The following is a 57,671-nucleotide window of genomic DNA, read 5'->3' on the forward strand; positions in this document are numbered from 1 at the left end:
GCCACGAAATTAGCATCATGCTAGCAAGTTAAGCGAACACTGACATGATAAATTAGTGGTTAGCTATATTTTTTTACTTTGCAACAGAACCGAAAATAATCTCTTCAATTTATTTTTATATGAATCCTGTGACTCAATGATTGTAATATCTAAAGATTTCAGTTCATCATAGACAATGTTCTTTTCAACATTTTTTATAGCAAATTGATTAAATAAATTCTCTAATTTCTCCCGTTTGATTTCACTACCATAGATTATATTATCATTGATATAGTCAATGAATAATGACAAATTATCACTCATAACAGTCCCAACCCCTTTATTTTGATAGACTAATTATCTTCATCATTGTAAAACAAATTACACCCTTTAAATTTAACTCAACTTAAATATCGACAAATTAAAAAACAATAAAATTACTTGAATATTATTCATAATATATTAACAACTTTATTATACTGCTCTTTATATATAAAATCATTAATAATTAAACAAGCCTTAAAATATTTAACTTTTTTGTGATTATTACACATTATCTTATCTGCTCTTTATCACCATAAAAATAGAAAAAACAAGATTCCTAAAGAATATAGGAATCTTGTTTCAGACTGTGGACAAACTGATTTTTTATCAGTTAGCTTATTTAGAAAGTTTTATTTAAATTACAGTTTCTATTTTTATTAGATCACAATTTTATTTTAGCTCTTGTTCAAGTAATCATTTTTCGCCAAAAACTTTATACTGAATAGCTTCTACATTAAATACTTTGTCAATGAGATCATCTACATCTTTAAATTCAGAATAATTTGCATATGGATCTATAAAATAAAATTGTGGTTCTTTACCAGAAACATTAAATATTCTTAATATTAAATATTTCTGCTTATATTCTTTCATAGCAAACATTTCATTTAGCGACATAAAAAATGGTTCCTCAATACTAGAAGATGTAGATGTTTTAATTTCAATAAATTTTTCTACAGCTTTATCTGTATTTGTTGGATCAAAAGCTACTAAATCATAGCCATGACCGTGTTGAGAGCCTGGATTATCATTTAAAATATTCCTAAACTGTTCTTTCTTATCTTCGTCTATTTTATTATCAATTAGCTCATTAAAGTAATTTAGCGCTAATTTTTCTCCAACTTTACCGGTTAATTTATTCTCTTTATTTGATTTTTCAATTTCTGAATCATTTTTAGTAGTCTTTGATACACCTTTTTTATATTTTGGAATTATTCCTTTAGGTGCTTCCACTTCCTTGAGTGTCTTATCTTTTTGTGCTGTTCTAATTTCTTCAATTTCGCTGTCTTCCTGTATTTCGTCTATGCTATTGACCAAGCTATCATAGGATGTTTTTGTAACTTTTGAAGCTAATTCATTAAATAGTTCTAAAAATTTCTTTAAATCCTCTAGCATATCTTCTTCTGTGAATCCTTCATTCAAATCATAATATTTGAATCTTATTGATCCATGAGAATATCCTGATGGATAATCATTTTTTAAATCATAAGATGAATCTTTATTTTCTGCGTAATAAAATCTTCCAGTATTAAATTCATTTGATGTAATATATTTATTGAGTTCGGAAGATAAAGTTAATGCTCTTTGTTTTGCAGCATTTTTATCCCGCGGAAACATATCACTTATCTTTGACCATCCTTGATTCAAAGATAAGTATATGCCTTCTCCTTCCGGATGAAAAAGATATACCAAATAATATCCATCCTTTGTTTCTTTTGTTATATTCTCATCATATATTGAAATCCAAGGAACTTTACTATAGTTCCCAGTAGCAACCTTCCCTACAACTGAATATTTATCTTCTTTTATATGCACTTTTAACTGCTTGGGTAACTTATCATGTGGTATGTCAACAAAAACTTAGACAGAATTCATAAGTTTATAAGAGGTTGGCGTTTGATAATTTAATCCTGCATGTATTCTTTCATTGTTATACCAGTTTATATACATTTTTAATTCAATTTCTAATTGTTCTATCGTATAGAATCTTGTAGTATTTATGAATTCTGTCTTTACTGCTTTAAATATTGTTTCTGCTACTGCGTTATCATATGGATTTCCCTTACGGCTTAAAGAACGGTTAATATTGAATACATCAATTACTTTATCGATTAATTGATTATCAAATTCTCGTCCTCTATCTGTATGGATATAGCTTATATTAAATAGATTTGTTTCTATACTTGCTAATGCTTTGAATACTAAGTCAGCGTTTTTGCGTTGTCCTACACTATAGCCTATAATCTCACGATTATATAAATCACTAAATAAGCATACATAATGCCATCTATTGTCCACACGGACATAAGTTAAATCTGAAACAATGTATTTATACTGTTTATGGTTTTTAAAGTTACGATTTAAATGATTCTTGGTAGTAGATTGGTTTACCTTGCTTGATGTTACTTTAAATTTCATCTTTGTATAAGTAGAAACTAAGTTTCTTTGTTTCATTAATACACCAATCTTACGCCTAGACACATATAGTCCTCGTTTCGTTAAGGCAATTTTTATTTTACGTGTACCATAACATCGTCGATTAGAAATGAATATATCTTCAATTTCATCTGCTAATATCTCATCATTGTTTTCTTTATTAACTTTATGTTGATTATTTTGGTGGTAATAGTAGGTACTTCTTGGCATTTGTAGGACTTTGCACATTGCTGATACTGAATATTTGTGAGTATTCTTATTTATCACATCTATTTTCGTCCGATTATCAGCGCGGCTTGCTTTAAAATATCGTTTTCCATTTTTAGCTGTTTATTTTCTTTTTCTAGTTCCATCATTTTCTTTTGTTCTTTTGTAAGATTATCTTTGTGCTCAAAAGAACCAGAGGTTTTTGCTTGATTAATCCATCGATCTAATGCAGATGGGGTTAAATCATATTCTCTAATAATTTCAGATCTTGGTTTTTCATTAAGGTATAAATCAACCATTTGCTGTTTGAATTCATTACTGTATTCTCTACGCTCTCTTCTCATAAAAAGACCACCTACTTTCTTAATTTTAACAATACTTATCTTTAAAGAAGTTGTCCAATTAAGTGTAGACGGTCCACATGGACTAAAGTTTTATATAGATCACCTTTATCCCAATCAGATTTTTTAACTACATTATTGGTACGTTTCTCTTTAATTAATTTAAGGACCTGCATAAAGTTGTCTATCATTTGAAATTCCCTCCTATTATAAAATATATTATGTCTCATTTTCTTCAATATGTACTTATTTATATTTTACCGTAATTTACTATATTTAGTTGCAGAAAGAATTTTCTCAAAGCTAGAACTTTGCTTCACTATAAGTATTCAGTATAAAGAATATTTCGCTATTATTTACTTGAAATGAAAGACTGCGGAGGCTAACTATGTCAAAAATCATGAACCTCATTACTTATGATAAGCTTCTTAAAAACATAACAGCAATTCACATAAACCTCATATGTTCTGATACATTCAAAATCCCTTTATGAAGCGGCTGAAAAAACCGCATCATTTATGATATGCTTCCCCACGCATTATCTTAAATGCTCTATACACTTGCTCCATTAACACAACTTTCATCATTTGGTGTGGGAAGGTCATTTTACTGAACGATAGGGCGTAGTTGCTGCGTTGTAGTACTTTACTATGTAGTCCGTTTGATCCCCCGATGATAAATGTTATATGTGAGTTACCTCGCGTCATGAGGTTATCTATTTCTTTGCTTAGTTGCTCGCTTGTTAACATCTCCCCTTCTATTTCCAGAGTAATAACGTGACTGTCTGCTTTAATTTTAGACATGATTCTGTCCGCTTCTTTTTCTTTCATAATCTCTATATCTTTCTCACTCATATTATCTGATGCTTTTTCGTCTGCTACTTCGATTAATTCGGTCTTTGTGTAGGCTCCTAGTCTCTTGTTATATTCATCTACTGCTTGTTTCCAGTATTTTTCTTTCAGCTTGCCTACTGTAATAATTGTGATTTTCATCTTTATCCACCTTTATACATTGTCTTAAAAGTTATCCACAGGTTATTAACTTATGCACAGTTCAGTTATCATTATATCAACATTTTAAAATTTTTGTTCTCTTTTTTAAAATTCTGTAAGTTATTTTTATTCATTTAGTTATGATTTATCCACTGTTTTTTATGCAATGTGGATAACTTTGTGGGCAAGTACATGGTTTATACACAATTTGTGGACAGTTGTGTATAACTGTGTTTATTCCTGTGCACAAAATAAAAAGATATCCCCAACCGCTAAATTGGGGATATCTTTTAGTTATAAGTAATATATTGGTGTTGCTTTTTCTTTATCTGTATCACATAACGTGACTTCTTTTTTCGTATCTATATCATGTTCGTTAAGTATTTGACCCACGCTCATTCTCGCTAAGTCTTTCATGTTATTGTCTTGGCTTAAATGAGATAAATATATACGCTTTGTATTACCTGTTATAACATCGCACATTGCATGTGCTGCGTCTTCGTTTGATACGTGTCCCATATCGCTTAATATACGTTGTTTCGTCTGCCATGGGTATCTTCCCATTCGCAACATATCTACATCATGGTTACTTTCGAATACGAAGGCATCACTGCCATGTATCATACCTTTCATTCTATCTGATACATATCCTGTATCGGTAATCATTGTTAGCTTTTTGTAGTCGTTGTTGAATATATAGAACTGCGGGTCTATCGCATCGTGTGACACGCTAAATGATTCGATATCTATACCTGCTAATGTCTTTGTTTCAAATGGTTCGAAGTTGAACTTTTGATCTAGCGGTATGTTTTTATCTTTTGCTTCTATTTTCTGCCATGTCTTCTTATTAGCATAAATAGGTAGTTTATATTTTCTTGCGAGAACGCCTAGCCCTTTAATGTGATCGATATGTTCATGCGTCACTAAGATGCCTTCTAAGTCGCTAATGCTTCTATCTATTTGTTGAAATAAACCTTCTATCTTTTTACCTGTTAATCCAGCATCTACGAGCAGGCTTCCTTTATCTGATTCTATATAAGTGGCATTTCCTGTACTGCCACTTGCGAGTACGCTCATTGCGATCACAAGTGTTCATCTCCTTTAATTACTGCTTTTTAAAACTATGATTCTTCTAATACAGTTGATTCTGGCTTAATAGCGTCAACATATAGCAAGGTCGTCTTTTCTTTTTCATCTTCTTTAGATTTCACTTTAACTTCCCAACTTGGAACAAGTACTTGTCCACCTATTTCTTTTACAACACTATAATAGCCTAACCTTACAGATTCTACTGTATCGCCTTTTGTTAAATATGTGTTGTAATATAAGGTTTCTAAAGCTGTCCTTGCATCGACTACTTTTTGTTTACTATTGTTATCACCTGTACCAGGTTTTAACTTATCTAAATATGTTTGAGTAAAGTTCTTAACTTTTCCATTTTCGATGTTAAAGACAATTTCACCTTTACTATTATTCAATATAGGGAAATCATCATAGCTTTGTTCGTATATGACTTTATTTTTATCTTTATTATTCTCTTTTTGATGATATTCTTTACCTTTATAGGCTTCTTTATTAATTAGAGTTTTAAATGTCTGCTCTTTGCTGTCTTTTGTTAAATTTTCATCATCTAAATCTTTGCTAATTTTTGTATCTTTTTCTGATAATGTATAAACCCCTTCTAGGTCATTTGAAGTGAACGATTTACTATCAGCTGTGATAGCTTGCATTTCTTTATTTTTATAGCTTGGTAAATTCGGTAAATCAATACCTTCTTTTGTAAAGTTCACGTCAGATTGATCATTTGATTCTTGGACAATAGAGTTATTCACTTTATTAAAATAAACAAGAACCAGTCCTATATCAATGAGAATAAATACGATAATGAAGAGTGTTTTGGCATGTTTCCAATCCATTATTTTAACCCTCCATTCTCGTACTGTTTCCATTCGCCATCATATTTTACATACCATTTAGGCGTGAATTCTATTGTATCTTGTAGGTTATCAATATCATCAACTGGTAACGATAAATCATAACCTATAGCAAAATTGGTTACTTTATTAAAATCTATTTCAGCATTTGAGGCTAAATTGAAACGAACTTCTTCTGCTGTTGGTATCTCATCTGACTCTTTCTTAGAAGGTACAGCGACACCAGTTGTAATGAGCCCTCTATTATATTCTGTAATTGTATCTCTACCCCAAGAAGCTTCAATTGAAGAAAGATTATCTTCATCAAATACAGGATAGTTATTTAAGAACATTTTATAATTGACATTACTTTTTTTCGGGTCTGTATCAAATAAGCGAAACTCATCTGTAAATCCAGCATGTTCGTTAATAAATTTAAATGAATTAGATATCGATTTAGAAAGATTGTTTATGTTGTTTTCATCTTCAGATAAATTTGTATAACGGTATGTTTGTTTCTTTTCGTTTACTGTCGCTATACCTGTATTGTTATTATAAGTTGAAACGTGATTATCATTATTACGAGCAATAACTGAATCACCTAAGATTACATCATTTAAATCCGATACCGAAATTTTGTTCGATACATATCGATAAATATTGATGTTATCTGCTGTTTCAGGTGCGTATATCTGATTGATTTCATCCGTCGTATTCTGGTTTGTAATAATACTTGTATAAGGCTTAAATTTAGATGCCGCCTCTTTATTTATTTTATCAAATTCATGACTTTTAATCGTCGTTTGTAGCTTAATTGCTTTTTGTTTGTTTTCACTTAATAAATATACATTCGCTCGATCTGTTGATTTCGTATCTACAAGTATTCTATCAAAATTAATTTTAGGGTAATTGCTCATGCTCAGTCCTAACACTTGATTTAAATACATCTCACTCGGCAAACTATCTGGGAAGTCTAAAATCGTATATCTTTCTGATAAATCATCTAACTGCACAGCTGATTCACTCGATAAGATATCTACTTTCTTTACATCTTTATCTAACATAACATCTATTATCTTCTTGATTTCTTCAACGTTAGACGTCCCTTTCAGATCCGTGCCATTTCGATTAATAATTCTTAAAGGCATGATAACACTATCTATAGGTTTACTTATTTTAGGTCCAATGGCAGGTGTTTCAGCGTTCATATCGGATTCTAAGTCAGTTAACTCGGGCGTAAAAGTCCATACGCGATATGTCATGAAAACACTGAAGAATACGAATATGATGAGTATAACAGATTTAAAGACTTCTTTATTACCCATCCCAATCACCAAACTCATCTTCCATTATTTCACATGGTAATGTGATATAAATCGATGTACCTTGGCCTTCTTTACTATTTGCCCATATTCTACCATTATGGGATTCTACGATTTCCTTAGTAATTGCAAGACCTAAACCAGTACCGCCCATTTTACGTGTTCTTGCTTTATCGACTCTGAAGAATCGATCGAATATTTTATCTACTTTATTAACAGGAATACCAATACCATTATCTTTAATTTGTATTGTCATTCTGTTATATAACGTATTTTGTTTCACATGAAACTCGACACGTTTTTTAGATTCTTGTGAGTATTTAATCGCATTTGTTATGACATTATCAAATACTTGTGTCATCTTATCAGGATCAATTTCTACAAATAGTCCTTTAACTGGTATGTCACGTACAAACGTAACATTTTTACCTTGTGTCATTTCATGACGATTTATAATTTTATTGATAAACATGTTGAAATCAATTAGTTCTGTATTCATTTGCTCGCCTGAATTATCCATTTTAGATAATTGAAGTAAATCGTTTACTAGACGAATCATACGGTCTGTTTCTTCTCTCGTAACATTTAAGAACGTAGGTGCAACTTCTGGATCACGCCAAGCGCCTTCTTCTAGAGCTTCAATATAACTTCTCATAGAAGTTAAAGGTGTACGCAATTCGTGTGAAACATTCGCAACAAATTCACGTCGTTCATTTTCAAGAATATGTTGTTCTGTTACGTCATGTAAGACGGCAATGTAACCATTTATAAACCCAGTATCTTGAATAATTGTACTGAAGTTAACACGTACGATTAGACCTTCCTCTTCGTTAATATCGATAACAAAACTATCATTATTTTCTTGTAAATCATCCAATGAATAGTCTTCATCAATGTTTAAGACATCTAATATATGTTTAGATTCAACTTCTCCACGTTCTAAACCAAGCATCTTAAGCGCCATCTCATTAATAATACGAACACGACCTCGACGGTCAGTAGCTAAAACGCCATCGCTCATATGTGTAATAACTGAGTCTAGTCGACGTTTTTCACTTTCTGTATTCGCTTGTGCTTCTTGTACACGTTTAGATAAGTTGTTAAATGAAAGGGCTAGTTCGCCGATTTCATCATTACCGTATATTTTTACACGCTGTGTATAGTTACCTTTAGACATTTCGAACGTCTGGTTACGCATGTCTGATATTGGTTTCGTAATTGTTCGCGCAATAAAGAAACCGAGTACGATTGTGATTAATAATGAAATAGCTGTACCGATAATAAAGATCTGGTTAATGTTATTTAATTGTTCGTAAACAGAATCAATATCCGATTCAACATAAATATCCCCTACAACTTTATCGTCATAATATACGGGCATATTTTTAATCCACACTCTATTTTTATCTGCAGAATCATTTTTCAAGACAATTTTGTCGTTAGCTTTTCCTAATGATAATGCCTTTTGAACAGAGCTATCGTTTACTTTCTGGTTGACGGTATTTTGGTTTGTGGCTTTAGATGTCGCGACAATAATTTGGTCTTCATCGATAAATCGAATTTCATCAATTTCTGTGCGATTTGCATAATCATCTAAAATGACTTGTATTTCTTTTTGGAAATTTCGGTCTGGATCTTCCGAATTGTATGCTTTCTTGATGTTGTAATTAATCTGTTTAACATGCTGTTCGATATTCGTCTTAAAGTTACGCGTCATTTCTTTTTCTAGACTGTTCGTAAAGTATAATCCGATTATTTGCATACCAATAATAATTAATAAAACATATATTACAACAAGTTTAATGTGGAGGGATTGGAATTTTTTTAACCAGTTCATAGCATCATCCTACTCTTGAGTTTGCAGGAAGTAACCCACGCCTCTACGCGTTACAATGTATTCTGGATGAGATGCATCATCTTCAATTTTCTCGCGTAGACGACGTATTGTAACGTCCACAGTTCTTACATCTCCAAAGTAATCATAACCCCATACAGTTTGTAGTAAATGTTCACGTGTCATGACTTGTCCGATATGTTTCGCTAAGTAATGGAATAATTCAAATTCACGGTGCGTTAATTCGATATCTGCGCCACGTTTTTTAATTGAATATGCATCTGGATATACTGTAATATCTTTAATGACTATTTCGTTTGTTTCTTCATCTTCTGTTTGGCTAGGCTGTGAATAATGTCTACGTAAGTTAGCTTTAACACGTGCGATTAATTCTCGTGTTGAAAAAGGTTTCGTTACATAGTCATCTGCACCTAGTTCTAGTCCTAAAACTTTATCTATTTCTGAATCTTTAGCTGTTAACATAATAATAGGCATGTCGAATTTTTTACGTACTTCACGACAAACTTCCATACCATCTCTACCTGGTAACATAATATCTAATAAGACAATATCTGGTTCTTCTTCATATATTAGGTCTACTGCGTCATTACCGTCATATGCGCAATAAACATCATAACCTTCTTTTTTTAAATTAAATTCTAGTATGTCTGCAATTGGTTTCTCATCATCAACGACTACTATTTTTCTAGCCATAGCACTAACCTCATTTCTTTTTGAAAGTAAGTATCTTCGAGCACAGATTTGTGCATGATATCCTATACTATAATTTAACACTATTTGATGATTAATTCTATTGTTTGCCGTTATTCAATGGCAAATAACATAAAAAATGCTTATCGTTATTACGATAAGCATTAAAAGCGGTCCCGACGGGAATCGAACCCGCGATCTCCTGCGTGACAGGCAGGCATGTTAACCGCTACACCACGGGACCTAATATGTATGAAATTGAAATGGTGACCCCTACGGGACTCGAACCCGTGTTACCGCCGTGAAAGGGCGGTGTCTTAACCGCTTGACCAAGGGGCCTTCATAAGCACAAAATTGATTATAGCATGGTCTTTAAAGAATGACAAGATTTTATTTTAATTTTTTTATATAATATATTTAGGAACATTATAAAGGGATGATGATATGGAAGAAAAGCTCACAATAAAAAAGGGACATCGTAAATTAAGTAAAGGTGAGATTATAAAAAGACTAATTTTTATAACAATCGGCAGTGTCTTAATGGGTATTGGTTTAGAGTTATTTTTAGTGCCGAATAAATTATTAGATGGCGGTATAGTTGGCATAGCTATTATATTAAGTCACTTAACTAATATGAAACTTGGTCTTTTTATATTCTTATTGAATATTCCATTTTTCTTTTTAGGATATAAACAAATAGGTAAGACTTTTACGATATCAACGGTGTATGCAATTACAGTCCTTTCCGTTACAACAGCTTATTTACATCATTTTGAACCTTTTATTAGAGAAATATTTTTGGTTACAATTTTTGGTGGTGCAATTATTGGTTTGGGTGTTGGGTTAGTAATTAGATACGGCGGATCATTAGATGGTTCTGAAATCAGTGCCATTCTTATTAGTAGTAAAGCGCCATTTTCAGTTGGAGAAATTGTTATGCTAATCAATTTTTTCATATTCGCTGCAGCAGGATTTGTTTTTAATTGGGAATCAGCGATGTTTTCAGTAGTAGCTTATTTTATTGCCTCTAAAATGATAGACGTTACTGTACAAGGTTTTGACGAATCAAAAGCCGTATGGATCATCAGTGATACATATCGAGACATAGGAGAAGCTATAAACGACCGTTTAGGCAGAGGCGTAACATATTTAAACGGTGAAGGAGCTTATACAGGAGAAGATAAAAAAGTATTATTCTGTGTAATAACGAGATTAGAAGAATCTAAGCTAAAAGATATCGTAACAGAAATAGATAATACAGCCTTCTTATCAATCGGAGATGTAAGTGAAGTAAAAGGTGGACGGTTTAAAAAACGTGAAATACACTAATTAATAATGAAATACAATTCGATATTGATTGTCGTTATTAGAAAAAGAAGCCATATAGCAGGTGTTGTATGGCTCCTTTTTTTAAGGGTTCTCAGTTTTAAGTTGTAACGGGCAAGTTATTGTCTTTTCTCAGTAAACGTGTCAATAACGAGGGCCTTGTTGACTTTTCTCGATAGTCTTGTCAATAAGGAAGCAATATATTGCACGTGGACCTCGTCTTGCAACATCTACTCCCTTATTTACTCAAACAAAAACGCTGAGACAATTAATTTGTCTCAGCGTTTTCGATTTAAAAATTTATTAGTCCCATAAGTTTTCTAATAGGTTTGTTTGGTTTCTATCTGGCCCAACTGAGAAGATAGAGATTTTAACGTTACATAATTCAGAAATACGCTCTAAATAACGACGAGCATTTTTTGGTAATTCTTCTAATGAACGACATCCTGTAATATCTTCTTCCCAACCTGGTAGTTCTTCAAAGATTGGTTTACAACGTTCTAATTCATTTAAGTTTGCTGGGTATTCTGTGATTTCTACACCATCAATTTCGTATGCTGTACAGATTTTAACTGTTTTAAGGCCTGTTAATACGTCGATTGAGTTGATTGATAAATCTGTAATACCACTTACACGACGTGAATGACGTAATACAACTGAGTCAAACCAACCAACACGACGTGGACGTCCTGTAGTTGTTCCGTATTCACGACCTACTTCACGGATATGATGACCATCTTCATCAAATAATTCTGTTGGGAATGGGCCATCTCCTACACGTGATGTGTATGCTTTACATACACCGATTACTTTAGATACGTAAGTTGGTCCAACACCGCCACCAACTGTAACGTTACCTGCAATCGGGTTGCTTGATGTAACAAATGGGTATGTGCCGTGGTCAATGTCTAACATTACACCTTGAGCACCTTCGAATAATACTTTTTCATCATTAACGAAAGCATCGTCTAATAATTTAGCTGTGTCTGTAACATATTGTTTCAAGCGTTGACCTGCTTGGTAATATGTTTCAAAGATTTCATCAAACGTGAAACCTTCAGCGTTAAACATTTTTTCAAATAATTCATTTTTATATTCAAGATTTTGTTTTAAAAGTTTTTCAAATGTTTCTTTATCTAATAAATCAGCCATACGGATACCGATACGTTGTGCTTTATCTACATACGCTGGACCAATACCTTTTTTCGTTGTACCAATTTTATTATCTCCACGTTTTTCTTCTTCTAATTCATCTTGTTTCAAATGATACGGTAAGATAACTTGAGCACGGTTAGAAATTCTTAAATTGTTTGTTGCTACACCGCGTTCATTTAATGCGTCTAATTCTTTCAATAAAGCTACTGGATCTACTACTACACCGTTACCGATAACACTTGATTTTTCTTCATAAAAAATACCTGATGGTACTAAGTGTAATTTATAAGTTTCTCCGTCAAATTTAATTGTGTGACCTGCATTATTACCACCTGAAAAACGCGCAATAATATTTGCATCTTCAGCTAAGAAATCTGTAATTTTACCTTTACCTTCGTCTCCCCATTGCGTCCCAACTACTACGATTGATGACATGTGAGCACCTCCGCTTTTTCTCATTAACCATTAAGTATTCTATCAGTCCTATACTTAAAATGCAAACTAAAAACGAACATTAATTTATGGTGTTAATTTACATTTTAATATTCTAAAAATTTGCATTAAGAAAGCTTTAACCATGGTAGTTACAAGGTTTTATCCTGAAAATTATATGCTTCAAAACACAAACGAAACAATAATTAACTGTCATTTCACGAAACAAAAGACGTACATTTATTACAAAGTCATAATAAATGTACGTCTTTTGGGTTAAAAACTTTTTTTATCCGAATTCCATACCGGCATGTTGATAATCTATATCTGTAAATTTGTTATATTGTTTCATGAAGTGCAATTTAACGGTTCCTGTCGGGCCGTTACGTTGTTTTGCGATAATAATTTCTATTTCACCGTTTTCATCTTGTGCACCTGCATCTACCGCTTCACCATCTTCATCTTCTCCACCACGAGAATAATAGTCATCACGGTATAAGAAAGCCACAATATCCGCATCTTGCTCGATAGAACCTGATTCACGAATGTCACTCATCATCGGTCTTTTATCTTGTCGTTGTTCAACACCACGAGATAACTGACTCAATGCGATAACAGGACATTCTAATTCTCTCGCAATAGCTTTAAGCATACGTGAAATCTCTGATACTTCTTGTTGTCTATTATCAGAACTACGTGAACCACTACCTTGAATCAACTGTAAATAGTCGATCACAATCATGTCTAATCCGTGTTCTTGTTTTAATCTTCTACACTTAGCTCTTATGTCAGTGATACGGATACCTGGTGTATCATCGATGAATATTTTAGTACGTGATAATTTACCAACAGCTACTGTAAACCTACTCCAGTCTTCTTCCGTCATAGAACCAGTACGCAATCTATTAGAGTCTACGTTACCTGTACTACAAATCATACGTGTCGCTAGCTGGTCTGCACCCATCTCTAATGAGAATATACCGACTGAGAATAAGTTCTCGTGAGTAGCAACTTGTTGGGCAATATTTAATGCGAAGGCAGTCTTACCTACAGAAGGTCTCGCAGCAATAATAATTAAATCGTTGCGGTTAAAACCTGCTGTCATCTGATCTAAATCACGATATCCAGTTGGTATCCCCGGGGTTTGACCACTATTTTGATCTAACTGTTCAGCATTATCGAACACAATACCTAAAACATCTTTAATATCTTTGAAACCTTCTGTCCCTCTAGTAGCAGATATCTCTAAAATTCTCTTCTCTGCATCACCTAATAGTGACTCTAAATCAAGCTCTGGATTATACCCATCTTCAGCAATACTATCTGCTACACGAATTAATTGACGCTTAACAGCATGTTTAAACACAATATCTATATAGAAATGAACGTTTCTAGTTGTTGGTACATTGTTTGCTAATTCAGCTAAATAAGCCGGTCCACCAGCTTCTTCTAGCAAAGACTCAGCTGCTAATTCATCCATCAGGGTAACTGAATCAATTTCCTTATTCTGTTCATTTAACATCAACATAGCTCTAAATATATGTTGATGATTAGCTCGATAGAAAGCTTCAGGTATTAATGTTTCACCTGTTGAGTTAATCAGTTCAGGATCAATTAAGATTGCACCGATAACAGATTGTTCAGCCTCTATATTATGAGGCATTTGTCGTGGATTCATCATATTATCCATACCATCCATACTGATTACTCCTTTCCATTTTTAATATTATTTATTATAACGCATTAAAATAGGTCGGTAAATCAAATACCGACCTATTTTATATAATCTGTTATTCTTCTACAACGTGTACTTTTAATGTACCTGAAACTTTATTATGAAGTTTAATTGGTACGTTTGTGTAACCTAAACTGTGAATACCGTTCGGTAAATCCATTTTACGTTTATCAACTTTAATGTCGTGTTGTTTTTGTAAAGCTTGTGTGATTTGTTTTGTACTAACAGAACCGAACAACTTACCGCCTTCACCAGTTTTAGCAGAAATTTCAACTTCTAATGATTTTAATTTATCTGCTAATGCTTTAGCATCATCGATTTCTTGTTGTTTGATTTCTTCTTGTCGTTTGTTTTGTTGTTCTAATTGTTTCATATTTCCTGCTGTCGCTTCTACAGCATAATTATGTTTAATTAAAAAGTTTTGAGCGTAACCTACTGGCACGTCTTTAACTTCTCCTTTTTTACCTTTTCCTTTAACATCTTGTGTGAAAATAACTTTCATTATTCTTCCACTCCTTCTTCATCTGTTTCAACAACCTCAATAAGTTTTTCGATTGCTTCTTCTACTGTTGAATCTTTAATTTGTGTAGCAGCGTTTGATAAATGGCCGCCTCCACCTAGAGCTTCCATTGTTAGTTGTACATTCACTTCTCCTAAAGAACGAGCTGAAATACCAACTGTGTCTTCTGAGCGTTTAGCTACAACATATGAAGCTTCTACACCTTCTAATCCTAATAGTTCATCTGCAGCTTGTGCAACTGTAACAGGATGATAAATTTGTTCTTCATCACCATGTGCAATTGCTACGCCACCACGGAATAGTTTAACTGTCTTAATTAAATCTGAGCGCTTAATATAAGTATCTATATCATCTTTCAAGAAGTGCTGGCAAAGAATTGTATCTGCACCATGACTTCTTAAGAAACTCGCAGCATCGAATGTTCTTGAACCGGTTCTTAACGTAAAGTTACGTGTATCTACAATGATACCCGCCAACATAATTGTCGATTCAATTCTTGTTAAACGATGTTCTGTCGGTTGATATTCTAGCAACTCTGTTACAAGTTCTGCTGTAGAACTTGCGTAAGGTTCCATATAGACAAGCAGTGGACTTGAAATAATACTTTCCCCGCGTCTATGGTGATCTATGACTACTTTTCTATTTGCTTTATTTAATAAGTTCTCATCTATTACAAGTTCTGGTTTGTGCGTATCAACGACAACTAATGTCGTACGAGATGTCATCTCATGCCATGCTTCTTCTGATGTGATAAACCTTTCTTTCAAGTCTGGTTTCTCATCAATTTCTCTCATAACACGTTGTAATGTATCATCAATATCTGAATCATTTAATACGATATAAGACTCTAAATTATTCATTTTAGCAATACGAGAAACACCAATAGCTGCACCTATCGCATCCATATCTGGTGATTTATGACCCATGATAATGACTTTGTCACCTTCGATTAAGATATCTCTTAACGCATGAGAAATAACACGAGCACGTACTCTTGTACGTTTTTCCATTGGGTCAGTCTTACCACCATAGAATCTTACGTTACCGTTAAAGTTCTTGATGGCAACTTGGTCTCCACCTCGACCAAGAGCTAAATCTAAACTTGATTGAGATAGTTCACCAAGTTCTATTAGGTTCTCACTGCCTTCACCAATACCTATACTTAAAGTAAGCGGATGCCCAATTTCTCTTGTCTTATCTCTCAAATCATCTAACAGATTGAATTTAGATGCTTCTATATCTTCTAAAATACTATTGTTTAACAATCCAATAAATTGATCCGAACTATAACGTTTAACATACAATTCATAACGAGTTGACCAATCATTAATTACATTAGTAATAAGACTATTCACTTCTGAACGTTGTGAGTCATTCATGTTTTGTGTAATTTCGTCATAGTTATCTAAAAATATCGTAGCGATGATAGGTTTTTCATTTTCATATAATTCATATACACGTGAAGTTTCTGTTATATCAAATAAATAAATTGATTTTTCATTTTCAGTGTAAGTGACTTTATATTTGTATGATCCTTCTTCAATTTCTACTTCTTGTGTATTTTCTAATCTTTTTAATATATTTGGAAATATTTCATTTATTGGTTCGTTTAATACATCTCTTTCTAAACGTCTACTAATAAAATTATTAATCCATTCAATATTATAGTTTTTATCGAGTAATATTACGCCAATTGGCAAGTCACTCACAGCACTCGTTTTACTTTTGGTAATACGACCCGCTAGACTCCCGATGTATAAATCTAATTTTGCAAAGCTGGTTCTAATAAAGTAAACACTCGCTGCAAATAGGACTACAGTAATAACCGTCGCAATAATCGCCCAAAATATTGAATTTAAAAAACTTAAAACGAGCAGTGCTAAAGCCAAGACCATCATAATAATATAAGGAAATATTAGGGCTTTTTTAACTGATTGACGGTTCATAAACTCACCTCAATTTACTTTTTTATGCGTTGTTTTAAATTAAACCATATGTCCATTAAGCCAAATAAGTATGCAATTGGTTTAAATATAAAAGCAAGAACGAAAATAATTACAGCTACAATTATAGGTAATTTTTTTACTTTTATAAATAAATGGAATAGGGATAATGCTTGGATAAATATAACCCATTCTAACACAAACTGTAAGTTAGTGACTATGCCATACATCACAACATTGTCTTTCGTTACGAATAAACTAACGAGTACTGTGATTACAAAAATGAAAGCGACACTACTTTTAATTTGCCACATAAATAATGGTCTGAATACCGGTGTTGCGATTTTGTACTTTCTCAATATAGGGAAAGTCACGAGTAAATTAACAAGTACTAATAAAAATACCCATAATATAATATACCCAGGAATACTAGCTTGTAATATATCAATTGAAGCTTGAAGAGATTCTTGAATTTCTGTACTGAAATTACCACTCATTTCAAAATAAGACACGATTACATCATAATATTCATTAAAAACATTACTTGTTAGTGGTAGTTTTCCCGTTAATTGCATGATTAACACACCAGCAATTGTTAATACACTCATAAATGCTGTTACTAAATATAATATACGTTCTTTAGATGTACGTTCTATTAATAATTGTCCAATAAATACACTCATAAAAATCATCAGTGTCATGACAGTTAATAAATATACGTTACTAAGTAATACGGTTGCGCATAATGCCACTACAACTGTCACAAAAAACGACGGTTTTGATCGATACCAAAGTATTGTTCCAGGTATTGTAATGAACGGTAGTATTACAAATGCTAAAGGTGGTAAAAAGTTAATAATAACCATACTTAACATTAGTAAAACTATTGAAATAATTGTCGCTTTTATATCGACTTTAAAAGACAAAATTTTCACTTCCCAATCTATTTTAAACATCTTTCTCTATTTTACAGATTTTTATACTTTAAAACAATGTAGGTGACTTTTTTAACGACTTAACGTGCTTTAAATTTATGTAATTTTAAGAAATGATAAACATATGGTGCCCAATCTCCAAAGTTTAATAAAAATCCGTCATGCCCAACATTATCTGGCACGAAGAAATGTCTGTGGTACTTGAAGAATCGACCGAGTGATTTTACTTGGTCATCTGGATATAATAAGTCATCAGTGAACCCTAGTGTTAATACTTTTGTATCTATTTGTTTTAATCGTTCTTCAACATCATTTCGTCCTCTAAATATATCGTGGCTATCTAATACATCTAATAAAGTGAGATAACAATCTTTATTGAAGCTATTTTTAAACTTATTACCTTGATATTTTTGATAACTGACAACATCATCTGCTGAGAATCTTGCTTCATAATCTTTACTTGAACGATAAGTTAAAAAGCCTAATTGTCTTGCAATACTTAATCCGTCTTGACCATTCATTTGAATAACTTGTCTTGCAATTTCATTGAAAGCTCTGCTATAAGATGATGTCTTTTCAGTTGCCGCTAAAATAACGGCTTTCTTTACTTCAATTGACCCGTCATATAAAATTTCGAGAGACTGCATGCCACCTAATGAACCACCAATTAGAACATCAATTTTTTCATAACCAAAATGTTTCAAAGCCAATATATTAGCTTTAGTTACATCTCTCATCGTTAAAGTATCTGGAAAATGGGGTGTATTTAATTTTGAACTCGACCCAAATGGGCTACCTATAACGTTAAAAGTTATAAATTGATAATCATTTATAGACAGATAACCACCATCGATAATTTCTCTCCACCAACCTGGATGCTCATCATCTCCATACGTTAAATGGTTACCTGTTAATGCATGACAGATAACAACAAGCGGTTGCCCCTTATAACCGACATGCTCATATTGAAGCTTTAAGTTATCAATCACTTCTCCTGATTCTGTTTCAAATCGACCTAATTCTACTGAACCTGTTTCACGAGAAATCATCTTATCTAACCCCCTCTTATATAATAGAAAAACTTCTTACTCGTTAAAGAAGTAAGAAGTTCTCATCATTCTTATTATGCGAGTAGACTCGTTGGTCGTAGCACCGTATCTAAGGTGACCGGTTGCTGAAGTTTCATCGGGCCAAATCCCTCAACTTCTCTGAATAAGCTTTACTATGTAATTAATATTAAGAATACTAGAAAAGCAATGGTCTTTCAATAACTTATACTTTGTTATTAAAAGACAAATCTTACAATAGCCATAATCAACATCCCTGCTAAAACAGATATTGTTAAACTACGCGTGACAAATGCAATAACGACAGTTGGTACTGCAACAAAAACACTTTCTAAGTTAAGTTGATATCCTGTTGATCCTTCTTGATTTAACATGCCTTCTACAATAAGTGCTGTAAATAAACAAACCGGCACAAATTGTAACCATTTAATGATTCCAGCCGGTAATTCAAATCTTGATAATAGAACAAACGGCGCTACTCTTATAACCCATGTCATAATGAAACACCCAGCTGTAATGAGTAGTAAATACATTGATATCGTCATTTATCAAACACCACCCCTGTAATTGAAGCGACTAATGTTGCTAATATAATAGAAAGAAACGTTGGCATAAATAACGTAAATAACAACATACAAAAAATTGTTAAACATATGAGCCACAAATGATAAATTATTTTATTTTTTTGTATCGTTTCGAATTGAGCAACTAATAGAAAAATAAACATTGCTGACAATGCATAGTCTAATCCGAACATTTCTGGGTTTGGAATTAGATTACCTATTAAACCACCTAATATCGAAGTTGTAACCCATAATATATATGCTGAAATGTTAAGCCCGTGCATCCATGTAGCATTTAAAGATTTTTCTTTTGCATACTTTGTAATAGCTACACCAAATGATTCATCAGTTACAAGAGTTCCAATTCCAATATTTGACCACAAACTATTGTTTTTGAAGGGTGGTACTAAAGCTAAACTTTGTAAGAATAAACGAGAATTCACAAAGAATATTGTTAAGAAAATAGCAGATATAGGAGATTGGATAGCTACAAGCGCACAAATGATAAATTGAGCAGCACCTGCATAAACAAAAATGGATAACAATGCAATTTCTAAAATGGATAAACCTGATGACACACCAACTACTCCAAAAGCTATCGCAACACTAAAATAACCGAGCATTGTTGGTATACAATCTTTAACACCTTGTAAAAACAAGGATTTATGTATGCTTGCAGATTCCTGCACTTATAATACCTCCATTCTCAAGGAGATAGTTTCAAAGGTTAGTCTAACGTTTGTCTAACCTCAGTGTGACTTACCTCTTTTTTGTTTTTTATATGTATTAGTTTTATCATATCAAATTAAGTTTAGCAATATAATTTGACGAAATATTAAGACAATTAATAATCCTTATATAAATAAAAGAATGGCAGCTCAAAGAGCTACCATTCTTTTATTTATATTATTCTCCTAAGCTAAATTCAGCACTTGCTTCGAATTTAACATCTTTACCTATCATTACGCCACCAGTTTCTAATGCTTGGTTAAATGATACGCCATATTTTTCACGATCGATTTTACCATCCACTACAAATCCTGTAACTGTTTCTCCGTTTAATGGGTTTTTACTTACTCCATTAAATTCTAAATCGAATGTTTCTTCATGTGTTGTACCAGCAATTGTTAAATCACCAGTTACTGAATCTTCACTTATAGATTTAGATTCGAAAGTAATATTTGGATTTTCTTCTGCACTAAAGAAATCAGCTGATTTTAAGTGTGCGTCACGATCAGGGTTATTAGTATTAATTGAATGTGCTTTAATTGTTACTTTAGCTTTTAATGATGATAAATCATTTACGTCACCAGTAACTTCTACATCATAATCATCAAAAGTACCTTTAACTCGAGATACCATTAAGTGTTTTACTGTAAATTCTAAACTACTGTGTACTTTGTCGAAATTGAAATTAGTCATGTGTCATAACTCCCTTTATTTATTTTGTATACTAAGTATACCAGATATAAAAATTATATTCAAGTTAAATCTAAAAAAAGAGTAACCATTAATATGATTACCCTTTTTATACTGTTTCACACATTTATAATTCTATTACAGTTTGACCACCCATAAATGGTACTAATACTTCAGGAACAGTAATTGTACCATCTTCATTTTGATAGTTCTCAACAATAGCAGCAAATGTACGTCCTACTGCTAACCCACTACCATTTAAAGTGTGTACAAATTCTGGTTTAGAATCTTTATCACGTTTAAATCTAATATTTGATCTTCTTGCTTGGAAATCTGTCATATTTGAACATGAACTAATTTCTTTATAATCATTGTAGCTTGGTAACCAAACTTCAATATCATATGTTTTTGCACTTCCAAAGCCAATATCTCCAGTACATAGGTTAACTGTACGATAAGGAAGTTCTAGAGCTTGAAGTACTTTTTCAGCATGGTTAGTTAATTCTTCTAATGCATTGTATGAATCTTCAGGACGCTCGTATCTCACCATTTCTACTTTATTAAATTGATGTAGACGAATGAGACCTCTTGTATCGCGGCCTGCAGAACCCGCTTCACTTCTAAAACAAGCTGATTGTCCTGTGAATTTGATAGGGAACTGTTCATTTTGAAGCACTTCATCACGATAGAAATTCGTTAAAGGAACTTCTGCTGTTGGAATTGTATAAAGTCCTTCTTTTTCAACTTTAAATAAGTCTTCTTCGAATTTAGGCAGTTGCCCTGTTCCAAACATTGAATCAGCATTTACTAATTGAGGAACCATCATTTCTGTATAACCATGTTGTGTCGTATGCATTGTAACCATAAAGTTCATTAATGCTCTTTCAAGTTGTGCTCCTTTACCAGTTAAGAAGACAAAACGTGCACCTGATACTTTAGCTGCTCTATCAAAATCAGCCATTTTTAAATTTTCTACTAAGTCCCAATGTGCTTTAGATTCAAAATCAAATGTTCTTGGTTCGCCCCATTTACGTACTTCAACATTATCATCTTCGTCTTTACCGACAGGTGTTTCATCACTAATTAAATTAGGAATTCTTACTAATTTGTAAGTTACATCATCATTTAATTTGTTTAATGATTGATCAATTTCTTTAATTTGATCTCCGACTTGACGCATTTCTAATATAACGTCGTCAGCATTTTCTTTATTGCGTTTCTTTTGAGCAATTTCTCCACTTACTCTATTACGTCGTGATTTAAGTTCTTCTGTTTTTACAATAAGTTCACGGCGTTCTTTATCTAATTCTAATATTTCATCTACTACTGATGGATCGTCGCCTCTTTTAGCGATTTTTTCTTTTACATATTCAGGTTCAGTTCTAATCATTTTAATATCTAACATAATGTTTCCTCCCTATTTTCTATATTGTTTAAGAAAAAAAGCACCACGTTCCTTGTTATTACACAAGGGACGTGGTGCTTACGCGTTGCCACCCTATTTAACAGTCTGTAATAGACTGCACTCTAAGTCATATAACGGTTTAAACCGATTGTTCTTCTTAAAAAGGATAGATTCATTTAAGTTTCATGTCTTGTTTGCACCAACCACAAGCTCTCTATACATACCCGCTTAAATTACTTATTCCTAAACAATATAGTTATTAAATTAACCTAAATATACCAAATGGCTATGACCTTTTCAAGGAATAATTAAGATTCGGTAATAAGTCCAGTGTTTTCATAGACTTTTTTACCATCAATAATAACTATTTGAGCATGGTTTACGCCATAATGATATGGTAAATATTCATGATTTGGAATATCCCATACAACTATATCAGCTTGATCACCAGCTTCAATTGTACCCGCTTCAGCATCAATTGCTTTTGCAGCATTGACGGTAACAGCATTCCAAATTTCGTTTGGTGTTAATTTTAATTTTAGTGCTGCGATGCTCATTACAAGTTGTAAATTATCGGTTACACAACTACCTGGGTTAAAATCAGTAGCAATAGCAATTGCACCATTATTATCTAGCATACCCCTTGCATCTGCGTATTGGTCTTTTCCTAAGTAGAATGTTGTGCCAGGTAATAACACAGCGATTGTTTGGCTATTATTTAATGATTGTTTATCTTCTTCACTTGAAGCAACTAAATGATCTGCAGAAATCGCACCTTCATCAATTGCTAAGCCTAGACCACCTAACGGATCAATTTCATCAGCGTGAATTTTAACTTTTAATCCTTTATCTTTAGCTGCTTGCATATAGCGTCTTGATTCTTCTACTGTAAATACGCCTGTTTCACAGAATATATCAGCAAAGTCAGCTTTATCTTTCACATCATCTAATAAATCAATCATTTCTTGTAAGAAAGTAGCATTATCTTTTGCATCTTTAGGTACTGCATGAGGTCCTAAGAAAGTATGTTTCATTCTAATTGGTGTATTTTCTTCTAAACGATGTGCAACATCAAGTTGCTTTAATTCAGTCTCTTTATCTAAACCGTAACCACTTTTAGCTTCAACTGTTGTAGTTCCAAATTGAATCATTCTAACAATTTCTTTTTTCGATTTATTATATAATGCTTCTTCTGAAGCGTTTCTTGTAGACTCAACTGTACTTAAGATTCCTCCACCTTGTTTAAGTATATCTAAGTAACTTACACCTTGTTGTTTTAGCGCCATTTCATGTTCTCTAGAGCCACCAAATACTAAATGCGTATGTGCGTCTACTAATCCAGGAGACACGACTTGGTTTGTCGCGTCTATCACTTCTTTCGCTTCATACTCTTCTGTATGTTCTCCTGCATATACGACTTTGCCATCTTTAACGACAACTGTTCCATTGTTAACAATTTTTAAATCATTCAATTCTTTGCCTTTTAGTGGGCCTTCTGTCTTCTTAGGTAAAATTAATTCACCTATGTTTTGAATTAAAATATCATTCATTGTTCTCTGTCTCCTTTAACATTGGAATATCTACGTTTTTATTTTTAGCTGTGTCTATCGCAGTTTCATAACCTGCGTCTGCATGTCTTACTACACCCATACCCGGATCTGTCGTAAGTACTCGTCCTAAACGTCTATCTGCACGTTCACTACCATCTGCTACAACAACCATACCGGCATGTAATGAATAACCCATACCTACTCCGCCGCCATGATGAACTGAAATCCATGAGCCACCTGCTGCTGTATTAACAAGAGCATTTAATATTGCCCAGTCACCTACTGCATCAGAACCATCTTTCATTGATTCAGTTTCTCTATTTGGTGAAGCTACAGAACCTGAGTCTAAATGATCTCGTCCAATTACGATTGGTGCAGATATTTCACCATTTCTAACCAACTCGTTTAATGCTAATCCCATTTTTGCACGTTCACCGTAACCTAACCACGCAATTCTTGAAGGTAATCCTTGGAATGCAATTTTTTCACTTGCCATATCTAACCAACGCATTAACTTTTTATCTTCAGGGAACAACTCTCTCATTAATTGATCTGCTCTTTCGATATCTTTAGGGTCCCCACTGAGCGCCGCAAATCTAAATGGTCCTTTACCTTCACAGAATAATGGTCGAATGTAAGCTGGCACGAAGCCTGGGAAGTTGAAGGCATTCTCTAAACCTTCATCGAAAGCAACTTGTCTAATGTTATTTCCATAATCAAATGCTATTGCACCTTTTTCTTGAAAAGCTAACATAGCTTCAACATGTTTTTTCATAGATGCAGAAGACAATTTAACATATTCTTTAGGATCATTTTCACGTAATTTATCAGCTTCTTCTAAAGAATAACCTTCTGGTACATAGCCATTTAGTGGATCATGTGCTGATGTTTGGTCAGTGACGATATCAATTTTAAATCCTCTATTTAATATTTCGTGATGAACTTCTGCAGCGTTACCTACTAAACCAATAGCTAATGGTTTTCCTGCATTTTTAGCTTCTTCTGCTTTTTCTAATGCTTCGTCTAAAGAATCTGTAATCATATCACAATAGCGTGTTTCAATACGTTTCTCAATTCTTGAAGGGTCTACATCTACACCAATTACAACACCTTCATTCATTGTTACGGCAAGTGGTTGTGCGCCACCCATTCCACCTAATCCAGCAGTTAAAGTAATCGTGCCTTTTAACGTACCTCCAAAGTGTTGATTAGCCAGCTCTGCAAAGGTTTCAAATGTACCTTGAACAATACCTTGTGAACCAATATATATCCAACTACCTGCAGTCATTTGACCATACATCATGAGACCTTTTTTATCTAATTCATGGAAATGTTCCCAATTTGCCCATTTAGGTACAAGTACTGAGTTAGATAAAAGCACACGTGGAGCTTCTTCATGCGTTTTAAATACTGCAACTGGTTTACCAGATTGAACGAGCATTGTTTCATCGCTTTCTAATCTTCTTAGCGTTTCTACAATTGCATCAAAGCTTTCCCAGTTACGTGCTGCTTTACCAATACCACCATATACAACCAATTTTTCAGGATGTTCTGCTACTTCTGGATCGAGATTATTATAAAGCATTCTCAAAACTGCTTCTTGCTCCCAACCTTTACATTCTATTTCTAAACCTTTTTTCGCTTTAATATTTCTAGACATAATTCATTTCCCCTTTATTAAAAGATTAGTAAACTTAATGGAATTGCTATTAATAATGTAAGTGCGACACGAATAAACCAAATCACCACAAGTTTCCAAATTGGAATTTTAATATCTGTAGCTAAAATACAAGGTATTAAAGCTGAGAAGAATATAATTGCTGAAATACTTGTAATAGCTACTACAAATTTCACTTCTATTGCTGCTTTCACCACTAACAATGATGGTAAGAACATCTCTATGATTGATATCATGGATGCTTTTGCTAATAAAGGCTTATCATCAATAGGAAAAATATAAATAAATGGATAGAAAATATAGCTTAACCAATCAATAATAGGTGTGAAATTAGCTAATATTAATCCTAAAAATCCAATCGATAATATAGATGGTAAGATAGCCATCGTCATCTCTACGCCATCTTTAAGATTAAGGCCTATATTTTTAAATAATGTTAATGATTGATATGATTGTTTCTTTGCTTCATCATAAGCAGCTTTCATATAATTCCCTTTAACTTTAGATTCTTTTTGTCCTTCTTGATTATTGTAATATGCCTCTGATTCTCTAGAGATCGGTGGCAAATGAGCAGAAATTGCTGTTACAACAAATGTGATTATTAATGTACTCCAGAAGAATAAATTCCAGTGACCCATTAAGTCTAACGTTCTCGCTACAATAACCATAAATGTAGCAGAAACTGTTGAGAATCCTGTTGCGATTATGACCGCTTCTTTCTTGTTATACATGCCATCTTTATATACTCTGTTTGTGATAAGTAATCCTAAAGAGTAGCTACCTACAAATGATGCCACAGCATCAACAGCAGACTTACCTGGTGTCTTAAATATGGGTCTCATAATCGGTTGCATCAATACCCCAATAAATTCTAGTAATCCATAACCTACTAAAAAGGAAAGTGCAATCGCTCCTACTGGAATTAAAACACTTAGTGGTAACATCAACTTATCAAATAAGAACGGTCCATAATCCTTATCAAATAATAATTTAGGTCCTATCTTAAATACGTACATAATGCCTATCACTGCACCAAGTAGCTTAAAAATAACAAGAACACAATCTGTAAAAGATTTTTTAAAATCCATTCTGATAACAGGTAAAATAGCGCCTATTATAATGATAATTAATGCATAATAAGCAGTTAAATCTCCTAACAATGACCGAATACCTAAGTGAATGTGGTCAACAAGTATCGTATTATCTTTACCTATTTGTATAGGAATAAAGAATAAAATAATACCTATAATGCTAAATACATAGAATTTCCACATATCTTTACCTTTGTCTTGAAACTGTTGATTAATCATCACAACACCCCTTTGTTTCAAAATTCACTATCTTAAATATTCACATACCCTTTCTATATCGTGATGAAAGACTCTATCTTCAGTTATCGAAGGTACAACTTCTCTTAACTCCATATATTTTTCTTTTGTTCTAGGTGAAAGCTTTTCTACCCCTTTAATTTCTACCGCTTGTAGAGCGATGATACATTCTATCGATAATACTCTTCTTACATTTTGGATAATTTGATAAGCATGTCTTGCTCCAATCGTACCCATCGAAACATGATCTTCTTGGTTAGCTGAAGAAGGTATTGAATCGACGCTAGCAGGATGTGCTAAAGTCTTATTTTCTGATACAAGCGAAGCGGCAGCATATTGCATAATCATTGCTCCACTTTGTAAACCTGGTTCAGGACTTAAAAATGCTGGTAATCCACCATTTAATTGTGGATTAACTAACCTTTCTAATCGACGTTCAGAAACATTCGCTAATTCTGCAACTCCGATTTTCAAGAAATCCACAGCAAATGCTATTGGTTGTCCATGGAAGTTTCCACCTGATATAACGAGTGTTTCATCATCTTTATCAAATATTAATGGATTATCGTTTGCAGCATTCATTTCTAATTCTAATTTTTCTTTCACATAATTTAGCACTTGAAAACTTGCTCCATGAATTTGTGGGATACATCTTAATGTATATGCATCTTGCACACGTACTTCCCCTTGACGTGTTGTAAGTTTTGAACCGTCTAACCAATTACGCATTCTTTCAGCCACTTCAATTTGTTCATTAAAGTTTCTTACGATATGCACATGCTCATCATATGCATCCACAATTCCATTTAAAGCTTGATGTGTTAATGAAGCAATCCACTCTGAATTATAAGCAATATTTTCCGCTTCTATATACGCAATAACGCCTTGAGCTGTCATTGCTTGAGTTCCATTTATTAATGCTAAACCTTCTTTAGCTTGTAATGAATGAGGCTCTAATTCCAGTTTGTGCAAGACTGCTTTAGCGTTTAGTGTTTCACCTTTATAATGCACATCGCCTTCCCCAATTAAAGCTAATGCTAGGTGTGATAATGGAGCTAAATCACCTGAAGCTCCTAAAGATCCTTGCTCTGGTATAACCGGTATAATTCTTCTGTTAATAAATTCGACTAACAAGTTTACTAAGTCTTCTGTTACACCTGAGTGGCCTTTTAACATTGTATTTAATCTTAAAATCATCATGACTAATGAAACATTGTCTGGAAAGGCTTTTCCTACGCCACAAGAATGTGAACGAATTAAATTAATTTGTAAGTCATTGTATTTTTCTTGCTCAATCAATACATCACTGAACAATCCAAATCCAGTTGTTATACCGTATACAGTTTCTTTATTATTTATGATTCGTTCAACTGTTTCTCTACTTTTTCTAACATTAATTAAAGCTTCCTCTGAAATAGATATTTGCCTATCTTCTTCTAAAAATGTTTTAATATCTTGAATCGTTAAATCTTTACCTTTTAATATTAAAGTCACAAATAACACTCCTTTGGACACAAAAAAATACAACAAAAATTTATTTGTTGCACCTTTCTCTTATCTAATGTCTAATAGGTGTTCTTATGTCTATATATGATTGATACCTAAACCGATTGTTTCATGTTCTTTTCCTTTAATAGGAGCTCCTATTGTGCCGTATAGACTAACGGCTATCCATTCTCCTTCTTGTTTATCAGAATATGGATATCCTCTCACAACAGAAAATTTTAAACCAACAGTTCTCATAATTTCACCTATAGATAATTCACCTCTCGTAATACCATTTACTGCTTCTAATATTGCATGATACAAAGCGTGTGTTTCTCTATACTGCGTTTCAGATATAAGGTTCTGTCTTCTAGCTGCTGTCTCTATTGAAGAGATAATCTTATTAAGCGACATCGTTCCAATCTTACCAACTATAAATTGCATTTGATCGCAGTCTGGATTCAATTGTTTCGCAGTTTGCTCATCAGTAAGAGTTAATAATGTAGCATACTTACCAATTGATATTTGTTCAGTCATGTGAAAACTCCTATCTTATCTAATAACTAATATCTATATTCACATTATATTTTTAGTATACGCTTTCATAATTTTTATAACAATACTTTTTAAGATATCCGTAACACAGTGATTGATTAATACATTAGCTTATTAAAGTTTTTTATTTAGTTCAATTAGTAGGATAAGTTGAAGTACTAAAAAAATGTTTTTTCACTTTAAAATCAATATGATTATCTTCTATAATTTCTTTAAAAATGTATTAACATTTTAATGTCTTGATTTTATCAATACAATTATTTAAATAACTTCACAAAAAATTTAGTATTAGTTAAGGACATTTTTATATCCATAACTAATATGTCTAAATTAAATTGATTACAAACGCTTATTTAAATGTTTTTAATCAAAAAATATAGTACTAGTTATGGACATTTTTGGGTCCATAGCTAATACTATATAAGTTAAATTGCTAAAAAAGTGTTTTTTAACTTTAAGATCAACATGATTATCTTCTATAATTTCTTTAAAAATGTATTAACATTTTAATGCTCTGATTTTTATCAATACAATTATTTAAATAACTTCATAAAAAATTTAGTAATACATCTGAACCTTTTTCGGTTCGTTCATAAATCTTACTATATAAGTTAAATTGCTAAAAAGTATTTTTTCATTTTAAGATCAATATGATTATCTTCTATAATTTCTTTAAAAATGTATTAATATTTTAATTCCCTGATTTTTATCAATACAATTATTTAAATAACTTCAAATAAACTTAGTAATACTTACTCATTTTTCAAAATATATTGATTAAATAATTTTATATAATATTAAGAAATACTAGACTGCTTGTTTATCTCTATTAAATATAAGATATTAATAGCCTAGAAATAGAGTTTTTATTAAATTACCATTAAAAATATTTAATGTATTGTAATATTATATTTTCATAATTACTCTACCTTAGAAGCATCTATAGTAATATTTTTATAAGAAAATACTTTTTGAGCCATAGTTAGTACATTTAACACACGTGGAAAAACAGTATATGGTAGGTATTAACTGAGTAATTGTTTCTATAATTTCTTCTACTGTAACTCCAGAAGTTAATGCTGTATTTATATGTAATTCTAATTGTGGCCCTGCACCTTGTCTAATAAGAGAAGATATTGATACTAAGACACGTTCTTAGTTCGTTAATCCCTTATTTGAATAAATATCACCATATGCAAATTCTATTATATATTTTGATACATCTGGTGTGATGTCTTTCATATCTTCAGTTATTTTTAAATGCATTGATCCAGTTGTTGTTGTAAATTCCATTAATTTACTTATACCTTGTTGACATCTATTACTTTCCATTATTTAAGCCTCCACATATTATTTTTCATTTACAATATTTATTTCTGAACAATAAATACTATACTATCATTTAATTTATTAGTTAAATATATATTATAAGGTCTATAATTAAGATTTATAAGTAATTACTAGCCGTTTTATAAAATGTAGTCAATAAATGCTTGAGTTGCATAAAAACGATGCTTTCTTTTTTAACTATAATAACTATTTCCCACAATATAGGAAGCACATTAATTCCATTCCTAATTCTATTTCAAATGACATAATTGTTTTACTTAATGCAGATTGTGAAATACGTAATTCTTCTGAATCTTGTGTAAAACTTCCTAATTTAGTAACTGTCATAAAATAATTAAATTGACGAATTTCCAAATTAGTTCACCTCTATATCATTACTCAATATTATAGATATTAGTATACCAATTCATTTTATTTATTAAATATTAGTATAAACTAATTATGTCGAAAGAATAAGTGCAGAATTAAAACTATAAAAATACACTTACAAACATCTCACATTCTATTATAAATATTGATTTGAAAGAGCGAAAAATTAAATTATCAAGGGGAGAAGTAGTATCTCCTCATATTAATAAAAAACACTATGTTATATTATAAAATCATACACAGATTCATGTTTTAAAAAATATATTGAAGCACACTTGTTTATTGATGTCTAAAATAGCTATAATTCTAAATAAATTCCCATTTATATAGAGGTCAATTCCAAAAAATCAATTGTCGATATTCAAAAATTATTTGATTATTCTCTACTTAATTGTTAATGATAAATCTACAAATATTTTAGATCAAATTATTATCAATTACGTTGCTTATATCGCTTTTTTTATAGAAATTTAGTTTGTTTCTTTTGGTTATACTAGTATCATAATGTTAAATTTAATAGAATATACTGTTAAATTCATAATTAAAGTGGCATAATAAATCGTACAATTAATTGAAGGTGGGTTAATTATGAAAACAATTTCGTCTGTTACAATTCCAAAAAGAGAGCAGGAATCTCACAAAGGCGATTATGGTAGGATTTTATTAATTGGTGGAAATGCTAATTTAGGTGGCGCTATTATGTTAGCTGCAAGAGCTTGTGTATTTAGTGGAAGTGGTTTAATTACAGTTTCTACACATTCATCAAACTTTGCTGCTTTACATTCACGTTGTCCTGAAGCAATGGTTTCAGATATAACTGACTTGAAAAAACTCTCTAAATTAATAGAACAATCAGATTGTATTTTGATTGGACCTGGACTCGGCTTAGATTTTAAAGGCAATAATACTTTAACGTTTTTATTCCAAAATATTCAGCCTCATCAAACGTTAATTATTGATGGTGATGCTATTACGATATTGAGTAAATTAAATCATACTTTACCAGAATGTGAAATTATCTTTACGCCCCATCAAAAAGAATGGGAAAGACTCAGTAATATACCAATCGAAGAACAAACTTATGAGAGAAATAAAGAAGCAGTCAAAGCATTAAATGCTACTGTCGTCTTGAAACAACATGGTACGGAATTATACTTTAAAGATCATGAATATAAATTATCTATAGGTACACCTGCTATGGCAACTGGTGGTATGGGTGATACTTTAGCAGGGATGATAACAAGTTTTGTAGGACAGTTTGATTTAGAAGAAGCGGTTATCAATGCTACTTATATGCATAGCTATATAGGTGAAAAACTTTCTAAAGATATGTACATTGTCCCACCATCTAAACTTATAGATGAAATTCCTTATGCTATGAAATCATTCGAAACAGAATAAAACATATAAAAATACTCCCTCCTAAAACTTCACTATAATAACAGTGACTATTAAGAGGGAGTATTTTATTTATTATTCTTCGTCGTCTTCATCGTCTTGTTTTTCAATATCTTTGTTTACACGATCCATGAAGTCTTCTCTTAGTTCTTCTTTTTCATTTGTATTCTCTGTTGCTGGTGTATCTAAAGTTTCTTCTAGTACACCTTCAATTGGAGATTCTGCTATTTCATTTTCATCTGGTTCAACTTTTGCAACTGTTGCAACTTGTTGGTTTTCACCTAGACGAATTAATCTAACACCTTGAGCGCTACGACCATTTTGAGAAATATCAGCGACATGTAACCTAATAATGACACCTGAATTTGTGACAATCATTAAGTCTTCGTCACCTGTTACAGTCGTAATACATACTAGACTACCATTTTTCTCTGTTAAAGTGGCAGTCTTAATACCTTTACCACCTCTGTTAGAAATTCGATATTGGTCAGCAGCAGTACGTTTACCATAACCATTTTCAGTGACGATTAAAATCTCATCTTGTTCTTCTTCGTCGGTAACGTCTAATCCAATTACTTCATCATTTTCTCTTAATGAAATACCTCTAACGCCTGCAGCAGTTCTACCTAATGGACGTAGTTTCGTTTCATCAAATCGAATTAATGAAGCATGTTTCGTTCCGATAATAATCTCTTTCGTACCATCAGTTAGTCTAACCGCAATCAACTCGTCGTCTTCTTTAAAGTTAATCGCAATCTTACCGTTTTTGTTAATACGAGAGAAATTCGATAGTTTAGAACGTTTTACAGTACCTTTTTTCGTAGCAAATACTAGGAAGTCTTCTTCACTAGATAGATCTTTAACTGCTATCATTGTACTAATTTTTTCATCTTTATCAATTTCTAAAGCATTGACGATTGGTAAGCCTTTAGACTGTCTAGACATTTCAGGAATTTCATAGCCTTTTAGCTTGTAGACACGACCTTTATTCGTAAAGAATAATACATTATCATGTGTACTTAAAGTTACCAACTGGCTAACGAAATCATCTTCGATTGTATTCATTCCTTGTACACCACGTCCACCTCTATTTTGAGAGCGATAAGTGGATACAGGTAATCGTTTAATATAGTTGTTATGACTTAATGAAATAACGATTTGTTCTTCAGGTATTAAGTCTTCATCTTCAATTTGATCAAGTCCTGCAGCAGTTATTTCAGTACGTCTTTCATCACCATATTTTTCTTTAATCTCAATGATTTCTTCTCTAATAATTTCTAGTAATTTTTCTTCGTCATTTAAGATTTCTTTAAGTTCTTCGATAAGTTTTAGTAAATCTTGATATTCACTTTCAATCTTACCGCGCTCTAATCCTGTTAATCGACGTAGACGCATATCTAGAATGGCTTGTGCTTGTCGTTCAGATAATTTGAATCGGTTTTGCAAGCCTTCCATTGCTTCTGCATCGCTTTGAGATTCACGAATCAATTTAATAATTTCATCAATATGATCTAATGCAATACGTAAACCTTCGAGAATATGCGCTCTATCTTGAGCTTTTTTCAAGTTATATTTCGTACGTCTAGTTACAACTTCTTTTTGGTGTTCTAAATAATGATATATTACAGAACGTAAGCCTAATAGTTTAGGTTTACCGTTAACAAGTGCAATCATGTTTACACCGAATGAAGTTTGTAATGGTGTTTGTTTATATAAGTTATTTAATATAACATTCGCATTAGCATCTTTTCTAACTTCAATAACAATACGAAGACCAACTTTTAAGCTTGTTTCATCTCTTAATTCTGTAATGCCTTCGATTTTTTTATCGCGTGCTAATTCTGCAATTTTTTCAATCAATCTTGCTTTATTTACTTGGTAAGGAACTTCTGTAACAATAATGCGTTCTTTACCGTTTTTCATTACATCAATTTCAGCACGAGCTCTCATTAAAACTGAGCCACGTCCTGTTTCGTAAGCACGTCTTATTCCGCTTCTACCCATAATTAAACCAGCAGTTGGGAAGTCAGGACCTTGAACGATGTCCATTAATTCATTTGTTGTAATTTCTGGATTATGACTTAGCGCAAGAACGCCGTCTATTACTTCGTTCAAGTTATGCGGTGGAATATTTGTAGCCATACCAACTGCAATACCTGATGTACCATTCACTAACAAGTTAGGGAATCTAGCTGGTAAGACTACCGGCTCTCTCTCATTACCATCATAGTTATCTTGGAAATCAATTGTATCTTTATTAATATCTCTTAATAATTCACTTGTTATTTTAGCCATACGTGCTTCTGTATAACGCATTGCAGCAGCACCGTCGCCGTCCATTGAACCAAAGTTACCTTGACCATCTACTAATGGATAACGATAACTGAAGTCTTGTGCCATACGTACCATCGCTTCATAAATAGATGAGTCACCGTGTGGGTGATATTTACCCATTACGTCACCAACGATACGTGCAGATTTTTTATATGGTTTGTCTGAGGTCATACCTTGATCGTTCATACCATACAATATACGTCTATGAACAGGTTTTAAGCCATCTCTAACATCAGGTAGTGCACGAGATACAATAACACTCATTGCATAATCTAAAAATGACTCTTTCATTTCTCTACTGATGTTACGTTCACTCACTCTTGATTGAGGTGTTTCAGCCATTAATTATATCCTCCTTAAATCGTAAATTGTGCTTTAAATATCTAACGTTGCGTATTCAGCATTTTCTTCAATAAATTGACGACGAAACTCAACAATATCTCCCATAAGCATTTCAAACGTTTCGTCAGCTTCTATCGCATCTGTTAGTGTTACTTGAAGCATTGAACGATTTTCAGGATTCATTGTTGTTTCCCACAATTGATCTGCATTCATTTCTCCAAGACCTTTATAACGTGCTATAGACAGTTTAGGTGTTGAGCTTAACTCTTCTTTTAATTTATCTAATTCTCTATCGTTAAATACGTAATATTTCTTTTTACCTTGTTCTACTTTATATAAAGGTGGTTGTGCAATATAAACATATCCCGCTTCAATTAACGGTCTCATAAATCTATAGAAGAACGTTAATAACAATGTTCTAATATGCGCACCATCTACATCAGCATCAGTCATGATAACTAATTTATGATATCTAGCTTTACTAATATCAAATTCTCCACCAATACCAGTACCTAGTCCAGTAATCATAGAGCGTATTTCATTATTTCCAAGTATTTTATCAAGACGTGCTTTTTCAACGTTCAAGATTTTACCACGTAAAGGTAAAATAGCTTGTGTTCTAGAGTCACGACCTAATTTAGCAGACCCACCAGCAGAGTCACCCTCAACGATGTATAATTCACATTCATCTGGTTTTTTACTTGAACAGTCTGCAAGTTTACCTGGTAGACTTGAAACTTCTAATGCTGATTTACGTCTTGTTACTTCTCTTGCTTTTTTCGCTGCTAGACGAGCTCTTGACGCCATAGTACCTTTATCTACAATGATTCTAGCTACATTTGGGTTCTCAAGTAAAAATCTTTCAAATAGCTCTGAGAATAGTTTATCAACAATTTGACGCACTTCAGAGTTACCTAGTTTTGTTTTTGTTTGACCTTCGAATTGTGGGTCACTATGCTTGATAGAAACAACAGCAGTAAGACCTTCTCGTACGTCTTCACCCGAGAGTTTTTCTTCGCCATCTTTAAGAAGTTTATTCTTAGTACCATAACTATTAATCACTCTTGTTAATGCTCGTTTAAATCCATCTTCATGCGTACCACCTTCATAAGTGTGGATGTTGTTAGCATAAGTCAGTAAGTTAGTCGCAAAACCGCTATTATATTGAATTGAGATTTCAACTTCTACATCCTCTTTAGTATCATGAATGTAAATTGGATCATCAAATAAAACTTCTTTTGATTTATTTAATAATTCAACGTAAGACTTAATACCGCCTTCGTAGTAATAAGAATCTTCGAGTATATTTTCATCGTCTCTTTCGTCTCTAAGCGAAATTTGTATACCTTTATTTAAAAAGGCTAACTCACGAATACGTTTTTGTAGAATGTCGTATTCGTATTCAGTTGTTTCTGTAAAAATTTCTTCATCTGCTTTAAAGCGAATTGCCGTACCAGTATAATCTGTTTCACCAATAACTTTTAAGTCGAATTGAGGAATACCTCTTTTATATGCTTGATGATATATTTTGTTATTAAGGTGTACGTAAACTTCTAGTTGAGAAGATAGTGCGTTTACGACAGATGAACCCACGCCGTGTAGTCCACCAGATACTTTGTATCCGCCACCGCCAAATTTACCACCAGCATGCAATACTGTTAATATAACTTCAACAGCAGGACGTCCCATTTTCTCTTGAATATCTACTGGAATACCCCTACCGTTATCTGTTACTTTAACCCAGTTATCCTTTTCTATTATAAGTTCTATATGATCAGCATAACCTGCTAAAGCTTCGTCGATACTGTTATCAACGATTTCCCATACAAGATGATGTAAACCTCTTGATGCTGTAGAACCAATATACATACCAGGGCGTTTACGGACTGCCTCTAAGCCTTCTAATACTTGTATCTGATCTGCACCATAACTTACTTCGTTATTTTGTTCTGACACGTATTTCCACCTTCACTTTCATCTACTCAATAATATTGCCTTTAGATACATTAAATACCTTGGCATCTTTCATGATTTCATGTTCTATACCATCTACGGACGTAGTCGTTACAAAAGTTTGGACCTTTTCTTGAATCGTACTTAATAAATGCGTTTGTCGTTTATCATCAAGTTCACTCAATACATCGTCTAATAATAAAATTGGATATTCACCAACTACTTGATTAATCAATTCTATTTCAGCTAGCTTGATAGATAATGCTGTCGTACGTTGTTGCCCTTGTGAGCCATAAGTTTGAACATTCATATCGTTAACATGAAAACTGATATCATCTCGATGTGGACCATATCTAGCACTTCCACGCTCTATTTCTTTATCCATAGATTCATTTAATAATTTACAAAAAGCATCTTTCAAATCTTGTTGATTATGATGCGTTTCAGCAAGTTTAATATTAGGTTCATATTGAACCTGTAGTTCTTCGTTTTGACTTGTAATTCCTTTGTGAATTACTGCAGCAATCTTCTCTAACTCACTTATAAAATGCGCCCGCTTCAATGTGACGTTTGCAGCTTCTTCTGAAAATTGTTCGTTAAATACTTCTAGCATTGTACGCTCTTTCATTTTGCCAATTTGCAACTGTTTAAGGTAATGGTTTTTCTGTTTAAGTAATCTTTGATAATTTGATAAATGACTTAAATAAACCGCAGACATCTGACCGAGTTCCATATCTATAAAACGCCGTCTAATTTGCGGGCTACCTTTAACTATATTCAAATCTTCTGGTGCAAACAGTACCACATTTAAGTGACCAATATATTGCGTTAATCTACTTTGTTCTAGATGATTGACTTTCGCCTTTTTGCCTTTCTTTGTGATGATTAAAGAAATTGGCATTTTTCCATGACGATAACTAAGTTCACCTTCTATTTTACCATACTCTTCCCCAAACTGTATGAGTTCTTTATCATTCGATGTTCTATGGCTTTTTGCTAACGCTAAAGTATAGATTGATTCTAATAAATTTGTCTTACCTTGGGCATTTTCGCCAATCAAAATATTAACATTTGGATTAAATTGAAGTGTACACTTGTTATAATTTCTATAATGGGTTAAATTAAGTTCTCTTAATATCATATCTATTCACTTAGATGATTGATGCGAAATTGACCTTCAGAAGGAATTTCAATTAAGTCACCATCATGTAATTTCTTTCCACGACGTGTCTCACGTTCGCCATTAATCAGTACTTCTTCATCTTGGAGGAACCATTTAGCTTGACCACCCGTTCCAATGACGCCTTCATTTTTTAGGAATTGCCCTAAAGTAATTTCGTCTTCAACTGAGATATCTTGTACCATTATCTTCACTCCAATCTTAATTAGTCATCTCTATATTATACCTTTTTTTCACTAAAAAATCATGTTTTTAGGTACAATTCATTAAATCAAAAATAAATCTATAAAAAATTAAAATATAAAAGAAAAAACAATACGCTAATATTTAAAATAAAAAGGCTATCCACAAAGTCAAAAGACAATGGGACAGCCTTAGTATTATATTGTTTTATCTTTTTTAGTAAAAATTAATATCAAACTAACCAATAAAAATGCAAGTCCTGCTAAAAATGGAATTGTAATAAATCCAAAGACATTTATATATTCAGATGAGCAAGGCACACCTTGGGTACATGGTTTGATTTCTGCAAAGCCAGGTACTTTTTGTTCTAAATAATGCCATGTCGAAATACATAGTCCAATTAAAGAAATTGGTAATGCAATTTTTTTAACAGAATAATCATTTTGAAATGAGCCAATACCTGTAATTAACACCAATGGGTACATGCATATACGTTGATACCAGCATAGCGTACAAGGTATAAAACCACGTATTTCACTGAAATATAAGCTACCTAAAGTTGCAACTAAAGCTATTACCCAGGAAATAAAAAGTCCGTATTGTTGTTTCAAATTGACCACCTAATTTGATTTATTTTTCTTTTCGATAGCTTTATCTATAGCTTCAGAAATTTTGTCATAATCCATTGGATCTGATAATACTTTACCATCAACAACAACTGTCGGTGTTATGTCGACATCATATTTTTTCGTTAAATCAGCATCGCTATTCATTTGTTTGTATGATTCTGAATTACGATCTTTAACTAATTTCATAATTTGTTCTTTTTTATCTTTATCAATATCTAATCCATTGACGGCTTTTTTCACTACAGATTGTGTTAACCATTCATCATCACCTTGCATATCGTGATCGTCAGGTTGCGCTTCAAATAAAGCTCTGTGGTAGTTCCAGTATGCATCAGGTGCAACTTTATTCACAGCATGTGCTGAAGCTGCGCCAAGTTCAGAACCTTCACCATGGAACGGTGCATTAACAAATCTATATTCTACTTCGCCTTTATCAATATAATCTTTTTCAATTTTATCCATGAAATTTGTTTCAAATGCTTTACATGCTGGACATTTGTAATCTCCAAACTCTACAATTTGCACTTTAGCATCACCCTTTTTATGGGTTGGATTATTCTTTGTATCTTTAGATAAATCTTTAGCTTTAACTGTTCTTTCGAAGAGACTATCTTTTTCTTTGTCATCTCCGCTTCCACCGAACACGACAAGCATAACAATACCCGCAACTATAATTAGAATTGCAATCATAAGAAATATAATATTGCTATTACTATTTTTGTTTGCCATTTTAATCCCTCAATCTCTTTAGTGATAATATAAATTTTATACTATCGCTTACATAAATTCTACACGCTTCTGTAAAAAAACATTAAGGTTTTGTGACAAATGTATAGCACTTTTTATAATGAATTAATTTTTAGTCATGTTTAATGCATTTTTAAAGTTTTTAATAAGTCCTTTATCATAAGTTAACACACTGCCTCGATAAGTTTTTGCAGCGAATATTAATAAAAGGATACAAGTTATAATTGAGATAAGAATACCTAATAATATTTGCCACTCTGGCGTAGTGTCAGAAATAGTTCTAAGTAACATAACCATTGGCGATAACAGTGGTACGAAGCTTGTTACCTTAACAAGCATAGTATCCGGAGTTCCAATACTAAACATAGCAATATAGAACCCAGCTAAAGAAATAAATGTTACTGGCATCATCGATTGTGCTAAATCTTCTATACGGCTCGTTAAAGCCCCTAGAATAGCCGCTAAAGTAATATAGGTAATCACCCCTATAATTAAGAAAACAAGCCCATATACGATGATTCTTGTAGACTCAGGACCAAATTCCACACCGACTGCATCAAATAAGCCTTTTAAATCAAAAGCAAATATGCTAATTACAATGGCTAAAATAATAAAGAATATTTGTGTAAAAGCTACTGCTATCACAGATAATATTTTAGCTGCGACATGAATAGATGGTTTAACGCTCGTCACAATCATCTCGATAACTCTAGTAGTCTTCTCAGTAGCAATTTCTGTACCAATTTGATTCGCATAATTCAACGTAATGAAAAATGATAAGAATAGGATGATGTAAACGATAGCTATATTTAAAGCTTGTACTTTCGGTTTAACATCACTTGATTGTTTTTCGTCATCTTTTGACTTAATTTCTTTAGTTTGTACATCACTTGGCGTATTAAGTGCCTGTAAGTCTTTCTCTGATAAATCTAATTTTTGAGCAGTTAACGATGATTGCATTTGACTTAATGTTGTTTGTAAAGTCATTTTCTCATTTTCATCAACTGAACTTTTTTCATAAATTGTGCCATTTAATTTTTCATTTTTTATTTCAACTTGAATAAGGCGGTCGTATTTATCATCTTCCACACCTTTTTTTCCTTTTTCCAGTGATACTTTTTCAACTTTTTCTATATCATCATCTTGTTTATATTGTTTTTCTAACCCTTTATAAATCATTTCGTTATCTGTTTGAATTGCAACTGTTTTGGAACTATTATCAAAGAAATCGACAATTTTATCCACATTACTTAATGCAAAGATTAATAGCATAAATAATGCAGTCATAATAATAAATGATTTACTTTTTACTTTTTGTAAGTACGTTAAATTAAATGTAGGCCAAAACTTATTCATGTTGATCACCAACCTTAGCTATAAAGATATCATTCAGAGATGGCTCAGCAACTTGGAATCGTTTAAGATAACCAAGTTTAATTGCTTGATTATATATTTCTTCAGCATATCTTTCATCAGTAATTCTGATTTTAACGCCTTTTTTCGTATTCTCAAATACTTCAATTCCCTCGAAATCTTTTAAGAATGAAAAATCATGATTCCCCTCAATGTATATATCTTTTTTGCCAAAGTCATCTTTCACTTTATCAAGAGAACCAGAAACAACTGCTTTTCCTTTACTCATAATACATATATAATCACAAAGTTCTTCAACATGTTCCATTCTGTGTGAGCTGAATATAATCGTTGTGCCGCGTTCTTTTAATTCTTTAACAGCTGATTTTAATAATTCAACGTTTACTGGGTCTAAACCACTAAATGGTTCGTCTAATATAAGCAACTCAGGTTTATGTATGATAGCTGCTATAAGTTGTACTTTTTGTTGATTACCTTTAGATAGAGCGTCTATTTTTTTATCTTTATTTTCAAATGCATCAAATCTTTTTAGCCAATAATCAAGTTCTTGATCAATGTCTTTTTTATTCATGCCTTTTAATTCTGCTAAATATCTAATTTCTTCAAATACTTTTAATTTTGGATGCAAGCCTCTTTCTTCTGGTAAATAGCCGATTTTATTAGTCATTTTGTAATCAATCGGTTTATCATTAAATTTCACAACCCCAGTTGTTTTAGGTAGTAAGCCTAAAATCATGCGGAAAGTAGTTGTTTTACCAGCACCATTCCCACCTAAAAAGCCATACATTGTTCCTTTCGGTACTTCTAAACTGACATCTTGCACTGCATTAAAGTCATTAAACTTCTTAGATACATTTTCGATAATTAATGTCATAAGTTTACTCCTTTTTACTAGATTGAATATCCGCTTGTGAGATATTCTCGTCATCTTCAAAGATGAATAATTCATCAATCGTTACGTTAAACACTTGTGAAAGTTTATGTGCCAACACTAAAGTTGGATTGAATTTATAACGTTCAATTGAATTAATTGTTTGTCTCGACACATTGACTAATCGAGATAATTCACTTTGAGTCATTTTTCTTTCAGATCTAAATTCATAAACCCTGTTTTTCAATTAATCACTTCCTGTCAAGTTAACTTTACAATAAATCAATTTTTTTAGTGTGTCAAGTGAACTTGACATCTATTATAAAAAAATGAGGAACCCCTATTAATAAAGGATTCCTCAAGCTATAACTAAATATAATTAATATGTTCTAATTGGTAAAATCAATTGAATAACTGACTCGTCATCTTTTGGTTTAAGTATGAATGGTCTCATTGTTCCAAAGAATTCTACGTGTACATCATCGTTATCAATTGCTTTTAATGCATCCATCATATATTTAGAGTTAAAGGAAATTTTTAAAGATTCCCCTTCAACTTCTTCAGTAGTAACTTCTTCTTTTACAGTACCAATTTCTGGAGATGTAGAAGATAATTCTAATTTGTTAACGTCTGTAGATAGTTTAATAACATTGTTTCCACCTTCACGTGCTAATAGTGATGCACGATCAATTGCATGATAGAATTCGCTATTATTCACACCTAATTTTGTTTCATAATTTTCAGGGAATAATCTTGTTGTATCAGGATAGTTACCTTCTAGTAATCTTGAAATAAAGTTAATGTGTCCAACTTTAAATAACACTTGGTTACTAGCAAAGAATATGTTGATATCATCTTCTGAATCCGAAACAATCTTGTTCAATTCAGATAATGCTTTACCTGGAATGATTACATTTTTATCTTCTATGTCTTCATCTTCTAGTTTAAGCTTTCTTAATGCAAGTCTGTGTGAATCTGTTGCAGTACAGATAAGTTCTTTGTCTTGTATCAACCAGTTTACACCTGTCAACACTGGACGTGTTTCTGACGTGGACACAGCAAAGTTTGTTTGAGCAATAATATTTTTTAGTACTTTAATTGGTAATTTAATAGCATCATCTTCTGATACTTGTGGTAATAACGGGTATTGATCTGGGTCTAATCCACTAACATTAAATTCAGAATGACCTGAAGTGATTAATGTTTTGAATTGATCATTTGTTGATAGATTTACTGTTTTACCTGGTAATTTCTTAACGATATCAACAAAGAAACGTCCTGGAAGTACTACAGAACCTTTTTCTTCTATGTCTACTATTTTTTCACCATCAATATTTTCTTGAATTGTAATTTCAATTGATATTTCAGAATCTGATCCTGTTAATATAATACCTTTATCTGTTGCATCAATTTTAATTCCTGTAAGTATTGGTAATGTAGTTCTTGGTGAAATGGCTTTTAATGTATCATTCAATTGATTAAGAAAGTAATCTCGTTGAATTGTAAATTTCATAACTTATAAACTCCTTCCAGTCGTTATATATTAATTATATATCTTTTAAATTCGTAGTAATAGTAATAGGGGCTGTGGATTGGTGGATAACCTGCTTTAAAATGCGATATAAAAGTTATTCACATGTTGATAAACTGTGTATGGATGTGCACAACTTATCCACATTATCCACGTATTTGTTTTTCTAGTTGTTCTAAATCAGTCTTTAGTTCTGGATTATTTTCTATATCATTTCTAATTTTTTCATGAGCATGAATCACTGTAGTGTGATCTCTTCCTCCGAATTCTTCACCAATTTTAGGTAATGAGAAATCAGTAAGCTCTCTTGAAAGATACATTGCAATTTGTCTAGGATATGCGATAGATTTAGTACGTTTTTTGGCTGAAAAGTCTTCGATACGCACGTTATACATTTTTCCGACAACTTGTTGAATATCTTGAATCGTAATCTTAGTCGATCTAGGTGTCGAGATGATGTCTTTTAGTGCTTCAGCAACTAAATCAGTATTAATCGGTTTGTTTCTTAATTTAGAATAAGCCAAGACTCTTGTTAAAGCACCTTCTAATTCACGAATGTTCGATTGAATAGAATTCGCTATATAAGTAAGAGCTTCAACTGGTAAATCAAGGTTTTCTTCTTCAATTTTCTTCTGTAAAATTGCCATTCTCGTTTCAAAGTCAGGCGGTGTGATATCTACAATTAAACCCCATTCAAATCGAGTTCTTAAGCGATCTTCTAATGTTGGAATTTCTTTTGGTGGTCTATCACTAGAAATAACAATTTGCTTTTTGTTTTGATGTAAATCATTAAAAGTATGGAAAAATTCTTCTTGTGTTTGTTCTTTCTTTTGAATGAATTGAATATCGTCTATTAATAGTACATCGATATTACGATATTTATCTCTGAAGCTTTCTGTATCATTTTTTCTGATAGATTTGATAAATTCATTTGTGAATTTTTCACTAGATGTATAAAGAACGTTAGCGTTTGGATTTTGTTCTAATACATAGTGACCAATAGCGTGCATTAAATGCGTTTTGCCTAGGCCAACACCACCATATATAAATAGAGGGTTATAGGCGTTTGCAGGTTCCTCAGCTACAGCTAATGAAGCGGCGTGTGGAAATTGATTTCCTGGACCGATAACAAATGTATCAAAAGTGTTATTACTATTTAATTGGCTATTTGTTACTTCTTCATTTTCTTCAATTGTCTTACTTTTTGCAGGTTGTTCAGTAAAATCTTCACTTTCAAGATCGTCTTCTGATATAAATTTAACTTGAACTCTGTCGCCTATGACATTATAGATAAAATCTATGACATGTTCATGATATTTATTGGTTAACCACTCAGCTACAAAAGGACTTTGTGCTACAACTATTGCACGATTACTATCAATTTGATGTAGGTAAGTTCCTTTAAACCAAGTATTATAACCAGCAGAAGCGATTTGATCTTCGGCAATTGCTAATACCTGTTCCCAAATTTCTTCTTTTGAATTCATAAAAGTCCTCTTTCTAAAATTTTTATTGAGTTATACACATAAAATTGAATTGTTAATAAAGAAATACACAAGTTGTGAATAATTATCCACAACTTACTCACAAACGGTGGATAACTATTTATTCCAATTCCCTTGTCCACAATCTTTACATGCAAGAATCCAACTAAGAATGATAGTAATATCAACGGTTTGTATAACTTATCCACACAATTATACTTTTAAACAAAAGGAGTTGTCAAATGCCTGTGAATATGTGAGGAATTGTTAGATTATGTTGTGAATAAAAAATAAATTTTAATAATTATCCACAAAATGATTAATATTCACTGTGGATAAGTGGATAACTATTATTTTTCACATTTAAAAATTCTGCTTGATTTTTAAAAATCATTTTGTTATAGTTTAGTAGTTATTGAAATTGTGACATTTCACGTGTATGGTATAAATAATTTTGAAATTAATCTTCTGATATATATAAATGAATATCATACAAGCAATTAACTACTATTTAATTAGATGTTAAGAATAAATAATGGAGGTGTTCTTAAATGGTAAAACGTACGTATCAACCAAATAAACGTAAACACAGTAAAGTTCATGGCTTCCGCGCTCGCATGAGCTCAAAAAACGGCCGTAAAGTATTAGCTCGCCGTCGTCGTAAAGGTAGAAAAGTATTATCAGCTTAAGATCACTGAAGAGCAGTGGTCTTTTTTTTGTTTTAATTGATGAAATTGTTTTGTATAATAAACAATAATTAAGTGATGTATTGTGGAGTGGATGTTTGTGGAAAAGGCTTATCGTATAAAGAAAAATAGTGATTTTCAAAGAATATATAAAAAAGGTAAGTCAGTTGCTAATCGTCAGTTTGTTATTTATACTTCAGAAAATGATTGCGAACACTTTAGACTTGGCATCAGCGTCTCAAAAAAATTAGGTAATGCTGTTACTAGAAATAGAATAAAAAGGTCAATTAGAGAGTGTTTTAAAGTTCATAAAGAAAATATCATTCCGAAAGACATCATTGTTATTGCTCGTAACCAGGCAGTAGACTTGGAAGTACTCGAAACAAAGAAGAGTTTAGAGCACGTGTTGAAGATTGCTAAAGTTTTTAATAAACGTATTCCCTAAGTATTTTAATAATTACTAGGAGGTTGCAGTATGCTTAAATCAAACTATGAAGGACAATCAGTAGAACAAGCACTACAACAAGGTTTAAAAGATTTAAATGTTCAAGAGCAACAAGTAAGAATCGATGTAATAAATGAAGGTAAAAAAGGCATTTTTGGTTTTATGAAGCAAGATGCTCGTATTGAATTAACGATTATTGATCCAGAATTAAAAGAGTTTAATTCAATAGAAGATTTAAGAAATCGAAATCAACAAAATGAACAACAAACGCAAGATCTAGATGAAGATACAGAAAGCAACAATATAACAGAAGATAATGAAAATACCGTATCAGAAGATAATTCCAATCATTCTCAGAATGTGAAGAAAAACGCGTTAAATGACATCGCAGACCAAACATTAGAGTATATATTGAATATCATTAAAGAAATGAATATTAATGTAGAAGGGTCTTATAAAATTAAATCTAATACATTGTATATCGATATGTCGTCTGATCAAGCTTCCTATATAATAGGTAAAAGAGGGCAAGTGTTAAATGCCTTACAAACTGTCGGACAAAATTATATGCATCAATATATTAAAGGATATTACACGTTAATATTAGATATTGAATCTTATCGAGCGAAACGTAAAGAAACATTAGAGCAGCTAGCTATAAATATGGCTAAAAAAGCTAAACAAACGAAAAGACCAGTTAAGTTAGAACCAATGTATAACTTCGAAAGAAAGATAATGCATCAGGCATTAAGTAAAGTTGAAGATATCGAAACATACTCTGAAGGAAGAGAACCTCATCGATATTTAGTCATCAAGAATAAATGATAATGGTCGGAGTGAGTTATCTCGCTCCGCATTTTTTCGAACAATATATTCGAAAATTGTTACAAAACCATTTACAATCAAAAGAATGAATAGCATGAATGGTGGAGGAGAAAAATAATGGAACTAGATACAATTACAAGTATCTCTACGCCTATGGGTGAAGGCGCAATCGCAATTGTACGTTTAAGTGGTCCGGATGCGATAAGTATCGCTGATAGTATATATAAAGGGAAAAAACAATTATCAGAAGTCGATTCACATACGATTAATTACGGACATATTTTGGATCCTGACAGTGGCGAAATTGTTGAAGAAGTAATGGCGGCTGTTATGAGAGCGCCTAAGACTTTTACAAGAGAAGATATCGTAGAAATTAATTGTCACGGTGGTCTAGTAACTGTTAATCGTGTACTTGAATTAACGTTATCAAATGGAGCAAGAATGGCGGATCCGGGTGAATTTACAAAGAGAGCTTTCTTACATGGTCGTATTGACTTATCACAAGCAGAAGCAGTGATGGATTTCATACGTTCTAAGACGGAACGCGCATCCAAGGTAGCCTTAGGGCAGATGGAAGGGCGTCTAAGTGAACTTATAAAAGGGCTAAGGCAATCTATACTAGAAATACTAGCACAAGTTGAAGTTAATATAGACTACCCTGAGTATGATGACGTAGAAGAAGCAACATCTCAATTTCTATTAAAAGAAGCTGCTAACATAGAGCAAGAAATCGATAAATTATTGAAGACAGGTCAACAAGGGAAAATTATGAGAGAAGGCTTGTCTACAGTAATAGTAGGTAAACCAAACGTTGGTAAGAGTTCAATGCTTAATAATTTAATTCAAGATAATAAAGCAATCGTTACAGAAGTAGCAGGGACGACTAGAGACGTATTAGAAGAATATGTTAATGTTCGTGGTGTGCCTTTACGATTAGTGGATACAGCAGGTATTAGAGAAACAGAAGATATCGTAGAAAAAATTGGCGTTGAAAGATCAAGGAAAGCTTTGTCAGAAGCAGATTTAATATTGTTCGTATTAAATTATAATGAATCACTGACAGAAAGTGATTACCAATTGTTTGAAGCTATTAAAAATGAAGACTTCATAGTTATTATAAATAAAACAGATTTAGAACAGCACCTTGATATGGATGAGCTGAAAGAGATGATAGGTGACCATCCTATCGTACAGACATCGATGGTAGAACAACAAGGTATTGAAGAGTTAGAACAAAAGATATCAGAATTATTCTTTGGTGGACAAGTTCAGTCACAAGACATGACTTATGTATCTAATTCAAGACATATTGCACTGTTAAAAGACGCGAAGTCTTCAATTAATGACGCAATTCATTCAGCTGAAGAAGGCATTCCAATAGATATAGTACAAATTGATTTAATCAAAACTTGGGAATTGCTAGGTGAAGTTATAGGTGAAGAAGCAAGTGAATCACTTATTGACCAATTGTTTAGCCAATTCTGTTTAGGAAAATAAAAGGAGGAAAAATTTTGACACAAAAATATGATGTTATTGTTGTCGGAGCAGGGCACGCTGGTGTAGAAGCAGGATTAGCTTCAGCGAGACGTGGCGCAAAAACTTTAATGCTTACAATTAACTTAGATAGTGTAGCGTTTATGCCATGTAACCCATCAGTTGGTGGTCCAGCAAAAGGTATAGTTGTAAGAGAAATTGATGCACTTGGTGGACAAATGGCTAAGACAATTGATAAAACACACATCCAAATGCGTATGTTAAACACTGGTAAAGGTCCAGCAGTACGCGCATTACGTGCTCAAGCAGATAAAGTATTATACCAAGAAGAAATGAAACGTGTATTAGAAGATGAGCCTAACCTTGATATTATGCAAGGTATGGTAGAACGTTTAATTATAGAAGATGATGTAGTAAAAGGCGTGGAAATGGTTATCGGCACTCAATATCTAGCTGATTCTGTTGTATTAACAACTGGTACATTTTTACGTGGTGAAATTATTTTAGGTAACTTAAAATATTCAAGTGGTCCAAACCATCAAATGCCTTCAATCACATTAGCAGACCATTTAAGAGATTTAGGTTTCGACATAGTTCGTTTCAAAACTGGAACACCACCTCGTGTTAATGGTGGCACAATTGATTACAGTAAGACTGAAATTCAACCAGGTGATGATGTAGGTAGAGCATTTAGTTATGAAACGACAGAATATATTTTAGACCAATTACCATGTTGGTTAACTTATACGAATGAACAAACACATAAAGTGATTGATGACAATTTACATCTATCAGCAATGTATTCAGGCATGATAAAAGGTACTGGCCCAAGATACTGTCCTTCAATTGAAGATAAATTCGTAAGATTTAACGATAAACCAAGACACCAATTGTTCTTAGAGCCTGAAGGTCGTAAAACTCAAGAAGTTTATGTACAAGGTTTATCTACAAGCTTACCTGAAGAAGTACAACGTAAAATGTTAGAAACAATACCGGGACTTGAAAAAGCAGATATGATGAGAGCCGGTTATGCTATTGAATATGATGCAATTGTACCTACACAATTATGGCCGACATTAGAAACTAAATTAGTTAAAAACTTATTTACTGCAGGTCAAATTAACGGAACTTCTGGTTATGAAGAAGCGGCTGGTCAAGGTTTAATGGCTGGTATTAATGCGGCAGGAAAAGTATTAGGTAAAGAAGATGTTGTATTACGTCGTTCTGATGCTTATATCGGTGTATTGATTGATGACTTAATAACAAAAGGCACAAATGAACCATATCGTCTATTAACATCACGTGCTGAACACCGTTTATTGTTGAGACATGATAATGCCGATTTAAGATTAACAGATATCGGTTACGAAATTGGTATGATTTCAGAAGAACGTTATGCTAAATTCAATCAAAAACGTGAAAGTATCAAAGCTGAACAAGAGAGATTACAATCTATTCGTATTAAGCCGAATGAACATACACAAAGTGTTATTGAAAGCCGTGGAGGTTCAGCACTTAAAGATGGTATATTAGCTTTAGATTTATTACGTAGACCAGAAATGGATTACAATGCTATCATGGAAATCTTACAAGAAACTTCTCCAGTTAATGAAGACATCCAAGAACAAGTTGAAATTCAAACGAAATATGAAGGTTACATTCAAAAATCATTAGCTCAAGTTGAGAAAGTTAAACGTATGGAAGACAAAAAAATACCTCTGAATATAGACTATGATGCAATCAATAGTTTAGCTTCTGAAGCAAGAGAAAAACTTAAAGAAGTTAACCCGTTAGATATTGCACAAGCATCTCGTATTTCAGGTGTTAACCCAGCAGATATATCTATCTTACTTGTTTATATTGAACAAGGTAAAATCCAGAAGGTGGACTAAAATGAACGAACAAACTTTTATCAACTTATTAAAAGATTCAGGTATTACACTTACTGATCAACAATTAAAACAATTTGAGACATATTTTGAAATGTTAGTTGAGTGGAATGAAAAAATTAACTTAACAGCAGTAACAGAAAAAGAAGAAGTGTATTTAAAGCACTTTTTTGATTCTGTGACACCTGCTTTTTATGTAGATTTTAATGAAATCGAATCTATTTGTGATGTAGGAGCTGGAGCCGGTTTTCCAAGTATTCCACTTAAAATTATATATCCACACTTACAAATAACGATTGTAGATAGCTTAAATAAACGTATTAAGTTTTTAAATGAATTAGCTAATAAACTTGAAATAGATAAAGTGAATTTTGTACATGATAGAGCAGAAACGTTTGGCAAAGGACAATACCGTGAAAGCTTTGATTTAGTAACGGCACGCGCTGTAGCAAGATTATCTGTATTGAGTGAGTTGTGTTTACCACTAGTTAAAAAAGGCGGGCAGTTTGTTGCATTAAAAGGTTCTCAAGGCGATGAAGAATTAGATGATGCACAGTTTGCAATTTCAGTGTTAGGTGGAAAATTAAATAAAGTTTATGAATTTAAACTTCCATTAGAAGAAAGCACAAGACAAATAATTGCGATTGATAAATTTAAACAAACACCTAAGAAATATCCAAGAAAACCAGGAACACCTAATAAAGAACCTTTAACAAAATAATTTCCTGGGAAATACGTAAGAATGAAAGTGGGTAGATTGAAATGAAAAAACCTTTTTCTAAATTATTTGGACTTAAAGACAAAGAATTAGAACATATAGAAGAAGCAAGAAATGAAGGCAACGTCGCGATAATTTCAACAGAAAAAATTGTGCCTAACCGTTATCAACCGAGAAAAGTTTTTGATGAGTCAAAGATAAAGGAATTAGCGCAGTCTATTAAAGAACATGGATTGTTACAACCAATTGTAGTTCGTCCAATAGAAGAAGGTATGTATGAAATTATTGCAGGTGAACGCAGATTTCGCGCAATTAAACATAACGATCTACCTGAAACTGAAGCCATCATAAAGCCCTTAAATGATAAAGAAACTGCAGCTGTGGCACTTATAGAGAATATTCAACGTGAAAATCTTTCAGCTATAGAAGAAGCAGAGGCTTATAGAAAATTACTTGATTTAGAAGGAATAACACAACAAGACTTAGCTGTAAGCATGGGGAAAAGCCAATCATTCATAGCGAACAAATTAAGATTGTTAAAACTATCAGAGCCCATCGTCATATCATTACAAAAAGGTGAAATTACTGAAAGACATGCAAGAGCTTTGTTGGGATTAGAAGATGAAGAACAACAAGATGTCTTAACGGCTATTCAGTCACAAAATTTAAATGTTAAGCAAACTGAAGATCGTGTGAAAAAAATACGAGGATCTGAAAAAGTAAAAGCTAAACAATTTCAATTTGAACAAGATATAACTGAAGCAATTGATGCACTTGGACAAAGTATTAAAAATGTTGAAAAAGAAGGCATCAAAGTAAAACGTATAGATGAAGAGCATAAAGACTTTTATGAAATTACGATTAAAGTTTATAAAAGAAATTCTTAAATATAATATATGAATTATGACTACCACCAAATTATTTATTATTTTGGTGGTAGTTTTTTATTATTACTTATCCAATCGTATAAGTAGTGATTAATTATTTTTAAGTATTGTTTTTTACTAATATATAATTTATACTTTGATTTGAAAGCGTTTGCAAACAAAAGGGGGATTTTGCATGATAACATTTTTAGTATCAATTGCTTTGTTAATTATAGGGTATTTTACATATGGTAAATATATTGAAAAAATGTTTGGTGTTAAAGAGGAGCGTCCGACTCCTGCTCATGACCAACGTGATAATATTGATTATGTTCCTATGTCGACGAATAAGAACTCATTAATACAATTGTTGAATATAGCAGGTGTTGGACCGATATTTGGACCTATTATGGGTGCTTTATATGGTCCAGTTGCGTTTTTATGGATTGTTCTTGGATCAATTTTTGCAGGAGCAGTGCATGATTATTTAACAGGTATGATTTCTATACGTAATAAAGGGGCTCATTTACCTGAATTGGCGGGTAAATTTTTAGGTAATGTTATGAAACACCTTGTAAACGTGTTTACATTGTTATTGTTATTACTTACAGGGACAGTTTTTGTTACGAGTCCGGCGTTACTTTTACATTCGTTAATGGACGGTAGAATAGCTTTAGGTATTATTATATTTGTGATTTTCTTATATTATTTCTTATCAACAGTTTTACCGATTGATAAAATTATTGGTAAAGTTTATCCGATATTTGGTTTTATTCTAATGATTTCAGCTGTTGGTATTTTCATTAGATTGTTGATGACTGGTGCAGAAATTCCTGAATTAACGTTGAAGAATATGCATCCTGATTCAGCGCCTATCTTCCCACTATTATTCTTTACGATTACTTGTGGGGCTTTATCAGGTTTCCATGCTACTCAATCTCCAATCATTTCTAGAACGACAAATCGTGAGAAAAATGGTCGTATGATATTCTATGGCATGATGATTGCAGAAGGAATTATCGCTATGATTTGGGCTGCTGCTGCTATGAGTTTATTCGGTGGTTATGGTGGACTTCAAGAAGTACTAGCAAAAGGGGAAGCGGCGCTTGTAGTGAGTGAAGCATCTACTATGTTACTAGGCTCAGTATTTGGCACGCTTGCAATATTAGGGGTTATTGTATTGCCAATTACGAGTGGTGATACGTCGTTTAGAAGTGCAAGAATGATTCTTGCTGATTATTTCAACTTCGGTCAAAAGCAAGTTTGGAAACGATTCGCAATAGCAATTCCAATGTTTGTGATTAGTTTTATTCTAACTACAGTAGATTTCACAATATTATGGAGATACTTCTCGTGGGCTAACCAAACAACTGCAACTGTGGCGTTATGGATTGGTACGATGTATCTATTGTTATCTAATAAGAACTTCTATGTAGCTTTAATACCGGCACTCTTTATGACGTGGAATATATTCACATATATTTTAAGTCAGCCAATTGGTTTAGGTATAGATTTATCGCTTAGTTATTGGTTATCAGCTGGCTTAACGATACTATGGACGATGTATTTCTATTATATATATCGTAAAAATAGTGAAACAGAATTTGAAATTGATCATCAAATTTTATCACCAACAGCACCTAAATATTAATATAAAAGCAGAACCTTTCGATCTCCACCGAAAGGTTCTGCTTTTTTGTTACGTATTTATTTAATATAGGTAAGGGGCTGCCATATAATACTCGCTCAAAAATACTATATGGCAGTGTGCTATTAACTTGGGCTAATAGCAAATGCTCGGACAGGGAATCCGGGGGCATTTTTAGGTTTTGGACTAATGGCTAAAATGACTGAACCACGTGTTGGTAGTTCATCTAATCCGGTTAACAGTTCTATCTGGAATGTATCTAAACCGAGCACATAACGTTCACCTACGATGTCGTTATGTTTACGGATATCAATAGAAGCATCTGTATCGAACGTTTCATGTCCTATTGATTTTATTTTTCTTTCTTCGAATAAATATTTCAAGGCATCTAATGACCAACCTGGTAGATGCTCGTTTCCATCTGCATCTCTATTTTCAAATTGTTCTTTATCTGGCCAACGTTTAGACCAATCACTTCTAAAAGCGACAAATGTATCTTGTTCAATTTGACCATTCTCAGCTTCCCATTTAAGGATATGTTCTTTTGTTAATCTAAAGTCTGCATCTTGTTCAACTTCTTTTGAGAAGTCTAGTACTATTAAAGGTAAGACCGTTTCTTGTAAACCTAATTCATGTAGATAACGTTTATGTTCTACAAAATGAATAGGGGCATCTATATGTGTGCCATATTGTGTTGCAAATTGCCAAGATTGAGCAAAGAATCCATCATCTTTCACTTGATATAAAGTTTTCGTTTCAGCATTTTCAAATGATGAAAAATGTGGAGATTCAGAATCAAAAGTATGCGTTAAATCGACCCATTTATATTTCTTTAGTTGGCTCAGTGATTCCCACAATGGATATGACATAACATCACCTCTTATTTTGATTAATTTGGTTGTTTGACTGTGTTATCTTGACGTAGCTTTTCAACTGAACGAACAAGCACATTTAAAGCTTCTTTAACTTCGTCTTCTTTTCTTGTTTTTAGACCACAATCTGGGTTAACCCAGAATAATGAACGATCAATTTCTTTAAGTGCTCTATTGATAGCAACTGTAATTTCTTCTTCTGTTGGAATACGCGGGCTATGAATATCATAAACGCCTAAACCAATACCTAAATCATATGTGATGTCTTCGAAATCTTGAATTAAATCACCGTGACTTCTAGAAGTTTCTATTGAAATAACATCCGCATCTAGTGATTTAATAGCATGAATGATTTGTCCGAACTGAGAATAGCACATATGCGTATGAATTTGCGTTGAGTCTTGAACAGATGATGTTGATAATTTAAATGAATGTACTGCTTTATCTAAATAATCTTCATGATATTCTGAACGAAGCGGTAAGCCTTCTCGTAATGCTGGTTCATCGACTTGTATAATTTTAATACCTGCGTCTTCAAGTGCTAGTACTTCCTCGTTAATAGCAAGCGCGATTTGGTCTTGTACTTCACGTCTTGGAATATCAACACGCTCAAATGACCAGTTTAAAATTGTAACAGGCCCAGTAAGCATACCTTTAACTGGTTTATCCGTTAAACTTTGTGCATATAATGTTTCATCAACTGTTAATGGAGCTGTCCATTTAACATCACCGTATATGATTGGTGGTTTTACAGCACGTGATCCATAAGATTGAACCCATCCAAACTTAGTTACTAAGAAGCCATTTAACTTTTCACCAAAGAATTCAACCATATCATTACGTTCGAATTCACCATGAACAAGTACGTCTAAGCCAATATCTTCTTGAATTTCAATCCAACGTTTAATTTCATTTTCAAGGAACTCTTGATACTGTGCATCAGTAATTCTATTGTTCTTCCAGTCAGCACGATATTTTCTTACTTCCCTAGATTGTGGGAAAGAACCAATCGTAGTTGTAGGTAGGTCAGGTAAATTTAATAATTGATCTTGTAATACTTTTCTCTCTTTAAATGGTGTTGCACGCTCTGATTTAACAGCTTCATAATCATATTCTAATTGTTTGAATGATTGACCTTCAAAACGTTCAAATTGTTCTTTTAATTGGTTATATAAAGTATCATCTTGTTCATTAAATAATTGTTTTAATGCGTATAATTCATCTAATTTTTCTGTAGCGAAACTTAAACCATCGCGTATTGAATCATCTAAAGTTTCTTCTTCTAATGTAACTGGTACGTGTAATAAAGAAGATGAAGGTTGAATAACAAGTTCGTCAGTATAAGATTGTAAAGTTTCAATCAATGATTTCTTTTCTTCAATATTAGCTGACCAAACGTTTCGACCGTCTACAATTCCAGCAAATAAAGCTTTTTCTTTAGGGAATAGTCCGTCTTGGATTTGTTTTAAGTTATAACCATTATCATGAACGAAGTCTAACCCAAATCCGTATACAGGTAATTTACCAACGAAATTCAAATCAACGCGTTCAAAGTATGTTTGTAATACGATATTAGTTGAAGCAGCTTCTTTATTAAAGAAGGCATATGCTTCTTCTGTGATTTCTTGTAATTCATTAGCTTTATCTGTAACAAGAATAGGTTCATCTACTTGTATATATTCAGCACCAGCTTCTGTTAACGTTTGGAATACTTCTTTATATAAAGGTAGTAATGTTCTGACTTTCTCATCAAAAGTTTGGTTTCCGCCTTTTGAAAGTGCAACGTAAGTGATAGGTCCTAAAATAACTGGATGAGTATTTACACCTAATTCTTTTGAAAAATTAAATTTATCTAGTAATACATTACGATTTAATTGAGGTGTTACATTATCCCATTCAGGAACGATGTAGTGATAGTTAGTATTAAACCATTTAATTAAAGCACTAGCTACATGCTCTTTGTTACCTCTAGCAATATCAAATAGTAAATCATCATCTACTTCGCGACCTTGAAAACGTTCTGGAATGATATTAAATAATAATGATGTATCTAAAACATGGTCGTAAAGTGAAAAGTCACCAACAGGTATTTGATCAACATGATGATTTTGTTGGATTGTTAAAATTTCTTTGTGTAAATCTTGTAATGTTTGATCAAGTTCAGTTTTGTCTATTTTATTTGACCAATAACTTTCAATTGCCTTTTTCCATTCTCTTTTCTTACCTAGTCTTGGGAATCCTAAATTTGCTGTTTTAATTGTCATAATATTGCCTCCTTAGATTGTGTACCAGTTATGGATTTTGAATACTGTGCAAGTTCAACTGTAATATCATATTTTAAAAATGGTGTGACTAAATACAGACCATTAAAATATTGGTGAATCGTGTCGATTAATTCTTTACTTAAACTTATGCTAAGTGCTCTAGTTGCCTCTTTATCATGTTTGACTTTTTCAAAGGCATTAAGAACACCTTCAGATAATTTGATACCGGGTACTTCGTTGTGTAAAAACAGTGCGTTATTATAGTTGGTTATTGGCATCACTCCTATAAATATTGGTGCATCTAGATGTTTAGTTGCTTCGTATATTTCTTTTATTTTTTCAGGTTCATAAACAGGTTGAGTAATAAAATATTCAATGCCTGAATCTAGTTTTTTCTCTAGTCGTTTCACTGCTGGTTCTAATCTTCGAACGTTTGGATTAAATGCTCCAGCTACTGAGAAATTTGAATTCCTTCTTAGCGATGCTCCGTCTGCGTTAATACCTTGATTAAACTGTTGTATAATTTCTGCTAAACCATTTGAATTAACATCGAATACGCTTGTTGCACCTGGGAAATTCCCTACTTTAGAAGGGTCTCCTGTGATTGCTAAAATATCATTAATTCCTAAAAGCGATAGCCCCATTAAATGAGATTGTAGACCGATTAAGTTTCTATCTCGACAAGCTAAGTGTACGAGGGGTCTAATTTTATAGTTTTGTTTAATAATACTTGCTGCAGCAATGTTAGAAATTCTAACGCTAGCTAAAGAATTATCAGCAAGTGTTATCGCTTCTACTTCAGCATCTTCTAAAGCTTTAACACCTTTGAAAAACTTGTCTGTATCTAAATGCTTTGGTGTATCTAATTCAACGATAACGGTAGGTTTTTGGCTAACGAGTTCGGTAATGCTAGGTTCTTGTTTATCTTGTTTTTGATATTTCTTTGTTTCTATCGGTATTACATTTTTATGATGTACAGGCTTTAAATCTTTTACGACTTCTTTGATTTTCTTAATGTGTTCTGGCGTAGTACCACAGCAACCACCGATAAGGCGGACGCCTTGATTTACAAGTTCTTTAGCAGATTTTGAAAAGTATTCAGCGTTATTGCTATACTTAAGTTCATTTTCTTCTAAATCAAGTAAGCTTGCGTTTGGATAACATGAAAGATATGCATCTTTAGGAATATCAATATGTTTATAAGTTTGAATCATATGATAAGGTCCATGGTGACAATTCAGTCCAACAATATCTGCTCCTGCATCGAGTAAAGACTGCAAAGCATCCGGTATAGGTGTACTATTTCTTAAGAAATTCGTGTTGCTTGCTGTTAATTGAGCTAT

Annotated in this window: 49 protein-coding genes, 2 tRNA genes, 2 pseudogenes, 1 riboswitch and 1 other annotated feature (1 of these 55 running past the window's edge); of the genes and pseudogenes, 10 read left to right on the forward strand and 43 right to left on the reverse strand. The window is 32.5% G+C overall.

The window, feature by feature from the left end:
• Nucleotides 1-63: 63 nt before the first annotated feature.
• The 12 genes and pseudogenes from LQ615_RS09585 to LQ615_RS09640 all read right to left on the reverse strand — a co-directional run bounded on the left by LQ615_RS09585 (nt 64) and on the right by LQ615_RS09640 (nt 10,119).
• Nucleotides 64-303: a hypothetical protein gene (locus LQ615_RS09585; RefSeq protein WP_001282728.1), complete on the reverse strand. Its 240-nt coding sequence runs from the start codon at nt 301-303 to the stop codon at nt 64-66.
• Nucleotides 304-717: 414 nt separating this feature from the next.
• Complete coding sequence (locus LQ615_RS09590; RefSeq protein ID WP_239703898.1) at nt 718-1,872, reverse strand: MrcB family domain-containing protein; 1,155 nt, start codon at nt 1,870-1,872, stop codon at nt 718-720.
• 12 nt (nt 1,873-1,884) lie between these two features.
• Nucleotides 1,885-3,011 (reverse strand): IS3 family transposase gene (locus LQ615_RS09595; protein ID WP_135020667.1). Its coding sequence is split into 2 segments (ribosomal slippage): nt 1,885-2,765 and nt 2,765-3,011, totalling 1,128 coding nucleotides; the frame shifts between segments, so codons are not numbered across the junction.
• Nucleotides 3,012-3,088: 77 nt separating this feature from the next.
• A pseudogene (locus LQ615_RS09600) lies at nt 3,089-3,199 on the reverse strand (MrcB family domain-containing protein); the annotation flags it as partial.
• A 321-nt stretch (nt 3,200-3,520) separates the two neighbouring features.
• A complete protein-coding gene (gene rlmH, locus LQ615_RS09605; protein WP_064204318.1) occupies nt 3,521-4,000 on the reverse strand; it encodes a 23S rRNA (pseudouridine(1915)-N(3))-methyltransferase RlmH in 480 nt (159 codons plus the stop codon).
• 294 nt (nt 4,001-4,294) lie between these two features.
• Nucleotides 4,295-5,077 (reverse strand): MBL fold metallo-hydrolase, encoded by a 783-nt coding sequence (locus LQ615_RS09610; protein ID WP_182094119.1) that lies wholly within the window; start codon nt 5,075-5,077, stop codon nt 4,295-4,297.
• A gap of 44 nt (nt 5,078-5,121) precedes the next feature.
• A complete protein-coding gene (locus LQ615_RS09615) occupies nt 5,122-5,916 on the reverse strand; it encodes a two-component system regulatory protein YycI (RefSeq protein WP_182093664.1) in 795 nt (264 codons plus the stop codon).
• Complete coding sequence (locus LQ615_RS09620; RefSeq protein ID WP_218688125.1) at nt 5,916-7,238, reverse strand: YycH family regulatory protein; 1,323 nt, start codon at nt 7,236-7,238, stop codon at nt 5,916-5,918. Before LQ615_RS09620 ends, LQ615_RS09615 begins: the two co-directional genes overlap by 1 nt.
• A complete protein-coding gene (gene walK / locus LQ615_RS09625; protein WP_239703881.1) occupies nt 7,231-9,072 on the reverse strand; it encodes a cell wall metabolism sensor histidine kinase WalK in 1,842 nt (613 codons plus the stop codon). The genes LQ615_RS09620 and walK overlap by 8 nt, the downstream gene beginning before the upstream one ends.
• Nucleotides 9,073-9,081: 9 nt before the next feature.
• The gene (gene yycF, locus LQ615_RS09630; protein ID WP_064204313.1) at nt 9,082-9,783 is read right to left on the reverse strand and encodes a response regulator YycF; all 702 of its coding nucleotides are present in this window, start codon (nt 9,781-9,783) and stop codon (nt 9,082-9,084) included.
• Nucleotides 9,784-9,951: 168 nt separating this feature from the next.
• A tRNA-Asp gene (locus LQ615_RS09635) sits at nt 9,952-10,024 on the reverse strand.
• Between the two features lie 20 nt (nt 10,025-10,044).
• Nucleotides 10,045-10,119: transfer RNA gene (locus LQ615_RS09640), tRNA-Glu, on the reverse strand.
• 105 nt (nt 10,120-10,224) lie between these two features.
• On the opposite strand from LQ615_RS09640, the gene LQ615_RS09645 reads away from it, so the two are divergent.
• Entirely contained in the window at nt 10,225-11,109 is an 885-nt protein-coding gene (locus LQ615_RS09645) for a YitT family protein (RefSeq protein ID WP_214269649.1), read from the forward strand.
• Between the two features lie 300 nt (nt 11,110-11,409).
• Here LQ615_RS09645 and LQ615_RS09650 read toward each other — a convergent pair whose 3' ends face one another.
• The 17 genes and pseudogenes from LQ615_RS09650 to LQ615_RS09730 all read right to left on the reverse strand — a co-directional run bounded on the left by LQ615_RS09650 (nt 11,410) and on the right by LQ615_RS09730 (nt 30,580).
• Nucleotides 11,410-12,696 (reverse strand): adenylosuccinate synthase, encoded by a 1,287-nt coding sequence (locus LQ615_RS09650; RefSeq protein ID WP_214269650.1) that lies wholly within the window; start codon nt 12,694-12,696, stop codon nt 11,410-11,412.
• Nucleotides 12,697-12,982: 286 nt separating this feature from the next.
• The gene (gene dnaB, locus LQ615_RS09655; protein ID WP_026023617.1) at nt 12,983-14,383 is read right to left on the reverse strand and encodes a replicative DNA helicase; all 1,401 of its coding nucleotides are present in this window, start codon (nt 14,381-14,383) and stop codon (nt 12,983-12,985) included.
• Between the two features lie 100 nt (nt 14,384-14,483).
• Entirely contained in the window at nt 14,484-14,930 is a 447-nt protein-coding gene (rplI, locus tag LQ615_RS09660) for a 50S ribosomal protein L9 (protein ID WP_064204310.1), read from the reverse strand.
• On the reverse strand, nt 14,930-16,894 hold the full coding sequence (locus LQ615_RS09665) for a DHH family phosphoesterase (RefSeq protein ID WP_064204309.1): 1,965 nt from the start codon (nt 16,892-16,894) through the stop codon (nt 14,930-14,932). Before LQ615_RS09665 ends, rplI begins: the two co-directional genes overlap by 1 nt.
• A gap of 14 nt (nt 16,895-16,908) precedes the next feature.
• Nucleotides 16,909-17,826 carry a DUF2232 domain-containing protein gene (locus LQ615_RS09670; protein WP_231051118.1) on the reverse strand — a complete coding sequence of 306 codons (918 nt, stop codon included), beginning with the start codon at nt 17,824-17,826 and terminating at the stop codon, nt 16,909-16,911.
• An 80-nt stretch (nt 17,827-17,906) separates the two neighbouring features.
• Complete coding sequence (metX, locus tag LQ615_RS09675) at nt 17,907-18,875, reverse strand: homoserine O-acetyltransferase MetX (protein ID WP_016999164.1); 969 nt, start codon at nt 18,873-18,875, stop codon at nt 17,907-17,909.
• Between the two features lie 68 nt (nt 18,876-18,943).
• A riboswitch (SAM riboswitch) is annotated at nt 18,944-19,045 on the reverse strand.
• Nucleotides 19,046-19,111: 66 nt separating this feature from the next.
• The gene (locus tag LQ615_RS09680) at nt 19,112-19,438 is read right to left on the reverse strand and encodes an AzlD domain-containing protein (protein WP_016999165.1); all 327 of its coding nucleotides are present in this window, start codon (nt 19,436-19,438) and stop codon (nt 19,112-19,114) included.
• Nucleotides 19,435-20,145 carry an AzlC family ABC transporter permease gene (locus LQ615_RS09685; RefSeq protein WP_082894572.1) on the reverse strand — a complete coding sequence of 237 codons (711 nt, stop codon included), beginning with the start codon at nt 20,143-20,145 and terminating at the stop codon, nt 19,435-19,437. The genes LQ615_RS09680 and LQ615_RS09685 overlap by 4 nt, the downstream gene beginning before the upstream one ends.
• A gap of 217 nt (nt 20,146-20,362) precedes the next feature.
• Nucleotides 20,363-20,878 carry a YceI family protein gene (locus LQ615_RS09690; protein WP_016999167.1) on the reverse strand — a complete coding sequence of 172 codons (516 nt, stop codon included), beginning with the start codon at nt 20,876-20,878 and terminating at the stop codon, nt 20,363-20,365.
• 124 nt (nt 20,879-21,002) lie between these two features.
• Nucleotides 21,003-22,280, reverse strand: a complete 1,278-nt coding sequence (gene serS, locus LQ615_RS09695) for a serine--tRNA ligase (RefSeq protein ID WP_064204307.1) — start codon at nt 22,278-22,280, stop codon at nt 21,003-21,005.
• A 62-nt stretch (nt 22,281-22,342) separates the two neighbouring features.
• Nucleotides 22,343-22,540, reverse strand: a binding site (T-box leader).
• 48 nt (nt 22,541-22,588) lie between these two features.
• Nucleotides 22,589-23,830 carry an imidazolonepropionase gene (hutI, locus tag LQ615_RS09700; RefSeq protein ID WP_064204306.1) on the reverse strand — a complete coding sequence of 414 codons (1,242 nt, stop codon included), beginning with the start codon at nt 23,828-23,830 and terminating at the stop codon, nt 22,589-22,591.
• Nucleotides 23,823-25,490 carry a urocanate hydratase gene (gene hutU / locus LQ615_RS09705; RefSeq protein WP_064204305.1) on the reverse strand — a complete coding sequence of 556 codons (1,668 nt, stop codon included), beginning with the start codon at nt 25,488-25,490 and terminating at the stop codon, nt 23,823-23,825. Before hutU ends, hutI begins: the two co-directional genes overlap by 8 nt.
• A 17-nt stretch (nt 25,491-25,507) precedes the next feature.
• Complete coding sequence (locus LQ615_RS09710) at nt 25,508-26,818, reverse strand: YjiH family protein (protein WP_016999171.1); 1,311 nt, start codon at nt 26,816-26,818, stop codon at nt 25,508-25,510.
• A gap of 27 nt (nt 26,819-26,845) precedes the next feature.
• The gene (gene hutH, locus LQ615_RS09715; protein WP_064204304.1) at nt 26,846-28,330 is read right to left on the reverse strand and encodes a histidine ammonia-lyase; all 1,485 of its coding nucleotides are present in this window, start codon (nt 28,328-28,330) and stop codon (nt 26,846-26,848) included.
• 90 nt (nt 28,331-28,420) lie between these two features.
• Nucleotides 28,421-28,858 (reverse strand): hut operon transcriptional regulator HutP, encoded by a 438-nt coding sequence (gene hutP / locus LQ615_RS09720; protein WP_016999173.1) that lies wholly within the window; start codon nt 28,856-28,858, stop codon nt 28,421-28,423.
• Between the two features lie 938 nt (nt 28,859-29,796).
• Nucleotides 29,797-30,208: pseudogene (locus tag LQ615_RS09725) on the reverse strand (carboxymuconolactone decarboxylase family protein).
• Between the two features lie 204 nt (nt 30,209-30,412).
• Complete coding sequence (locus LQ615_RS09730) at nt 30,413-30,580, reverse strand: LysR family transcriptional regulator (protein ID WP_082892484.1); 168 nt, start codon at nt 30,578-30,580, stop codon at nt 30,413-30,415.
• Nucleotides 30,581-31,183: 603 nt separating this feature from the next.
• Between LQ615_RS09730 and LQ615_RS09735 the strand changes: the two genes are divergently transcribed.
• Entirely contained in the window at nt 31,184-31,996 is an 813-nt protein-coding gene (locus LQ615_RS09735) for an NAD(P)H-hydrate dehydratase (protein WP_064204303.1), read from the forward strand.
• A 72-nt stretch (nt 31,997-32,068) separates the two neighbouring features.
• Here the strand turns inward: LQ615_RS09735 and gyrA are convergent, their stop codons facing one another.
• The 11 genes from gyrA to dnaA all read right to left on the reverse strand — a co-directional run bounded on the left by gyrA (nt 32,069) and on the right by dnaA (nt 44,624).
• A complete protein-coding gene (gene gyrA, locus LQ615_RS09740) occupies nt 32,069-34,669 on the reverse strand; it encodes a DNA gyrase subunit A (protein ID WP_064204302.1) in 2,601 nt (866 codons plus the stop codon).
• A 33-nt stretch (nt 34,670-34,702) separates the two neighbouring features.
• Nucleotides 34,703-36,625 carry a DNA topoisomerase (ATP-hydrolyzing) subunit B gene (gene gyrB, locus LQ615_RS09745; RefSeq protein ID WP_194200249.1) on the reverse strand — a complete coding sequence of 641 codons (1,923 nt, stop codon included), beginning with the start codon at nt 36,623-36,625 and terminating at the stop codon, nt 34,703-34,705.
• A gap of 22 nt (nt 36,626-36,647) precedes the next feature.
• The gene (gene recF / locus LQ615_RS09750; RefSeq protein WP_064204300.1) at nt 36,648-37,763 is read right to left on the reverse strand and encodes a DNA replication/repair protein RecF; all 1,116 of its coding nucleotides are present in this window, start codon (nt 37,761-37,763) and stop codon (nt 36,648-36,650) included.
• Between the two features lie 2 nt (nt 37,764-37,765).
• Nucleotides 37,766-37,987 carry a S4 domain-containing protein YaaA gene (gene yaaA / locus LQ615_RS09755; RefSeq protein WP_016999178.1) on the reverse strand — a complete coding sequence of 74 codons (222 nt, stop codon included), beginning with the start codon at nt 37,985-37,987 and terminating at the stop codon, nt 37,766-37,768.
• A gap of 195 nt (nt 37,988-38,182) precedes the next feature.
• The gene (locus tag LQ615_RS09760) at nt 38,183-38,596 is read right to left on the reverse strand and encodes a disulfide oxidoreductase (protein WP_016999179.1); all 414 of its coding nucleotides are present in this window, start codon (nt 38,594-38,596) and stop codon (nt 38,183-38,185) included.
• A gap of 9 nt (nt 38,597-38,605) precedes the next feature.
• Nucleotides 38,606-39,343 carry a DsbA family protein gene (locus tag LQ615_RS09765; RefSeq protein WP_064204298.1) on the reverse strand — a complete coding sequence of 246 codons (738 nt, stop codon included), beginning with the start codon at nt 39,341-39,343 and terminating at the stop codon, nt 38,606-38,608.
• Nucleotides 39,344-39,466: 123 nt separating this feature from the next.
• On the reverse strand, nt 39,467-40,717 hold the full coding sequence (locus LQ615_RS09770; RefSeq protein ID WP_064204297.1) for an ABC transporter permease: 1,251 nt from the start codon (nt 40,715-40,717) through the stop codon (nt 39,467-39,469).
• On the reverse strand, nt 40,710-41,609 hold the full coding sequence (locus tag LQ615_RS09775) for an ABC transporter ATP-binding protein (protein ID WP_239703882.1): 900 nt from the start codon (nt 41,607-41,609) through the stop codon (nt 40,710-40,712). Before LQ615_RS09775 ends, LQ615_RS09770 begins: the two co-directional genes overlap by 8 nt.
• Before the next feature lie 4 nt (nt 41,610-41,613).
• A complete protein-coding gene (locus LQ615_RS09780) occupies nt 41,614-41,853 on the reverse strand; it encodes a helix-turn-helix transcriptional regulator (protein ID WP_016999183.1) in 240 nt (79 codons plus the stop codon).
• 132 nt (nt 41,854-41,985) lie between these two features.
• Complete coding sequence (dnaN, locus tag LQ615_RS09785; RefSeq protein WP_016999184.1) at nt 41,986-43,119, reverse strand: DNA polymerase III subunit beta; 1,134 nt, start codon at nt 43,117-43,119, stop codon at nt 41,986-41,988.
• A gap of 164 nt (nt 43,120-43,283) precedes the next feature.
• Nucleotides 43,284-44,624, reverse strand: coding sequence for a chromosomal replication initiator protein DnaA (gene dnaA / locus LQ615_RS09790; protein WP_016999185.1), 1,341 nt, complete (start codon nt 44,622-44,624; stop codon nt 43,284-43,286).
• Between the two features lie 548 nt (nt 44,625-45,172).
• Here dnaA and rpmH point away from each other — a divergent pair.
• The 8 genes from rpmH to LQ615_RS09830 all read left to right on the forward strand — a co-directional run bounded on the left by rpmH (nt 45,173) and on the right by LQ615_RS09830 (nt 53,195).
• A complete protein-coding gene (gene rpmH, locus LQ615_RS09795; protein WP_016999186.1) occupies nt 45,173-45,310 on the forward strand; it encodes a 50S ribosomal protein L34 in 138 nt (45 codons plus the stop codon).
• A gap of 97 nt (nt 45,311-45,407) precedes the next feature.
• Complete coding sequence (rnpA, locus tag LQ615_RS09800; protein ID WP_016999187.1) at nt 45,408-45,752, forward strand: ribonuclease P protein component; 345 nt, start codon at nt 45,408-45,410, stop codon at nt 45,750-45,752.
• Nucleotides 45,753-45,782: 30 nt separating this feature from the next.
• Complete coding sequence (gene jag, locus LQ615_RS09805) at nt 45,783-46,577, forward strand: RNA-binding cell elongation regulator Jag/EloR (RefSeq protein WP_214269659.1); 795 nt, start codon at nt 45,783-45,785, stop codon at nt 46,575-46,577.
• A 117-nt stretch (nt 46,578-46,694) separates the two neighbouring features.
• Nucleotides 46,695-48,074: a tRNA uridine-5-carboxymethylaminomethyl(34) synthesis GTPase MnmE gene (gene mnmE / locus LQ615_RS09810; RefSeq protein WP_103268569.1), complete on the forward strand. Its 1,380-nt coding sequence runs from the start codon at nt 46,695-46,697 to the stop codon at nt 48,072-48,074.
• A 14-nt stretch (nt 48,075-48,088) separates the two neighbouring features.
• Entirely contained in the window at nt 48,089-49,963 is a 1,875-nt protein-coding gene (mnmG, locus tag LQ615_RS09815; RefSeq protein ID WP_070044814.1) for a tRNA uridine-5-carboxymethylaminomethyl(34) synthesis enzyme MnmG, read from the forward strand.
• Nucleotide 49,964: 1 nt separating this feature from the next.
• On the forward strand, nt 49,965-50,681 hold the full coding sequence (gene rsmG, locus LQ615_RS09820; protein ID WP_103268567.1) for a 16S rRNA (guanine(527)-N(7))-methyltransferase RsmG: 717 nt from the start codon (nt 49,965-49,967) through the stop codon (nt 50,679-50,681).
• Between the two features lie 41 nt (nt 50,682-50,722).
• Nucleotides 50,723-51,565, forward strand: a complete 843-nt coding sequence (gene noc / locus LQ615_RS09825) for a nucleoid occlusion protein (RefSeq protein WP_064204293.1) — start codon at nt 50,723-50,725, stop codon at nt 51,563-51,565.
• 175 nt (nt 51,566-51,740) lie between these two features.
• Nucleotides 51,741-53,195 (forward strand): carbon starvation CstA family protein, encoded by a 1,455-nt coding sequence (locus tag LQ615_RS09830; protein WP_064211265.1) that lies wholly within the window; start codon nt 51,741-51,743, stop codon nt 53,193-53,195.
• A 122-nt stretch (nt 53,196-53,317) separates the two neighbouring features.
• Here the strand turns inward: LQ615_RS09830 and LQ615_RS09835 are convergent, their stop codons facing one another.
• The 3 genes in view from LQ615_RS09835 to LQ615_RS09845 are tightly spaced (at most 20 nt apart) and all read right to left on the reverse strand, a layout consistent with a single transcriptional unit that may run on beyond the window.
• Nucleotides 53,318-54,061 carry a cyclase family protein gene (locus tag LQ615_RS09835; RefSeq protein WP_103268566.1) on the reverse strand — a complete coding sequence of 248 codons (744 nt, stop codon included), beginning with the start codon at nt 54,059-54,061 and terminating at the stop codon, nt 53,318-53,320.
• A 20-nt stretch (nt 54,062-54,081) separates the two neighbouring features.
• On the reverse strand, nt 54,082-56,331 hold the full coding sequence (gene metE, locus LQ615_RS09840) for a 5-methyltetrahydropteroyltriglutamate--homocysteine S-methyltransferase (RefSeq protein ID WP_026023621.1): 2,250 nt from the start codon (nt 56,329-56,331) through the stop codon (nt 54,082-54,084).
• Nucleotides 56,325-57,671: the 3' portion of a bifunctional homocysteine S-methyltransferase/methylenetetrahydrofolate reductase gene (locus LQ615_RS09845; protein WP_218707036.1), read on the reverse strand. The gene runs 492 nt beyond the window's last position; 1,347 of the gene's 1,839 nt are visible here — the last part of the coding sequence; its start codon lies off the right edge, out of view — the gene reads right to left on this strand; the stop codon is at nt 56,325-56,327. The genes metE and LQ615_RS09845 overlap by 7 nt, the downstream gene beginning before the upstream one ends.

This window comes from Mammaliicoccus sp. C-M13, assembly GCF_022386845.1.
GTDB classification, from domain to species: Bacteria; Bacillota; Bacilli; order Staphylococcales; family Staphylococcaceae; genus Mammaliicoccus; species Mammaliicoccus lentus.

Excerpts from the sequence above, each read along its gene's own strand:
- LQ615_RS09770 (WP_064204297.1), bottom strand. The coding sequence starts at position 40,717 with ATGAATAAGTTTTGGCCTACATTTAATTTAACGTACTTACAAAAAGTA.
- LQ615_RS09620 (WP_218688125.1), bottom strand. The coding sequence starts at position 7,238 with ATGGGTAATAAAGAAGTCTTTAAATCTGTTATACTCATCATATTCGTA.
- LQ615_RS09585 (WP_001282728.1), bottom strand. The coding sequence starts at position 303 with ATGAGTGATAATTTGTCATTATTCATTGACTATATCAATGATAATATA.
- rplI (WP_064204310.1), bottom strand. The coding sequence starts at position 14,930 with ATGAAAGTTATTTTCACACAAGATGTTAAAGGAAAAGGTAAAAAAGGA.
- rpmH (WP_016999186.1), top strand. The coding sequence starts at position 45,173 with ATGGTAAAACGTACGTATCAACCAAATAAACGTAAACACAGTAAAGTT.
- LQ615_RS09680 (WP_016999165.1), bottom strand. The coding sequence starts at position 19,438 with ATGACGATATCAATGTATTTACTACTCATTACAGCTGGGTGTTTCATT.
- LQ615_RS09615 (WP_182093664.1), bottom strand. The coding sequence starts at position 5,916 with ATGGATTGGAAACATGCCAAAACACTCTTCATTATCGTATTTATTCTC.
- noc (WP_064204293.1), top strand. The coding sequence starts at position 50,723 with ATGAAAAAACCTTTTTCTAAATTATTTGGACTTAAAGACAAAGAATTA.
- rsmG (WP_103268567.1), top strand. The coding sequence starts at position 49,965 with ATGAACGAACAAACTTTTATCAACTTATTAAAAGATTCAGGTATTACA.
- jag (WP_214269659.1), top strand. The coding sequence starts at position 45,783 with ATGCTTAAATCAAACTATGAAGGACAATCAGTAGAACAAGCACTACAA.
- LQ615_RS09690 (WP_016999167.1), bottom strand. The coding sequence starts at position 20,878 with ATGACTAATTTCAATTTCGACAAAGTACACAGTAGTTTAGAATTTACA.
- rlmH (WP_064204318.1), bottom strand. The coding sequence starts at position 4,000 with ATGAAAATCACAATTATTACAGTAGGCAAGCTGAAAGAAAAATACTGG.
- dnaN (WP_016999184.1), bottom strand. The coding sequence starts at position 43,119 with ATGAAATTTACAATTCAACGAGATTACTTTCTTAATCAATTGAATGAT.
- metX (WP_016999164.1), bottom strand. The coding sequence starts at position 18,875 with ATGATTTCTCGTGAAACAGGTTCAGTAGAATTAGGTCGATTTGAAACA.
- LQ615_RS09645 (WP_214269649.1), top strand. The coding sequence starts at position 10,225 with ATGGAAGAAAAGCTCACAATAAAAAAGGGACATCGTAAATTAAGTAAA.
- LQ615_RS09665 (WP_064204309.1), bottom strand. The coding sequence starts at position 16,894 with ATGAACCGTCAATCAGTTAAAAAAGCCCTAATATTTCCTTATATTATT.
- hutU (WP_064204305.1), bottom strand. The coding sequence starts at position 25,490 with ATGTCTAGAAATATTAAAGCGAAAAAAGGTTTAGAAATAGAATGTAAA.
- hutP (WP_016999173.1), bottom strand. The coding sequence starts at position 28,858 with ATGACTGAACAAATATCAATTGGTAAGTATGCTACATTATTAACTCTT.
- dnaB (WP_026023617.1), bottom strand. The coding sequence starts at position 14,383 with ATGGATAATATGATGAATCCACGACAAATGCCTCATAATATAGAGGCT.
- LQ615_RS09775 (WP_239703882.1), bottom strand. The coding sequence starts at position 41,609 with ATGACATTAATTATCGAAAATGTATCTAAGAAGTTTAATGACTTTAAT.
- yaaA (WP_016999178.1), bottom strand. The coding sequence starts at position 37,987 with ATGGTACAAGATATCTCAGTTGAAGACGAAATTACTTTAGGGCAATTC.
- LQ615_RS09835 (WP_103268566.1), bottom strand. The coding sequence starts at position 54,061 with ATGTCATATCCATTGTGGGAATCACTGAGCCAACTAAAGAAATATAAA.
- walK (WP_239703881.1), bottom strand. The coding sequence starts at position 9,072 with ATGAACTGGTTAAAAAAATTCCAATCCCTCCACATTAAACTTGTTGTA.
- hutI (WP_064204306.1), bottom strand. The coding sequence starts at position 23,830 with ATGAATGATATTTTAATTCAAAACATAGGTGAATTAATTTTACCTAAG.
- dnaA (WP_016999185.1), bottom strand. The coding sequence starts at position 44,624 with ATGAATTCAAAAGAAGAAATTTGGGAACAGGTATTAGCAATTGCCGAA.
- LQ615_RS09610 (WP_182094119.1), bottom strand. The coding sequence starts at position 5,077 with ATGAGCGTACTCGCAAGTGGCAGTACAGGAAATGCCACTTATATAGAA.
- mnmE (WP_103268569.1), top strand. The coding sequence starts at position 46,695 with ATGGAACTAGATACAATTACAAGTATCTCTACGCCTATGGGTGAAGGC.
- LQ615_RS09650 (WP_214269650.1), bottom strand. The coding sequence starts at position 12,696 with ATGTCATCAATCGTAGTAGTTGGGACGCAATGGGGAGACGAAGGTAAA.
- yycF (WP_064204313.1), bottom strand. The coding sequence starts at position 9,783 with ATGGCTAGAAAAATAGTAGTCGTTGATGATGAGAAACCAATTGCAGAC.
- LQ615_RS09710 (WP_016999171.1), bottom strand. The coding sequence starts at position 26,818 with ATGATTAATCAACAGTTTCAAGACAAAGGTAAAGATATGTGGAAATTC.
- LQ615_RS09765 (WP_064204298.1), bottom strand. The coding sequence starts at position 39,343 with ATGGCAAACAAAAATAGTAATAGCAATATTATATTTCTTATGATTGCA.
- LQ615_RS09735 (WP_064204303.1), top strand. The coding sequence starts at position 31,184 with ATGAAAACAATTTCGTCTGTTACAATTCCAAAAAGAGAGCAGGAATCT.
- LQ615_RS09830 (WP_064211265.1), top strand. The coding sequence starts at position 51,741 with ATGATAACATTTTTAGTATCAATTGCTTTGTTAATTATAGGGTATTTT.
- serS (WP_064204307.1), bottom strand. The coding sequence starts at position 22,280 with ATGTTAGATATTAAAATGATTAGAACTGAACCTGAATATGTAAAAGAA.
- gyrA (WP_064204302.1), bottom strand. The coding sequence starts at position 34,669 with ATGGCTGAAACACCTCAATCAAGAGTGAGTGAACGTAACATCAGTAGA.
- recF (WP_064204300.1), bottom strand. The coding sequence starts at position 37,763 with ATGATATTAAGAGAACTTAATTTAACCCATTATAGAAATTATAACAAG.